Source organism: Rhizobium sp. NZLR10, assembly GCF_019685125.1.
In the GTDB taxonomy this organism is placed as follows: Bacteria; Pseudomonadota; Alphaproteobacteria; order Rhizobiales; family Rhizobiaceae; genus Rhizobium.
Window position 1 is genome coordinate 1 of sequence record NZ_JABDWE010000022.1, and the last position, 56450, is coordinate 56450.

Below are 56450 nucleotides of genomic sequence, written 5' to 3' on the forward strand. Positions count from 1 at the left end.
GGTGGAAGGGAATGTCGTGGTTGACCACGACCTTCTGGTAGTCGAAATGGTTGGAGACGACGCCGACGATGTCGATCGGCAGCGCGCCGATCTTCCAGCGGTAGAGCAGGTCGTTGAGACAATGGCCGAAGCGCGACACCATCAGCAGCACCTTCATGCGCTTCTCGCTGTCGTGAAACTCGTAATCCATCGAAAAGGGGGCGGCGACCGGTGGAAAATCGGCGCCGATCTCGGTGCCCGAAAGACCCTCTTCGGAAATGAAGCTGACGCGCATGAAGAACTTGCCGGTATCGAGATCGTCGAACTGTGAGCTGTCGATGATGTTGCAGCCCTTGTCGGCCAGATAACTCGAAATCGCCGCCACGATGCCGCGCGTCGACTTGCAGGATACCGTGAGTACGACGTTTTTCATGCTGTCTTTTCCTTCACGAGATCAGGTGCCGAGGATGCGATCACGCCGAGCTTGTCAGCCCGGCGTGTCGGCGGTCTTCGAAGACATCGGTCGGCCGCTCAGATGTCGAGCGTGCTGTCGCGTTCCCACTGGGTGAAATGCGAGCAGTAGGCATTCCATTCCCGATGCTTGAGCTTCAGGTAGGCGGAGGAAAATTCTGCCCCCATCGCCTGCTTCAGGCCCTCGTCGGCATCGTAGGCGCGTAGCGCATCGAGGAGGTTGAGGGGCAGGCGCGGCGCGTCCTTCACCAGATGCCCCTCGGCATACATGTCGATATCGTAGTGGCGGCCGGGGTCTGCCTGACTGCGGATGCCGTTAAGGCCGGCGGCGATGATGATCGCCTGCAGCAGGTAGGGATTAACAGCCCCGTCCGGCAGCCGCAGCTCGAAACGTCCCGGTCCCGGCACGCGCACCATGTGGGTGCGGTTGTTGCCGGTCCAGGTCACGGTGTTCGGCGACCAGGTGGCGCCCGATGTGGTACGCGGCGCGTTGATGCGCTTGTAGGAATTGACCGTCGGATTGGTGACCGCGGCAAGCGCAGAGGCATGTTTCATGATGCCTCCGAGGAACGTCTTACCCTGAGCCGAGAGCCCAAAGGCCATTTCCTTGTCGGCGAAGGCGTTGACCTTGCCATCGATGTCCCAAACCGAGATGTGGGCGTGGCAGCCATTTCCGGTCAGGCCCTTGAAGGGCTTCGGCATGAAGGTGGCGCGAAGGCCATGCTTTTCGGCGACCGACTTGACCATGAACTTGAAGAAGGAGTGCTTGTCTGCGGTCTGAAGCGCGTCGTCATATTCCCAGTTCATCTCGAACTGGCCGTTGGCATCCTCGTGGTCGTTCTGATAGGGCTTCCAGCCGAGCTCGAGCATGTAGTCGCAGATCTCGGCGATGACATCATAGCGACGCATCACGGCCTGCTGATCGTAGCAGGGCTTTTCGGCGGTATCGAACTGGTCCGAAATCACCGAACCATCCGCAGAGATCAGAAAGAACTCGGGCTCCACACCGGTTTTTACCCGCAGCCCTTCTTTCGCAGCCTCAGCAACCAGCCTTTTCAAGAGCACACGTGGTGCCTGTTCGACAGGCTGATCGTCCATCACGCAGTCGGCTGCGACCCATGCGACGTCTTTCTTCCATGGGAGCTGGATGACGGAGGACGCATCGGGAACCGCGAACAGGTCGGGATGGGCCGGCGTCAGATCGAGCCAGGTTGCAAAGCCCGCGAAGCCGGCGCCGTCTTTCTGCATATCGGCAATGGCTTGCGCCGGGACCAGCTTGGCGCGTTGGCCGCCGAACAGGTCGGTGTAGCTGATCATGAAATATTTGATGCCTTTTTCGGAGGCGTATTGCGAGAGGTCCAGTGTCACGTTTGTCCCCTTGTATTGATCTTAGACACTTGATGATGAAGCCGGTCGCATCCTCCCAAACGCGCCCGGCCGGTGTTTTTTTAGAAACCGGTCTTGCCGGGGATCCAGTTGGTGCCGGCGAGCGGCACTTGCGCCATGGCCGATGCCTCGATCGTCAATGCAACGAGGTCTTCCGGCTCGAGGTTATGCAGGTGGTTCTTGCCGCAGGCACGCGCGATCGTCTGCGCCTCGAGCGTCATGACCTTGAGATAGTTGGCAAGGCGGCGACCGGCCGCAATCGGGTCGAGGCGTTTTGCGAGCTCCGGATCCTGGGTGGTGATGCCGGCCGGATCCTTCCCTTCATGCCAGTCGTCATAGGCGCCGGCCGTCGTGCCGAGCTTTTGATATTCCTCTTCCCAGTGCGGATCATTATCGCCGATGGCGACGAGTGCCGCCGTGCCGATGGCGACCGCGTCGGCACCGAGCGCCAGCGCCTTGGCGACGTCGGCGCCGGAACGGATGCCGCCCGAAACGATCAGCTGCACCTTGCGATGCATGCCGAGATCCTGCAGCGCCTGGACGGCCGGACGAATACAGGCGAGTGTCGGCATGCCGACATTCTCGATGAAGACGTCCTGCGTCGCCGCCGTGCCGCCCTGCATACCGTCGAGCACGACGACGTCGGCACCCGCCTTCACGGCAAGGGCGGTGTCGTAATAGGGACGCGCGCCCCCGACCTTGACGTAGATCGGCTTTTCCCAATCGGTGATTTCGCGCAGCTCCATGATCTTGATTTCCAGATCATCGGGGCCGGTCCAGTCGGGATGGCGGCAGGCCGAGCGCTGGTCGATGCCCTTCGGCAGGTTGCGCATATTGGCAACGCGGTCGGAGATCTTCTGGCCGAGCAACATGCCCCCGCCGCCGGGTTTGGCGCCCTGGCCGACTACGACTTCGATGGCATCGGCGCGGCGCAGGTCTTTTGGGTTCATACCGTAGCGGGAGGGCAGATATTGGTAGACCAGCGTCTGCGAATGGCCGCGTTCCTCATCGGTCATGCCACCGTCGCCTGTCGTGGTCGAGGTGCCGGCGATGGTCGCACCGCGACCGAGCGCTTCCTTGGCATTGCCGGACAGCGCGCCGAAGCTCATGCCGGCAATGGTGATCGGCGTCTTGAGCGTGATCGGCTTCTTAGCGAAACGCGAGCCGAGGACGACTGTCGTGTCGCACTTTTCCCGATAACCTTCGAGCGGATAGCGCGAGATCGAGGCGCCGAGAAACAGCAGATCGTCGAAATGCGGAACCTTGCGCTTGGTGCCGGCACCGCGAATGTCATAGATACCGGTCGCCGCGGCGCGGCGGATTTCGGCAAGCGTATAGTCATCGAACGTCGCGGACTTGCGTGGCGGGGTATAAGGATTGTGATAGCTCATGGGTGTCCCTCGCTTCAGTACGCGTCGGCGTTGTCGATGTTGAAATTGTAGAGCTTGCGAGCCGAGCCGTAGCGCTTGAACTCTTCGGGCCTGACGTCAGTCACGCCTGCTTTGTCGAGCAACTCGGCAAGCTTTTCCAGATGCTCCGGCCTCATCTCTTTCTCGATGCAGTCGGAGCCGAGGCTCTTGACCTCGCCGCGGACAAAAAGCTTGGCTTCGTAGAGCGAATCCCCCAACGCATCGCCGGCGTCGCCGAGCACGACGAGATGGCCGGACTGGCCCATGAAGGCCGACATGTGGCCGATGCTGCCGTGAACGACGATGTCGATGCCCTTCATCGAAATGCCGCAGCGCGATGCTGCATTGCCCTTGATGACGAGCAGGCCGCCGCGGCCGGTGGCGCCGGCATACTGGCTGGCGTCGCCCTCGATGACGACGGTGCCGGACATCATGTTTTCGGCAACACCCGGACCGGCCGAACCGTGGACCGTGACCCTGCCGCCGTCATTCATGCCGGCGCAGTAATAACCGACCGATCCTTTGACGGCGACCGTGACGGGGCTGTCGATACCAACGGCAACGGAATGACTGCCGCGCGGGTTGATGACTTCGAATTCAGTGTCGTTGGCACCCTTGGAAAGGGCGTGCAGCGCGCTGTTCAGTTCGCGAAGAGGGGTGTTGGAAAGATCGAATGTCGGCATTGCATCCTCGTTGGTCCGGGAGACGGTTTGAGCCGCTCCTGCATTCAGGCGCCCCTCAGGCGGCCTTGTCGTGATCCCAGAAGTAAACGGTGGCCGGCTCCGGCTCCCAGACACGGGCGTTCTCGATGCCGGGAAGGTTGACCAGCGCGCGGTATTCCGAGCCGAAGGCGACATACTGGTCGGTCTCGGCCATGACGGCGGGCTTGCAGGCGATCGGGTCGCGCACCACCCCGAAGCCGGACTTGGTGCCGACGACGAAGGTGAAGAAGCCGTCAAGATCATCGAGCGCGCCGGTCAGTGCCTGGCCGAGATCCTTGCCCTTGGCCATTTCGGCCGTCAGATAGGCGGCGGCGACTTCGGAATCGTTCTGCGTCTCGAAGGTCATGCCTTCACGAACCAGTTCGCGGCGCAGGTTGTTGTGGTTGGACAGCGAGCCGTTGTGCACCAGGCACTGGTCGGCGCCGGTCGAGAACGGATGGGCGCCGAGCGTGGTGACCGCGGATTCCGTCGCCATGCGGGTATGGCCGATGCCATGGGTGCCGCTCATGGCGCGGACATCGAACCGCTTCACGACATCTTTCGGAAGACCGATTTCCTTGTAAATCTCGACGCTTTCGCCCGATCCCATCAGACGGACCGTCGGGCGGATCTCTTCGAGCGCCTTGCGCACGGTTCCAAGCTTGGAGGCATCAAGCTCGATGACCGCATGTGTGCTCTTGATCGACACCTCGGCTTTGATGCCGGCCTTCGCAAGGTCACCGGCGAGGCCTTCGAAGTCCACGCTGGGATTGGCGGACTGGATGGTAATTTTCGCTTTTCCCTCGGTGGAGCCGCCATAGATTGCGATGCCGGCTGAGTCCGGTCCGCGATCCGTCATGGTGATCAGCATATCCGAGAGCAGATTTCCCAGTTGAGGTTCAAGGCTCTTGTCCTTGAGGAACAATCCAACAATGCCGCACATAGCGTGTGCCTCCGTTCATGGTGAGAAAGGACTAGCAGGACTATTTGTCGACTTCAACTAGGAAGAATAAATTTTTCTTTTAAGGCAATTCAGCTTCTGGAGTTCTGCTGTGGATAGCTGATGATCGAGAGGTATTTGCTCGGCAGTTCCACCAGTTGTTCCGGCCCATGCGGCGCATCGGCATCGAAGAACAGGCTGTCGCCCGGCTGCATCTGGAAAAGCTGATCGCCATGGCGGTAGATGACCTCGCCTTCGAGCATGTAGAGAAATTCCATGCCCTCGTGCTGGAAGGTTGGGAAGGTGTCGGAATCGGCCGTCAGGGTGATGAGATAGGGTTCGACGATGACGCCGCTGGTATTATTGTCGATATGGCCGAGCAGATTATATTGATGGCCGGCGCGCGTGCCGCGCCGTTCGAGCTCGATGCCCTGCCCCGCCTTGACGAAGACGGCATTGCGCGGTTCCTCAAAGCGGCGGAAAAAGGCGGTCATCGGCACGCCCAGCGCCCGCGACAGCGATTGCAGCGTCGTCAGCGACGGCGAGATGTTGCCGTTCTCGATCTTCGACAGCATGCCGAGCGAAATGCCGGTCGCGGCCGCCAGATCGGTGACCGTGATGCCGAGTTTCTTGCGGTAGGCGCGCACCTCATGGCCGATCGCCATTTCGAGGTTGTTTTCCTTCGGCTCGCGAACAGCGTGTGGATCCTGGGAAAAGGGAGCGCGTTCGCTCTGCGCCTGTTCCAGTTGCTTCGCCGCTTCAAGCTTGGATTTCATGCTGCCGCCTTCGCGTTGTTCAGAGGCAACCCTATCGCCCTAGTGAAATTTTCTCAACCGTGAAGAAAACCTATTCGCGCCGCGCCTCACGCGGCGCGATGCCGTAGACTGTGCGGAACATCCGGGAAAAGTGGCTAAGACTGGAAAAGCCGGTGGCGACAGCGATCTCCGAGACGGAAAGCGGGCTCTGCTTCAGCAGGCGATGGGCATGCTGCAGCCTGATCCTATGATACTGATCGAGGAAGCTGGTCTTAAGATGGGCGGAAAAGAGCCGGTCGAGATGGCGGACGGTGACGCCGGCGATGCGCGCCATGGCGGCGCGGTCGAGCGGCATCTCGATCGTCTCCTCCATCCGTTCGAGAACGCTGAGCAGACCGGGATGGTGGACGCCGTAGCGTTCGGCGAGCGACGCGCGCTGGGGGGCGGCGGGCTCGTTGACCTCTGTGTGAAGATACCAGTCGCTGACGCGGCGGGCAAAATCCGGTCCCATGCGCTCGGCGATCAGCACATGCATCATGTCGAGCGGCGCGATACCGCCGCCGCAGGTGATCCGGTTGCCGTCGATCATGAAGCGCGCCTGGCGCGGCGACAGATCGGGAAAAGCCTCGAGAAGGGCGGCCGCATGTTCCCAGTGGATGGTAAAATCGCGGCCGGCCAGCAGTCCGGCCGCGGCCATCAGATAGGGCCCGCCCGAAATGCCGCCGATCCTCACACCTTCGCGCGATAGCTGCCGCAGACAGGCAAGCACGCCGGGATAACGCCAGTCGCGCGGCAAGCCGCCGGCGCAGACGAAGGCCGTGCCGAGGCCGGAACCCCTGGCCGGAAGCGGTTCTGCGGGCACGCTGACGCCCGAGGAGGAGCGCGCCGGCTCCCCGTCCGGCGAAAAGATCGACAGGCGATAGATTTCGCGCCCGGCCAGAAGGTTTGCCGCCCGCAACGGCTCGGTCGCCGAGGCATAGGACATCAGCGCGAATCCGGGGATCAGGATGAAGCCGATCTCCTGGACATTTTTACTATCGGTGGAGGACATGTCTCTTTTCTAACCATTCATGTCCTTATTGCGCAAGTCGATCGTGCTCTTTCTGGCATCATGCAGCGGTTCTTATCGGATTGACCCATGCGCTATTCCGCTCTTTCGATCTTTCTCAACGGCCTTCGCGGCAACAAAAGCTGGGCGCCCGCGTGGCGCGATCCGGCGCCGAAGCCGCATTACGACGTCATCATCGTCGGCGGCGGCGGTCACGGCCTTGCCACCGCCTATTATCTTGCCAAGGAATTCGGCATCACCAATGTCGCCGTCCTTGAAAAGGGGTATCTCGGCTCCGGCAACGTCGGCAGGAACACGACGATCATTCGCTCGAACTACCTGCTGCCCGGCAACAATCCCTTCTACGAACTGTCGATGAAGCTGTGGGAAGGCTTGGAGCAGGACTTCAACTTCAACGCCATGGTCTCGCAGCGCGGCGTCCTCAACCTCTTCCATTCCGACGCGCAGCGGGATGCCTATACGCGCCGCGGCAACGCCATGCGGCTGCACGGCGTCGATGCCGAGCTTCTCGACCGACAGGCGGTGCGCAAAAAACTGCCCTTCCTCGATTTCGACAATGCCCGTTTCCCGCTGATGGGCGCTTTGTACCAACCGCGCGGCGGCACGGTACGCCACGATGCGGTCGCCTGGGGTTATGCGCGCGGCGCCGACAGCCGCGGCGTCGATATTATCACCCAGTGCGAGGTGACCGGCATCCGCAGCGAAAACGGTAAGGTTACCGGCGTCGAGACCAGCAGGGGCTTCATCGGCTGCGGCAAGTTGGCGCTGGCGGCGGCCGGCAATTCCACCGTCGTCGCCGACATGGCCGGCCTTCGCCTGCCGATCGAAAGCCATGTGCTGCAGGCCTTCGTCTCCGAAGGGCTGAAACCCTTCATAGACAATGTCGTCACCTTCGGCGCCGGCCATTTCTACGTCTCCCAGTCGGACAAGGGCGGGCTCGTCTTCGGCGGCGATATCGACGGTTATAATTCCTATGCCCAGCGCGGCAATCTGGCCTCGGTCGAGCATGTCGCCGAAGCCGGGCTGGCGATGATCCCTTCCCTGTCGCGGGTGCGTTACCTGCGCTCATGGGGCGGGGTGATGGACATGAGCATGGATGGCTCGCCGATCATCGACCGCACCCATATCGACAATCTCTATCTCAATGCCGGCTGGTGTTACGGCGGCTTCAAGGCGACGCCCGCCTCCGGCTTCTGCTACGCCCATCTGATCGCCCGCAACACGCCGCATCAGACGGCCCGCGCCTTCCGGCTCGACCGGTTCGCCCGCGGCTATCCGATCGACGAAAAGGGCGTCGGCGCCCAGCCCAATCTGCACTGAGGACATTTGACGATGGCAAGCCTGATTTCATGTCCCCATTGCGGCGCCCGGCCCAAGGAGGAATTCTCGATCCGCGGCGATGCCGGCCTTATCAGACCGGCGCCGGATGCCGGCGTGGAGGCCTGGTTCGACTATGTCTATCTGCGCGACAATCCGCGTGGCAGCCACAGCGAATACTGGCACCATTCCTCTGGATGCCGCCGCTGGCTGATCGTCGAACGTGATACCGTCACCCATGTGGTTCATGGCGTCAGGGATGCCGCGCTTTCGAAGCTTGGCGGGGACCTGGCATGACGAGCTTCCGTCTTTCCTCCGGCGGGCGCATCGACCGCGCCACGACACTCGGCTTCACTTTCGACGGCAAGGCGCTCGCAGGCCATCCGGGTGATACGCTCGCCTCGGCGCTGCTTGCCAACGGCATCCAACTCGTCGGCCGCAGTTTCAAATACCACCGCCCGCGCGGTATCCTGACGGCCGGGGCTGCCGAACCGAACGCGCTGGTCACGACAGGCAGCGGCGGCCGAACCGAGCCCAATACGCGCGCGACGATGATCGAGCTTCACCAGGGGCTGGCGGCCAAGAGCCAGAACCGCTGGCCCTCGCTCGGTTTCGATGTCGGCGCCGTCAACGGGCTGCTCTCGCCCTTCCTCAGCGCCGGCTTCTACTACAAGACCTTCATGTGGCCGGCGGCGCTGTGGGAAAAGCTCTACGAGCCGGTGATCCGCAAAGCGGCGGGCCTCGGCAGAGCCTCCTATGAGGCCGATCCCGATGCCTACGAGAAATGCTGGGCGCATTGCGATCTGCTGGTGATCGGCGCCGGTGCTGCCGGCCTTGCCGCGGCACTCACCGCCGGCCGCGCCGGCGCCCGCGTCATCCTCGCCGACGAAGGGCCCGAACTCGGCGGCAGCCTGCTTTCCGATAGCGGCACGATCGAGGGCAAGCCGGCAGACATGCTTCTCGGCGAGCTGCTGGCAGAGCTGGAAGGGCTTTCGAATGTGCGCCGCCTGCCGCGCATGACCGTGTTCGGCTGGTACGACGATAATGTTTTCGGCGCCGTCGAACGGGTGCAGAAGCATGTGGCGATGCCCGATCCGGACCGTCCGGTCGAACGCTTGTGGCGCATCGTCGCCCGCCAGGCGATCCTGGCGACAGGCGCCGAGGAGCGGCCCCTGGTCTTCGGCGGCAACGATATTCCCGGCGTGATGATGGCCGGCGCCATGCGCAGCTATCTCAACCGGCAGGCAGTGGCCCCAGGCAAAAGCACGGTAATCTTCACCACCGACGATTCTGGTTACCGCACCGCCGCCGACCTTGAAGCCGCCGGCCTTCAGGTCGCGGCGATCGTCGACAGCCGCGCCGATGCGGGCAAGGGCTGGCAGGGCCGCGCCGAGGTGCTGAAGGGCGCCCGGGTGATCGACGCGTTTGGTGGCCAGCGCCTCAACGGCGTCAGCGTCGAAACCGCAAACGGCACCCGCCGCATCGACGCCGATGCGCTTGCCATGTCGGGCGGCTGGAGCCCGATCATCCATCTTGCCTGCCATCGCGGCGGCAAGCCGCAATGGTCGGACGAGACCGCGGCGTTTCTGGCGCCGGCCGGACAGGACGGTCTTGCCGTTGCCGGCTCGGCTGCCGGTCTTGCCGAAACCGCGGCCTGCCTCGGTGATGGCGCCGCAAAGGCAGCTGCCGCGTTGAAGGCGATTGGCTTCACAGCGGCGGAACCGGCCTTTGCCGTAGCTTCCGAGACGGTTGCCCCGGCAAAGCCGCTCTGGTCGGTCAAGGGTTCGAAGGGCAAGGCTTTCGTCGATTATCAGAACGACGTGCATCTCAAGGATCTCGGCCTTGCCGTGCGCGAAGGCTACGGCCATGTCGAGCTCGCCAAGCGTTATACGACGAGCGGCATGGCGACCGACCAGGGCAAGCTTTCCCACATCAACGCCATCGGCATCCTGGCCGAGGCGCGCGGCGTGTCGCCGGCCGAGGTGGGAACGACAACCTTCCGGCCCTTCTATACGCCGGTCTCCTTCGGTGCTTTGACCGGGACATCGCGCGGCAAACATTTCCAGCCGGGGCGCAAATCGCCGCTGCATGGCTGGGCTGAGAAGAACGGCGCGGTCTTCGTCGAAACCGGCCTCTGGTACCGTTCCTCCTGGTTCCCGCGCGCCGGCGAAACGACATGGCGCGACAGCGTCGATCGCGAAGTGCTGAACATCCGGAGGAATGCCGGCCTCTGCGACGTCTCGACCCTCGGCAAGATCGAAATCTTCGGCCGCGATGCCGCGGCCTTCCTCGACCGCATCTATTGCAACGGCTTCGCCAAGCTTGCCGTCGGCAAGGCGCGTTATGGCATCATGCTACGCGAGGACGGCTTCATCTATGACGACGGCACCACCAGCCGCTTCAGCGACGAGCATTTCTTCATGACGACGACGACGGCGCTTGCCGCCGGCGTGCTCACCCATCTCGAATTTTGCGCCCAGACGCTATGGCCGGAACTCGACGTCTGCTTCGCCTCGTCGACCGATCAATGGGCGCAGATGGCCGTTGCCGGGCCGAAGTCGCGCGCCATCCTTTCGGAGATCGTCGACGAGGATCTATCGGATGCGGCCTTCCCGTTCATGAGCGCCCGAAAGGTTTCGCTGTTCGGCGGCCGCCTCGAAGGCCGGCTCTTCCGCATCTCCTTCTCGGGCGAACTCGCCTACGAGCTTGCGGTGCCGGCCGGTTACGGCGAGGACGTTGCCGACGCGATCATGGCGGCGGGCGAGAAACACGGCATCTGCGCCTATGGCACCGAAGCGCTCGGCGTTCTGCGCATCGAGAAAGGCCATGTCACCCATGCCGAGATCAACGGCACGGTCACACCAGGCGATCTTGGCTTCGGCCGCATGGTGTCATCGACCAAGCCGGATTTCATCGGCAAGGCGATGCTCGCCCGCGAAGGCCTGCAGGACCCGGAACGGCCGCGCCTCGTCGGCGTCAAGCCGCTCAATCCGGCAAGCGGCTTTCGCACCGGCTCGCATATCCTTGTCGAGGCTGATGCAGCGACGCTCGAAAACGACCAGGGCTACGTCACATCAAGCGCATTCTCGCCGACGCTCGGCCATACGATCGGCCTGGCTCTGGTCAGGCGCGGGCCGGAGCGCATCGGTGAAAAGGTGACGGTCTGGAACGGCCTGCGCAACGAATATACCGATGCGGTGCTCTGCCATCCTGTCTTCGTCGATCCTGAAAACGAGAAGCTCCATGCTTGATCTTCCTCAGCACAGACCGGTTCTCGCCGGGGCAGCATATGTCGGTATCTCAGCGGCAGACATCCGGCTGGAAGCCTTGCCGGAAGGCCATCTGCTACACGTACTGGGCACGATCGAGCCGGCGGCACTTGCCGCCGAACTGGTCAAAGCCGGCTTTGCAAACAGTTCGATCCGCAAGGCCGGCTTCCGGCAATGGTTCGTCGCCGGCGACGAGCCGCTTACGCCCGCCGGTCTCGATACTCTTACGGCAGCGCTTGCCGGAAAAGCCTTCGTCATGGACCAAAGCCACGGACGTGTCCGCATCGGCGTTTCCGGCCGGTCTTCGCGGCTGCTTCTTGCAAAGGGCACCGCCGTCGATCTCGATCCTGCCATCTTCCCGGAAGGTCGTTCGGCGATGGCGATGGTCGGTCATCTCTCGGTGCAGATCGCCCGCACCGGCGATGACAGCTTCGAGCTGACGGTTCTGCGCAGCTTCGCCGAAAGTCTCTGGGACGAACTCACCCATATGGCGGCGAGTGCCGAAAAGGATGGCGGCGTATAAGGGCCGTCCTTCCCGCCAATACCGAGCGCATTGCATCTCTCTCCAGATGTCCGCGCAGCCCTGACCGCCGGCAGATTGACATGGCAATACCGGGTTCTTATGTTACATGTAACGCGGCAATGGAGTTCGTCATGGCAACGCCGGTCAACGAAAGAGTTCAAAAGCGCCGCGAGGCTTTGCGGGCCGCTGGACTGCGTCCCGTGCAAATATGGGTTCCGGATACCCGTCGCCCTGGTTTTGCCGACGAATGCCATCGTCAGTCCGTTCAGACAGCTCTTGCCGATGCAGGCGATCGCGATTTGCAGGATTTCCTCGATGCCGCTCTCGCCGACATGGACCATGATGGTGAAGCGTGAGGCGCGGTGACATCGTAACCGTTGCCATCACCGGCGATTTCGGCAAACCGCGTCCGGCGCTCATCATCCAGGCGGATCAGTTTGACGCAACCGGCACGGTTACCGTGCTGCCGATTTCCGGCACCCTCATCGACGCGCCGCTCATTCGGCCGACAATCGAGCCGACAGCGCTCAGCGGTTTGCGCAAAGCCTCGCAGGTGAAGGTGGACAAAAGCATGTCGGTGAAACGGGAACGAATTGGGCCGATAATCGGTCGCCTGGAAGACGATGCTCTCTTGGCAGTCACAAGATCGCTCGCCGTGTTTTTGGGTATCGCCTAACCGTAAATCCTAACTCGCTTTCCACCAGGCGGCGTCCGCCGATGGACTTCAAGCCGTTTCCCGCGCGGCGGCACCTATCCATTCGGGGCGTTCTGCGCCTTGCAGCTCTTCGATCGCATCGGCGGCAAAGCTCGGCACGACACCGGTCCACAGCAATGCGCCGTCGGGATTGGAATGGCCGTCGCCCTCGAGCTTGTAGATGCTCTCGACGATATATTGGCCGTCATTGTTCAGGCCCTTGATCTCGGAAATCTCGATCACCCGGCGTCTCCCGGTGCGCTTGAAACGGGCGATCTGCACGACGACGTCGACCGCCGAGGCGATCTGGGCGCGCAGCGGCCGGAGCGGCATGTCGATATCCGACATCAGCGCCAGCGTCTCCAGCCGGTGCAGGGAGTCGTAGGGCGTGTTCGCGTGAACCGTCGAAAGGCTGCCGCTATGGCCTGATGTCATCGCCTGGATCATATCCAGCGCCTCGCCGCCGCGGCACTCGCCGACGATGACGCGGTCGGGCCGCATGCGCAGCGATGAGCGGAACAGGTCGCGGATGCTGGCGCCGCCGCGGCCGAAACGGTCGGGCTTGGTGACTTCGAGATAGACGACGTGTTCCTTGCGGATCTGCAATTCGGACGTGTCTTCGATGACGATGATGCGCTCGTGGTCGGCAAAGGCCTCCGACAGCGCGTTCAGCATCGTCGTTTTGCCGGTGCCGGTGCCGCCGGAAATGATGACGTTCTTCTGCAGCCCGACGGCCGCCTGCAGCAGCGATAGCGACCCCTCGGTCAGGCTGCCCTGGGTGACGAGGTCGCGGATGCTGCGATGTTCTTTCAAAAAGCGGCGAATGGAGATGCAGAGCCCGGTGCGGGACGCGGGCGGCTGAATCATCTGCACGCGCGAGCCATCCGGCAAACGCGCTTCGACGCTCGGCTCCTCCGGCGTCAGTCGCTTGCCGGAGAATTGCGCGATGCTGCGCGCAGCCGATTCCAGGTCCTCGCGGCTGGCAAAACGCGTATCGGCGCGTTCGAGCTTGCCGCGCCTTTCGACGAAGATGTTGGATGTCCCATTGATCAGGATTTCGGAAACGCTCGGATCATCGAGCAGGAAGCGGATCGGGCCCAAGAGCTTGTCCAGTGCCCGGGTCAGGACCTGGAAGGTCGCCTGTTCGGCGGCGTCGTCGGAAACGGCCTTCATCAGAGCGGCATCCCCACAAGAACCGTGCTCATGCCGAACAATGTCGCCATCATCTGGACCGCGGTCGGAAAGAACATCATCAGTGGAATGAGGACCAATGCAAGTATCAAGATGCTGCTCATCGTTTCCATCGTTTTCTCTCCGGATCGACTAGCGGATCATACCCGCCATTGCAGGAAAGCTTAATCCAGATCGTCAAGCAACGCCATGGCCGCGTCGCGCTGAGACAGCCCAGATGACCCCTGCAGGCGCCTTCTTCTATCACCTTGAAAGAATTGACCAATTATGGAGCAGTAGACAAGTCGCCACAAGATCGTCGCAGACTTCCCTTCTTGAGGTAAAACTGCAGCGTATTCAATCGGTTAGTTGCGAAATCCCGGCGTCAACTCCGTTTTCCCACGCCATGCCTCCAAGGCAATTGGAACCCTTCGTTTCGTTTGCTTGACGGAGGGCTGGCCTTGGGCGCACTCTTGGGTCTTAATGGTGTTGCTCAACAAGCGTTGGCCGCCGGGGAAGAAAAGCTGAAGCAGAACATATCATTGGAACGAGCAACGTGCTCGTTCGGATCGATACCGTATGCTTGGTAATCTTCTCTCAGGTCTTCGATCCGAAACAACCCTAGGAACGAGGAATACGCAGATGTTTGGAAAACTCAAGACACTCGCAATTGCACTTCACCAGGACGAGCGCGGCGACATGGCCCAGATCGTTCTCGCCGTCGCCCTGATCGTCATTCCGCTGATGCTGATCCTGCTCGCATTCGGCAAACAGATCGGCGAATGGTTCAACGAAAAGAACACGGCGCTCTCGGATGCCGAGAGAATTCCCGAGCCGGGTCAATAAGTGGGCCGGGATCATGGATACGACCTATGATCTGACCCTGATGCCTGCGGCGGCGGCTCTTGCCGTCGCCTGCGCCACGACCGCGGCGGTGCTCGATCACCGCCAGGGTCACATCCCGAACGCCGTGACCTATCCCTGCTTGCTTGCCGGCTTCATGCTGGCGGCAGTCAGCGGCGGTCTGGCCGGGATCGGCCTTGCCTTCGCCGGCCTCATTGCGGCCGGCATGATCTTCATCATCGCCTTCGCAGCCGGAAGCTGCGGCGGCGGCGATGTCAAGCTGATGGCGGCGCTCGGCGCCATTCTCGGCCTCTGGCCGGCCATCGACGTGACGCTTGCATCGCTGATGGTCGGCGGCGTGATCGCCGTCTTCTCGATGGCGCGGCGTGTTCAGTGGAGCGTGCTGGCCAGGACCGTCGGATTGTTCGCCCTGCTTCTGCCTGCCGGTTTCCGCGATGCCGCTTCGGTGCTGAAGCCACGCGAGACACATCATACCGTCCGCTTCGGCGTTGCTGCCGCTCTCGGACTTCTCTGGTGCCTTTTCATGCCTGATTTCACCCCTCTTTCACTCGTGAGGTAACGGCAATGCGCGCTGAACTCGAACGCCCCATCTTCGACGGTGCCTTCTGGAGTTCGATCCTGCACTCACGGACCTTCTGGATCCCTGAGGATCACGGCGCGCTCTTCGGGACCTTTGCGATTGCGATGATTTTGCTTGCCTCGATGCTGCTGCTGCCGCGGCTTTCCGCCCGCCGGCGCCGGATATCGGAGCTGCACGGCGATATCTCCGGCAGCACGACGATGATGGATTTCGTGCTCGTCACCCCGGTCTTCGTCTTCTTCATGTTCGTGGTGTTCCAATTCGCGATCCTGGCCAAAAACCACCTCTTCACCCATTATGCCGCTTATGCGGCGGCCCGCAGTGCCCGGGTCTATTTCTGCCCGGCCCTGCCGATCACCCTCCGGAGCTTCATCGACGCCAAGACCTGCGATGACGACGCTGCCCCGGGGAAGGCCGATCTTGCCGCCCGCCTGGCATTGATCCCGGCCGCCCCCTACGACCAGCTGAAATGTGTCGGCGCCTGTCAGCCGCCGGAAGAGGCGCTGAAAAGCCTTGCCGATGCCTCCGGCCTTTCGAAGAACTGGCGCGCAATGCGCAACCAGGCTCGCTACATGTTCGACCCGCAGAACGTCACGGTGACCGTCGACCGCGCGCCTATGGCGCTCTATGCCGCCATCAACCGCTCGCCGCATGTGCCGGTGACCGCCAGGGTCGAAGCGCGCTTCCTGCTGCTCGAATATGCCGGCTGGGTCTTTGCCCGCGGCCAGAGGAAAGACGGCCGCTACTACACGATCTCGACGGCGGAGGTGAACCTGCTATGACGCCGACCCTGATCAAACGCCTGCACCGCGACGAACGCGGCTTCCTGTCGCCGATCATCCTCTACATGACGATCGCGCTCGCCCTGATGATCGTATGGATCCTGAATACGGGACAGTTGATCTACGACAAGCAGCGCACCCAGGACACGGCAGACGCTGCCGCTATGGTCCATGCCGACTGGGAAGCGCGCTATCTCAACATCATGGCGATGAACAACGTCGCCTCCTCGCAGGCAACCGTGGTCATGGCGACCTCGGTCGCCTTCCAGCTCACCTCGGCGGAACTGGCGCTGCGCTCGGGCGTCATTTTGGCGAAACTCGCCGAATACTCTTTCACGGACGGCTTCGGACCGGCGTCGCTTCTGCCGCCGCTTCCGCCGATGCCCTATTGCCCCGGCTGGGAAAAGGTCCCGATCGTCGGCGGCATCATCTACGGCGCTTGCCTGGCTTTCCAGGGGTTCCGGGCGACGGAGGCCAGTCTTGCGATTGCATACACGGTAAAAGCACAGATCGATTATGATCCCTGGGGCCTGATCGTGAAGTCTAGCGACATCATCGACGCGATGAACGACCTCAATGACTACCTGGTCGAGAGCTTTCCGCAGCGGGTCGGCAATGAGGCCCTGCATCTGGTGCGCCTGAACAAGTCGGATCATGTCGTCTTCCATCCGCCGTGCGTATCCTGCGACCAGGCCGGAGAAGGTGCGGGCGGTAACCTGCCGGTCGATCGCGATGGCATCAATCCCGCCTCGGCCTATGCTGAAATGTGCCTTGCGATGAGCAGGGGTACGGAGGGACAGGACCCGTTTCTGATGCGTGGCGAGTATGCCAACCGCGGCTTCCCCAACGGCAAGGGCCCGCTGACCGCGGGCGGAGTCGACGGCAGCCATATTCGCGACTTTGTCAACCACAAGAGTGGCATCGACAATGCACTGGTGAACTTCTACATCTTTTACGAAGCCTTCGGCCCGGCCTACCTGAGCAAGGTCCCGTTCAAGGCAATCGTCGAACAATTCGCCGGTGATCTCAGCTGGCTGGAAGAAGCAGCCCTCGATGTCAGCTTCTGGCTGGCGGACAAGGTCTTCGGTGTCGGGTTCGGCATCGTGAACCCCTTCCAGCTGCCGATCGACGTGCCGCCGCGCTATTCGGACTCACAGACAAAAGATGAGAACGATTTCACCCGCAAGTTCGACATGATCTGGAACCAGGTCTGCGGCCCGGCGGGTGGCGCGATCTCCGTGGCGGGTGTTGACCTGCCGGTCATCTCCTTCCCCAAGCCTTACTGGCTGAAGGGACGCATACCCTTCAACTTCACGCCGTTTGGCGGCGAACAACTCGACGACTACCAGACACTGGCGATCGTTTCACGCGCGCCGCGCGCCCGGCTGCAGATCCGCATCTTCAAGGACAAGACGGCATCCGCCTATGCCTTGGCGCAGAGCTGGGTCCACAACTATACGGCCTTCGATCTCTACACCCAGGACTGGCTGGCATCGCTTGCGCCTGCCACGCTTGCCGACGATACCGGCGAGGTTTCGAACACCATCAAGCAGAGCCCGGCCGCCGATAGTTTCACCGGCCTGACCCGCGTCTTCGACAAGGGAGGAGCCAATGCCTGGGCTGCCGTCAACACACACTGAACATGCCGGCGGCGCGCCGGCCGGCGGCCTGCTGATGCGGCTGCATCGCGACAGGCGCGGCCTGGCCTCGATCGAATTCGTGCTCGCAGCACCGGTCATCCTGCTGATCGTGATCTTCATGATCCACGCAAACCGGATTTCCACCAAGAAGGTGGGAACCATGCTTGCCATGCGCAACGCCGCTTTCGCCGAGGCGAATGGGCTGGACTGCACGTCGGATTTCTCCAACGTCTTTCCAATCCCGTCCCTGCCGGCGCTGCCCGGAAGTGACGCCATGAGCTGCTCGCGCACGCCCTCGCATGAAGGCGACGGCGACCCTCAGCGCACCTTTGTCTGGGACGACGTCCAGAACACGCTGAAGAGCGACGGTCGCGATTTCGGCGATATGGTCGGCGACCTCGCCAATGAGAAGCCGCAGCTGGTCACCGCGACGGCCGACCGGGTCTACAAGTTCAGGGATTCCGACGACCTCGATACGATCAGGAGCATCCGCTGGAAGGATGCGTTCACGGTGGACGACGCAACGCTGTTTGCCTCGCACAACAACAATACGACGCGCCGAGGCTATGACCCGACACTGCGCCGGGAAATCCGCGATGTGGCCGACGATTCCGGCGATCTCTTCGACGGCGTCTTTCCGGGAGCGAAATAGGATGAGACAGGGAGCGCGCATCTCCATCCGTTTCGCCGGTCATCTCACTGGTTTGGCGCTCGTCATCGGGCTCGCTGCCATGGTCGTGGCCAAACCAGGCCATGCGGAGGTCTACAAGGATTTCCGGGCGACGCTGAATTCGATGCTGGCCGGCATTCTCGGCGCACCGGAACGCTCGCCGCGCGATCTGGTCATCAACGGCCAGCCGCTTGAATTCACCCCCTACCAGAGCGATCACAGCATTTCCGATATCACCGACGAATGGCTGCGGGTGCTGGCCGCCGATACCCGGCCTGCCCTGCCGAAAAGCAACGACAAGCAAGAACTGACCGCGGTCATTGCCGCCAACATGCTGATCGTCCCGAAGACCAGCCGCATCCGCGACGATCTCGCCGTGGTGGTTCGGTTCTTCGACGGCGACGGCGAGGCAGCCCTCGATTATCTCAGACGGCAGGACCCGGCAAATCCCTCGGCGAGAGCACCGATCCCCGGCGTCTCGATCATGATCCGCCGGCCCGCCGATGCGCCGGTGACAGAGGTGCTGATGAGCCGCTTCGAGGACGTCGCTTCGTCCCTGCCGGCCTTCGCGGCTTCGGCCGATGTCAGCAAGCTGCCGCCGTCGCTGCGTCCGCCGGCCGGCGTCGAGGTGCTGAGCGATATCGGCGACCGCGACAAGGGCCACACGTCGCGCACGGTCGTGTCGAAAGGCCGGCTATCGGCCGTACGCTGGGCCGATGCGCGCGCCGAGCTGCTGGCCCGCGACGGCTTCACCATCGAGGCGCCGCCGGCTGAGCGTGGCGGGGTCACTGCCCTTTATGGCCGGCGCGGCAGCGTCGAGGCCAATGTTCTCTACACCAGCAGCAAGACCGACGGCCGGACCGTCGAGGTCATTCAAATCAGGCAACCCTTCCTCGAAGGAACAACACCATGAACTGGAAGCTCATCGCGGCTGTCATCGTCGGGCTCATCACCGGCGTTCTGCTCTACTTCTGGACCGAGAGCGTCAAGAACGAGCAGGTAGCCTATGCCTTCATGCGGCTCCAGCCCGACAGAAAGGTGACGCGAGGTCAGGCGATCACGCCCGACATGCTCGCCGAACCGGTGATGCTGCCGGAAAGCTTCGGGGCGCTCGCCAAGCTCGCGGTTCCCGCGGCTAGCGCTTACCAGGAATGGCTGAAGGACAGGACGGCCGCCGCCGATATTCCGGCCGGCTCGGTGCTGCTGTTCCAGTATTTCGACGATAATGACGGCGGACGCCTGACGACGATGATCGCGCCCGGCAAGCGGGCGCTCACCCTTCCCGTCAATGCGGCCGCAGCCGTCGGCCACTTCGTCGAGCCGGGCAGCTATGTCGATATCCTCGGCACGGTCGACGAACCGGTCGAACCCGTAGCGCCTGCCGCTGCACCCCAGCCGGGAACCCCCGGCCAGGCGCCTGCCGCGCCCGGACAGGCCCCGACTGTGGCCGGACAGCCGCAGGCTCCGGCCCAGCCGCAGTCGCCGGCCGAGCAGATGCTGAAGAACTATCTCACCCAATATCCAGGCGCCGACGAGAATGACGTCAACGCCTACCGCAAACAGGCGCAAGACTATAAACTCGGCATGAGCTCGCGCACCCGCGTCGTCACCCGCACCTTCCTGCAGAATGTCAAAGTGCTGGCCGTCGGCGCGGCGACGACGGCGGAAGGTGCCATTACCAAGGCCAACAGCACGTACAATAACGTGACCGTCGAAGTGACACCGTCGGAAGCCGAAATGCTGATTTTTGCCATGGGCCAATCGAACGGCAGTCTGAACCTCGTGCTGCGCAATCCCGCTGACAATACCGTCGAGGAACTGCCGAGCATCAACTGGACGCGTATGTGACCGTCGCGGAGGAGTGAGCCATGCTGTTGAAGATTTCCTATGAGGATGGCAGCGGCCGGGAGGTGATCCCGCTTTCTTCGAATGAGACCTATTTCGTCGGCGAAAGCAGCACGCTGACGCTGCCGGCCGGCGCCGGGGTCGTGCGGCTTCGCGGCAGCCACGTCTCTTCGCCGCAATTCGTGCTGCGCAAGTCCGGTCAGGGCTGGTCGGTGCAGCATCACGGCCGCAATCCGACGCGTGTCGACGACCAGCCGCTTCGGGCCGGCACGCCGGTTGCGATCTCGGCCGGCATGTCGATCTGGGTGCCGAACGTCACGATCGAACTCGTCGAGCCGACCGCGGCCGCCGAAGTCGTGACGCAGTTTCCGGACCAGGAGCGGGTGCTGGCGCTGCAGATGGAAGTCCATGAGCGATTGCTAAAAGACACGCAATATGACCGGCTGGTGAAATCCTCCGATTTCGGCCGCGAGGACACGCGAAACCGCATCCGCGAACGGCTCGACATGTTCATCAAGGAGGCGCTCGACAGTGCGCCGCAGGATCTGGTCATCCTCGTCATCAAGAACGCCGTCTATCGGTGGCTGGCAAAACGCATTGCCCGCACCGGGCGGCGCGATGCTTCGTCGAATGCCGCAAGCCTATCGCGCGAGGAGCAGGACAATCGCCGGCTGTTCGACGTCGGCAAGGCGCTGATCTCGGCGCTGCAGCTGAAGCTGAATTTCGAATCCACCCGCGCCGACTTCGCCCAGCTCGACACGCGGTTCAGCGCCGCCTTCCAGTCCCGCCAGGCCCTCTTCAACGCCGGCGACCGCTACGAGATCGCCCATATGCATCTGCGCTCCAATATCGAGGAGCTGATGTACCGCTGGGGGACGATCTCGGAGCTGATGGATCTCGACGTCATCTCGGAAATCATGGTGACGCGTTATGACGAGATCTATGTCGAAAAATTCGGCCTGCTGGAACGGTATCCCTTCGCCTTTGCCAATGAGCGGCAGTTGATGAAGGTGATCGAGCGCATCGCCGTCGATTCCAACCGCTCGATCAACGAGAGCGAGGCGATGGCCGACTTCCGCATGCCGGATGGATCGCGCGTCAACGCCGTGATCCCGCCGCTGGCGGTCAAGGGCGCCTGCCTGACCATCCGCAAGTTCGGCGGCAAGTCGCGTCTCGATATCAGCAAGCTGGTTACCGCCGGCGCGCTCAGCGAGCCGATGCGCGCCTTTCTTGAGGCGGCCGTCCGCTCGCGCAAGAACATCGTCGTCTCCGGCGGCACCGGCTCCGGCAAGACGACGCTGTTGAACAGCCTGTCGCAGTTCATCCCGATCGGCGAACGCGTCGTTGCCGTCGAGGACACGTCGGAACTGCAGCTCGACGGCATCCATGTGGTCTATCTGCAATCGCGGCCGAAGACGGCGGAATCCGAAACCAGCGTTACCATCCGCGACCTGGTGCGCAACGCGCTGCGCATGCGCCCCGACCGCATCATCGTCGGCGAGTGCCGGGGTGCCGAGGCGATCGACATGCTGCAGGCGATGAACACCGGCCATGCCGGCTCGATGACGACGGCGCATGCCAATACGCCGCAGGACATGATGACCCGGCTTGAGGTGATGGTGCTGCAGGGTCAGAGCTCGCTGCCGGTCATGGCGATCCGCCAGCAGATCGTCGCCGCCGTCGAACTCGTCGTCCAGCTCAACCGTCTGGCGAATGGCCGGCGTGCGGTGACCGAGATTTCCGAGGTGATCGGCATCGATCCGGATACCGGTCTGGTCATCGTCGAGCCGATCTTCCATCTGGTCGGCCGCGCCGGCGGCCAGGCGGTGCATGCCTTTACAGGCTACCTGCCGAGCTTCGTCGCCGAACTCGTCGAGTTCGGGGAAGACGGCGAAATCGAAAAACTCGATATGTTCGTTTAGAGCGGTTCAGGTTTTGCGGAAGCGCAGAACCGCTCTAAGCTTTTGTTTTTACGCAATTCCCGGCAAAAGGGCTTTGCGGTTTGCCTGGGAAAACCGCTTCGCACTTTTCCTGGAATTGCTCTGAGGGGGAAGCAATGTATATCAGCATTCTGCAGATTTTTACGGTCGCCCTTGGCGCGGTGACGGCGGGGCTGCTCGTCTGGGGCGCGCCGGTGCACTGGCCGGCGCCGCTGCTGCGCGCCACCGAACGTGATATTGCGCTGGCCAGCGAGGCAGCACAGGTCTTTGGGCGTGATGCCGTTCCGCCGTATACGATGATCCTTGCCTACGCCATCACGGCGATCGTCGTCTTCATCGTCGTCTCGCTGATCTTCGGGCCGATCTTCGGCGTGGTCGTTGCCATCCCGGTCGCCTTGTTCCTGCCCAAGGCGGTGATCCGCCACTTCCTGCACCGGCGCTGGCTGCAGATCGAATCGCAGCTTCCCTATGCCGTCGACCAGATCGTCTCGGCGGTGCGCACCGGCAAGCCGCTCGCCGTCGCCGTCAATGCGGTGGCCGATACCGGCCAGATGCCGGCCTCGCGCGAATTCGAGCGCATCGCCCGCGAACAGAAGCTCGGCATTGGCCTGGTCGAGGCGCTCGACCGCCACGCCCGCACCGTGCCGAGCCTGCACTTCAAGATGGTCGATGCGGCCCTCGGTCTGTTTGCCCGCCAGGGCGGCGATATTTCCGAGCCGCTGACCGAAATGTCGAAATCCTTCAAGGAAATCTGGAAGCTCGATCAGAAGATCACCACCTCGTCGTCGCAGGCGCGCATGAATTTCCGCGTCGTCAACGGCGGCGCGCTGTTCATGATCCTGATGATCTTCTTCGGGCAGCCTGAATTGATCGACAAGGTGTTCGGCAACGCCATCGGCATCGTCATCGCGATCGTCGGCGCCATTCTCTATGCCACCGGCTTCTTCTGGATGCGCTCGATGATGAAGGTGTCGGTCTGATGTCTCAAATTCCTCTCGCCCCGATTGCGGTGGTTTTTGCCGGCATTACCGCGGCCCTCTTCGTCTGGTGGATCGGCGATCTGCTCGGCAGCATCCAGGTGGTGCGCCGATCCCGCGGCGGCGATGGCCCGCCGCCGAATATCGTCGACAGCATCGGCATGCGCACGCCGGTCGAATTCGTGCTGCTGCACTTCGAGCCGCTGCTGGAAGATTACGGCGTCCAGCTCGAGCAGAAGCTGATCTATGGCGGCCGGCCGTTCGGCGGCGTCACCGGGCGGGAATATATCGCGCTTCTCGTTGTCCTCAGCCTCTTCGGCTTCGTCCTGCTCGGCGTGCTGTTCGGCATTGCCAGCGGCAGCATCATCGGCGGCCTGGTCGCCGGTCTGATCCTCGGTCTGATCCCCGCCATCTATTTCTGGGTGGTCGCCGACGACAAGATGCAGGATCGCAAGGAACGCATTTCGCGCGAATTTCCCTATTTCCTCGATCTCGTCGTCATGACGCAGCAGGCGCAGGCGACCCTGCCGGAAAGCCTGCGGCTTTATGCCGAGGCGGCACCCGGCACGGTGATGAGCGAAGAGATCGATCAGACGCTGAAGGACGTGGCGCTCGGCACCGGCATGGTCGAGGCGCTGCAGCGCCTGGAGCGCCGCATGACTGCCGAGGAGGTCATCCGCGTCATCCGTGCGGTGATCCAGGGCGAGGTCGAGGGCAGCAACCGCGTCGAGCTTCTGCGCGAACATGCGCGCGACCTGCGCTTCCGCCGCTGGGAAAAGGCCGACAGGGCCAGTGAAAAGCTGAAAGCCAAGATCGTCATGCCGGCGATGATGATCGTCGTGTCGATACTGCTTCTGGTGCTGGCGCCGGCAATTGTCGAGATGATGTCGAGTGGGATGTTCTGATCATGGCCTTTTCCTTCTTTCGCGGAAACAAACCCAGCCTTCTGCAGACCGGACCCGGCGGCCAGAGCCGCAGCCATGTGCTCGACCGGCCTGAGATGTCGATCGGCCGGGCTTCGAATGCCGATATCGTCGTCGACGATCCGTTTCTGGCGCCGATCCATGCGCGCATCGAAAAACAGAACGACGGCGGCTTCATCATTCGCCGCATGGGGCTGAACCCGATCATGCTGCGCGGCGAAGCCCTCTTGCAGACTGCCTCGCTGAAGACAGGCGACAGCTTCCGCCTCGGCAAGGATGTCGAATTCCAGTTTCTGGAGAAGGCGCCGGCCAAGGAGGCGCCGAAGAAGGAGGCATCCAAGACTGGTGACGACAAGCCGAAGAAGCCGCTGCTCAAGCAGCCGGCTTTCCTCGCCGGCATGGGTGTCGTCTATCTCGCCATCGTCGGCATCATCGGCTACGTGATCCTGTCCGATAGCGGCAGCACCGAGGGCGGACCGACCGCCGAGCGTATCAACGCCGAGGCCGCCCGCATCCCGACCTGCATCAAGAACGCCCGGCGCATGCGCCAGGTCTCCGAACCAAGCTTCAACGGCGCCGTCGGCGGCCGTGTCGGCCGCGATGGCGATGCAACCTATGCTGCCCTTTCGCTGGCGGCCGAACCGTCGGACGACGCGGCGCTGGCAAAGGCCGCCGAGCCGATCGTCGAGGCCTACAAACGCACCGCAATTGCCGCCCTTGCCTCGGAAACCCGCGGCAACAAAACGCTGGCGCTGAGCCTCTACCAGCAGACCTATGATCTCGTGCCCGACATTAACTGCTCGGCGGCGCGTTTTGCGCTGCAGCGGCGAGCGGCCGTGAAGCCGCCTGCCAAGCGTTGATCGCAGGTCCGGAATTGCGTGAAAACAAAGAGATAGAACGCGAAACCGCTACGCATTTTTGCTGGAATTGCTCTTTGTTCGGGACGTTGGACGTAAGAGAGTTCAGGCTGACGCGACGAGGTCGGAAGCGAAGGCGCGATAGCTATGGAGCGGGCGTCCCAGCAGTTGAGTGAGACGCTCGACATCGCCCGCTTCCGGCACCATGCCGTCGCTGACATAGCGTTCGGCCATCAGCCTCATCTCGTAGGCCATCCATTTCGGCATGAAGGTGGCGAGATTCTGCTCGAACGCCGTGGGGTCGTCGCCGCCATAGATGACCGGGCGACCCAGGACCTCCGACCAGATGGCGGCGAGGTCCGAGCCGGTCAGCGTATTCGGGCCAACCAGGTTGATGGTCTCGACCGGCAGCTTGCCGGGTGCTCGATCCCGCCGGATCAGCTCGATCGCCGCGACCTCGGCGATGTCTCGGGTGTCGACCATGGCCACCCCCTTGCTGCCAATCGGCATCGGATAGACGCCATGATTGAAGATGACGTCTTTGATCATGAGCTCATTGTCGATGAAGTAGGCCGGACGCAAGATAGTGGCGCTAAAACCCATCGCTTCGATCATCCGTTCGGCACCCGACTTCACCGCGAAGTGGGGCACGTTCACGAACCGCTCGCTATGGATGACGGACAGGTAGACGACACGCTCGACGCCTGACTCGCGCGCAATGTTGAGAGCGATGAGCGCTTGCGTAAATTCGTCGCCCGCCACCGCGTTCAGAAGGAAGAGCGTTCTGATGCCGTCGAAGGCGGCGCGCAATGCGTCGATGTCGAGCATGTCGCCCTGCACGACCTCCACGTCGGCCGGGAGGTTGGCCTTTGAGGGATCGCGGACGAGAACGCGAACCGAGGCTTTGCGCTTGAGAAGTTGGCTGACAACCTGGCGGCCCACGCGGCCGGTTGCGCCTGTAACAAGGATAGTCATGTGATTTCTCCGGGGTAGTCATTGTTGACAACCCGAATATGGATGGCTCACAGATGATCCAATAGACGCTGAATCTGGACGCCGCGTCTCATGGATGGAACAGATGGATTTGCTTGCCCTCGCCGATTTCGTCACCGTCGCCCGCCACGGCGGCTTCGGCCGCGCCGCACGCGCTGCCGGCCGTCCCAAAGCCACGCTCTCGCGCCGGGTAGCGGAACTCGAAGCCAGCCTCGGGCTCCGGCTATTCGAGCGCGGTGCGCGTATGCTCAAGCTGACGGAGGAGGGGCGAGCGCTTCATGAGAGGGCTGGCGCGCTGCTGACGGAACTCGACGAAACGGCCGCAGCCATCGCATTCGGCGGCAACAGCCCGCGGGGCAGGTTGCGGATCAGTGCACCATTGCTGTTTTCCCAGACGGCGATGGGCAAACTGGCCGCGGGATTCGCCCTTAGATATCCGGAGGTCCGCCTGGAGATCACGACAGAGGACCGTGCCGTCGACATGGTGGAGGAAGGATACGACGTGGTGATCCGTGTCAATCCAGACCCGGATGAGAGCCTTGTCGGACGGGTTTTCCTGCGTGATGGACTGGTGATTGTAGCAAGCCCGAGCGTTCCGCACCCGGCGAAGGGGGCAGTGGTGCCCGTGGTCGTCCGCGGCTCGCTGGATCAAGGCGGGTCCTGGACGATGATGACGCCGACCGGGCAATCCAAGATTGTCGTTGATCCAGTTCTTTGCCTATCTTCGCTGACCATGGTCCGAGATGCCGTCCGGATGGGCATCGGCGCGGCGCGTCTTCCTGTATCCCTGGTCAGCCGTGATCTTGCTGCCGGCACACTGGTCCGTTGGGGAGATGTCGATGGGCCTGAAACGCGGCTCTGGGCTCTCTATCCATCGCGACGGCTACTCAGCGCGCGTGTGTCCGCCTTCCTCGACTATTTGAAAGTGGCCTTTCCCATGGGTACGGCGGAAGAGCTGGCAGCCTATGTCGAGGGATAGGTTCTGATCTCTCGAAGCGACCGAGTGCATGAAAAGGTTAGCTCTCTCTTGTGTGTGAGCAACATCATGACCATCGACCGCCCGAACGAGACATCGCACCCTTCGCGTCTCGTTGAAGGGGATGACGAGCCGATAGACGACGCGCTTTCGCAACGCCTCGGTCAGGATTGTCGTCATCCCCGCTCGGATCAGCCTGCAGCGTTCGGCACCGGCGTGTTGAGCAGTTGCTGTTCCCACAGGAATGCGATCCCGCTACCGCCGGCATGCTGGGTAATCACCTCGGTCAAGGCGGCGGCCTGGTCGGTCCGGGCCCAGTCGCGCTGCCATTCGGACGCCAGTGCCATCCACGTCATCATGTTTGCGCCAGCCGCGATCATGCGCTGGATGGCGACCTCATGGGCTTCGACCGATACAGCGCCGGACGCGTCGGTGATGACAGTCACATCCCAGCCTTCGCCGAGGGCCTGGATCGTCGGCATCGCGACGCAGACCTCGGTCCACAGACCGGCAATGATCAGCTGCTTGCGGCCGGTCGCCTTGACCGCGTCCACCACTTTGCGATCCTCCCAGGTATTGATGAACGTCCGGTCGATCACCTCCTGACCAGGAAACACATCCGTGATCTGGGGGAAGAGGAGACCGCCTCGCGCGGCGATCACCGTGGTCAGGATTGTCGGAACACCGAAGGCCTTGGCGGCCTTCGCCAGCCCCGTCGTATTGTTGATCACCATCTGCGGCTCGTGGCTGTTCACATTCGCGAGCTGGTAAGGCTGGTGATCGATCAGAACGAGGACCGAATCCTCGGGACGAAGAAGCGACGCAAGGCCATTGCGAAAAGTCATGAATACATCCTCTGCTGCCGTTGTGTGGGAGGTTGGTATGCCGGGTGACACGCGCCAGCAGCGGCGCTGCCTCCGAAACGGACACTGTCATTCCCATTTGCGATACGGTAGTGCTCACTCGTGCCAAGCTGTGTTGCGAAATGGGGAACGCCGAAGTGGATATTGAAGAGCTCAGGACATTCGTGGAAGTTGCGGATGCGGGTGGCGTTACATCAGCCGCGCGCCGGCTCGGCATCTCCAAGTCAATCGTCAGCCGGCGGCTCGTCCGGCTTGAAGCGGATCTCGGCGTCCAGCTTCTTGCACGAACCACCCGCGGCGCGGCGCTCACCGAGGCCGGGATCACGTTTCGGGACTATGCGGCCAGGGTCTGCGCCGAGATCGACGCGGCCAGGGAGACGATCCTGCCCGCCGGTGACCTTTGCGGCCGCCTGAGAGTTGCACTGCCGCTTTCCTTCGGCCCGACCCACTTCGCGCCCGTGCTCGCGGACATGGCGCGACGCCACCCCCAGCTTCACATCGACACCTCCTACAGCGATCGCTTCGTCGATCTCATTGCAGAGGGTTTCGATTGTGCGATCCGGGTTGGTTTCCTTCCGGACTCCAACCTGATCGCAAAGCGCGTCGGACCGATTTATGGCAAGCTCGTCGCGAGCCCGGACTATATCAAAGGCAATGGTTCACCTGCGAGGCCGGAGGACCTCGCCGCCCATCAGGCCCTCATGCAGGGAACGGAAACCTGGCAATTCATGGATGGCGACAGGATCGTCACGGTTCATCCGCGGGGGCGATTCAAGGCGGACAACGCCACGGCACTTGCCGCCGCCGCATTGGCAGGGCTCGGCATCGCCTGGATCCCCGACGGCATCACCCATCAATACGTGGCCTCCGGCGCGCTGGTTCCGGTCATGACACGCTATCCTCCGCCTCCGGCAGGCATCTACGTCATCCGCCCGCCGGGCCAGCATCCCGCCCGCAAGGTACGGGTCCTCTCCGAAATGCTGATCGAGTGTTTCGAACAGGCCCCGCAGCCAGCGGGCTTCGATCGCTAACCCCCGAAGGGCGCGGAGGCCGGGCACGGTCTCATCCGATGTCAGGGCTTGGCGAGGTTCGCCAGCGCCTCGGGCGAGTATGCGCGCAGCGATCCCTCAATGACCGCTTGTGTGACGGGTTTCGGATGCTGCCGGCCCGAAGCAGACCTGACGCGTGCCAAAGGGACGCTCCTCAGAATGCGTGGAATTTCTGGCATCCGCCCGCCGACCCTGCCATAAATTGATTTCATCGAGGGAGGCACCATGATGCAGAAGAAAGCGCCGGACTTCAGCCTTGAGGGCAAGGTGACTTTGGTGACGGGAGCGAGCCGTGGCATCGGTCGAGCTTGCGCGCTTGCCTGTGCCGCAGCAGGCTCCGATATTGTTTTGGGGGTCCGCGATGTCGCAGCGTCGGCAGGCCTGGTGGCCGAACTCGAGGGGACGGGACGAAAAGTCATCACTGTTGAACTGGACATTCCCAACAAGGCCCATATCGCACAAGCCGTCGATGCAGCGCTTGCTACATTCGGTCGGGTCGACGTGCTCATCAACAATGTCGGCGTGGCTCCCGGCAATCTCGCGGAACTCGTCGAGGAGAAGGACCTTGACGAGATCCTCGATGTCAACATTAAGGGCACCTTTCTGATGGCGCAGGCAGTGGGGCGTCACATGATCAAGCGCAATGGGGGCCGGATCATCAACATCAGCTCACAGGCCGGCACCGTGGCGCTGCGCGGCGAGGCAATCTATTGCATGAGCAAGGCGGCAATCAATCACCTCACGCGCTGCCTTGCAGCCGAATGGGCAGCCTATAATGTCACCGTGAACACCGTATCGCCGACGTTCATCCACACGGATGGTACAGCACCTTTTCTATCCGATGCCGACAATCGCAAAGCGACGCTCGGTCACATTCCACTCGGCCGGATCGGTGAAACCGATGATGTGGTGGGTGCCGTCGTCTTCCTGGCATCGCCGGCTTCGAGCCTGATCACCGGTGCCAACCTGCTGGTGGACGGTGGATGGTCCGTCGCATGAGGCCGAGGCTGCTACACGCCTCGGACAATCTGACATAGAGGTGGCTCATCGCGTCCCGCTGGCCATGCTGACTAGGCTCCGGCTGGTACAAGAATCATCGATCGAACTTTTTCGAGTGGATGAAAAGCCGTTCGTCCACCCCATGAGATGAAGACGCCAGTCCTACCCTGAAAAGCCAGGGCGTTTGTGTAATAGCAGTCGTTGGTCAGGATGTCGTAGCGGGCCGTCGCGTAGCGAAATGCGAAAAATGTGCTGCCATAACCCACACCGATCGACATGATGATGCCGAGCGGCAAGGCGAGCAGCGGTAACCTGCGCTGCCGGACATCCGCCAGCCAGAGGCCCGCTGCCGCGAGAATACCTGGGATGACCGACATGGCGATGAAGACGAGGTCAGGTGAAGCGGGTGCTCCGAAGTCGTCGTCTACGTAAAGCGCCCGGCCAAACCCCATCACCACAGGCATGAAGCGCGCAAAGGCGATTGACAGGATCAGAACACAGATAATGCGAACACGCACGGGTCCGCTCCCAAGCTAAACCGACCTTCGACAATTGCGGCAATCATACGATCAACTGGCTCCGCTGCCATGGGCTTGCACGCCTGAGTTAATTTCGAAGTTAATAATCCATCTATCGGGTTGTGGGGCTGTTAGGCGATATCCCGAAACTTAGCGACATCTCGCGCCGGCCAGCGCCGGTTGGAAGAAGGCGGATCGCCGAACTCTATCGCATGCCTAAACTCCTTCAGCGATAAGTTGTCTTTTAAGGAGTGTGCCTTACTGTCCTCGTATCGGAGGAGTGGATCATGACGATGATAGTTTCGGCTCTTATCGGGGTGGCATTAGGCATCGCCTTATTGGCAGCGGTTTTTCTCTTTGCTTTTCGTCGCAAGGTCACCAACAAGTCGACCACGAAATCGGCCGATAACTACGACGTGTTTGATAAGGACCCGAGCTTCTACAGCTCCTATGACGTATCCGATAAATAAACCGGGCGACTCCACGTGGCCTATTTTCGCGCCATTCTACTTCAAGAACAATTCAAGCAAAGTGGGACTGGAACACCGGTTACTGTAGACTGCGAGCGCGAGCTTATACGCGTCCGCTAAGTAGCGACCGTTGGCGTCCCGAGTGTCGCTAGCCAAACCGTTCCACCAGGAAATCGATCACCGTCCGCAACATCGCTGTCGGCCGGCGGTTCGGCGGATAGACGAGGGACATCGGAACGGGCTTGTAGGACCATTCCGGCAGCACCTGCTCAAGCCGTCCTTCGACGATATCAGCGGCGAGCAGCAGTTCCGGCTGAAGCACAATTCCCGCGCCGCTGAGCGCTGCCATGCGAAGTGCTGCCCCCTGGTTGGTGGAGAATTTTCCGGAAATCAACACGTCACGCATTTCGCCTCCCGGCCCGACCAGGTGCCAGCGATCCTGCATGCGCCAATAGGAGTGGCCGAGGCAGAGATGGTTCGTCAGAGCCTCAGGCGAGGCCGGCCGGCCATGGCGGGCGAGATAATCCGGCGCGGCAGCGAGAATCCGCCGGTAGGGCGTGAGCGGGCGGGCGACCAGGCTGTCGTCGGATAACGGTCCGATGTGGATGCCGAGCTCGAACCCCTCGCCGACGAGGTCATGGACATTGTTGTCGAGCGACAGCTCGATGCTGACGTCGGGATAGGCGTTCTGGTAATCGATCAGCGCCGGCACCAGGATCTGCGTCCCGAAGCTGACCGGTGCCACCAACCGAAGCCGGCCGCGCGGCGCCGATTGCAGCTCGCTCGCCGAAGCCTCGGCCAGCGCCACTTCGGAAAGCGCGCGTTTGCAGCGCTCGTAATAGAGCTGGCCAACCTCTGTGAGCTGATGGCGTCGGGTGGTGCGATGGATCAGCTTCGCCCCGAGCCGGGTCTCGATGGTCTTGATGTGCTTGGCGACCATGGCAGGCGACACTTGCGCGATCTCCGCGGCGGCCGCGAAACTGCCGTTGTCGATGACCCTGACAAACATCGCCATGCCGGCCAGCTTGTCCATGATTGCCTACCTGTTGGTTTCGAATGACGATACCGGCAGCTTATTTATCAACCTCAGCATTTGCAAGATAGTGGTCACGCCCGAGCCAAGGCGACTGATATAACCAACATGACCAAGGAGAAAACATGCCTATTCTTCATCTGCAGATGCATCCCGGCCGCACTGACGATCAGAAACGCTCCTTCGCCCGGGAAGCGACGAAGGCCGCCGTCGAGACGCTGGCATGCCCGCCGGAATCGGTGGAAATCCTCATAACGGAGATCGCCAAGGATTCCTGGGCGGTAGGCGGCAAGCTGAAATCCGAGGCCTGAGAGACGTCCCGCAGCATCGAAGGCTCGAGCTGCGGGACGCCGCCATGCTGTTGGACAGGGAGCCGGCACGCGGCTCCCGTGTTGACCGCGTCGAGCGACCGGTTGACTTACTGGCTGCTGCGAATCCACCGCCCGCAAGCTGGGGGCACCTGGCTTCGCCCGGACTTAGGCTTTCCGCGCATTTGAGCCATGGCGGAGTCTGCCTGAAAGCAGACATCGTCGACGAACACGCTGTAGGTCGCAGATGCACCAGAGAACTTGATCTCAGCCGAGATCGCCCTGGGCAGAAGTTCCCCTGTCTCTGTCTTCCTGCTATCGTGGAGATGGGGGACGGCTCTATGAGCGAGAATCGCAAGCTGGCCGCAATTCTGGCCGCGGACGTAGTTGGATACAGCCGGCTCGCCAGCGAGGACGAAGATCGCACCCTGGCAAGGTTGCGGGCACTGCGCAGCGACCTGATCGATCCAACCATCGCAGTGCACAACGGCCGTGTCATCAAGCGCACTGGTGACGGAGCGCTGGTCGAATTCCGCAGCGTTGTCGATGCCGTGCGCTGCGCCATCGAGGTGCAGAACGGCATGGTCGAGCGCAACGCCGGCGTTCAGCAGGATCGGCGCATCGAGTTCCGGATCGGCATCCATCTGGGGGACGTAGTAGAGGAATTCGATGGCGACCTGATGGGCGACGGCGTCAACATCGCCTCGCGTCTCGAGGGTATCGCGGCCCCCGGCGCTATTTGCCTGTCCGAGGACGCCTATCGCCAGGTCAGGGCGAGACTCGATCTCTCCGTCAGCGATCTCGGCAACACGCAACTCAAGAACATTGCCGAGCCGATCCGGATCTATTCGCTCCAGGTCGGCACCGCCGCGGAGGTAAAGCCAGGAGTGACCGCCGCCGTTGCTCCTGCGCCGGCCGCATTGCCGTTGGACCTCTCGATTGCCGTGCTGCCATTCGTCAACATGAGCGGCGATGCCGAGCAGGAGTACTTCGCTGACGGCATCTCCGAAGATATCATCACAGCTCTATCGAAGCTGTCGCAGCTGTTTGTCATCGCTCGCAACTCGTCGTTTACCTTCAAGGGCCGGAACGTGAACGTGCAGGAAGTGGGCGACAGCCTCAAGGTGCGCTACGTGCTGGAAGGAAGCGTCCGCAAATCAGGCAACAAGGTGAGGATCACCGCGCAGCTGATTGATGCCACTACCGGCGGGCATCAGTGGGCGGAGCGTTTCGATCGCGACCTGACCGATATCTTCGCAGTGCAGGATGACGTCACGCAGCAGATCGTCGGCGCTCTGGAACTCAAGCTGACGGCCGGGGACCAGCAGCGGCTCGCGACCGAGCAAACTCAAAATCTGGAAGCCTATGACTGCTTCCTGCGGGGCCGTGAACACATGTGGCGGCTGACGAGAGAGCAGAACATTCAGGGCCGGCAATTGCTGCAGCGCGCCGTCGATCTGGACCCGAAATTCGCCCCGGCGCACGCCTTCCTCGCCGTCACGCACGGGCTGGCCTACGTTAACCAGTGGAGCCGATCGCCGTCGAAATCGCTGGAACAGGCGACCGAGGCTGCGACGCTGGCGGTGGCGCTCGACGATCGGTATCCGTACGCACATTGGGCGCTGGCCGTCGTCAACTTGTACCTGCGACGACTTGATGTGGCCATCCGCGAGGCTGAACGCGCGATCGCGCTTGCTCCCAATCTTGTCGAGGGCCACGAGAGCCTCGGAAACGCGCTGCACTATGCGGGCAGATCCGACGAGGCCCTCGTCTGCTTCGAGCGGGCGATGGCCCTGAATCCATATTATCCAGACATTTTTCTGCACTTCCACGCGCAGGCGATGTTCCAGTTGGGCAGGTACGAGGAGGCCGTTGTCTTCCTGAAGCGACGACTAGTCCGCAATCCAGCCACCGACATCTCACGTGTGTTGCTGGCGGCGAGCTATGGTCACTTGGGCTGCTTGGCGGAGGCGCGGGGGCAGTGGGAGGAAGTGTTCCGGATCAATCCCGATTATTCCCTGGAGCACAGGCGCAAAGTGCTGCCCTACAAGAACCCTGCCGATTTCGAGCGCATTGTGGACGGACTGCGCAAAGCTGGCCTCACCGAGTGATTGCATTCCATCGCCGGCAGTCGTCCCACAGCTTCCGTACGGCTCTAGAGCACGCCGCCTTGTATCTGGTTCGCCTCAGATTGTGCGAACGAACATCGAGAAAACATGCATATTCTTCACCTGCAGATGCATCCCGGCCGAACCGACGATCAGAAACGCGCCTTCGCCCGCGAAGCGACCAAGGCCGCCGTCGAAACGCTGGCATGCCCGCCAGCGACACCAGAAAGTCGTCTCGAAAACAGGCTTGCGAATCAGATAAGTGTGTGCTTATGTGTTGGCATGATCGAGAATGACTTTTTCCGAGCTCTGGCAGACCCGACCCGCCGCGCGATTTTCGAGAAGCTGGCGGCGGGGAGCATGAACGCCAGCGCCTTGCGTGAAGGCATGGAGATCAGCCAGCCGGCAATGTCGCAACACCTTGCAGTTCTGCGGAGTGCAAAGCTCGTGAGGGAACAACGACAGGGGCGTTTCGTGAATTACGAAGTCGATCCCGATGGGTTGGCTCTCATCGCCCAGTGGCTCGCAAAATACCGCGCCTATTGGCCGGAGCGTATCGCAGCACTCAAAGTCTTGCTGAAGGACATGGATCAATGAACGAAGGGAAGACCAAGGAGCAGGATAGCAGCGTCGAGCAGGAATTTGACTTGAGCGATCCGCCGCAAAAGGTCTGGCGCGCTGTCACCGTTCCCGAATTTCGGGAAAGGTGGTTGCCAAAGGAGGCATTGGCCGATCCCGATGCGATCGCCGTCACCCCCGGCCAAGAAGTCCGCTACAAGCTGCGCGACGACAGCCCACCATTCCTTGAAAGCACCGTGACGTTCACGATCACACCGAACGCGACGGGCGGAACCTGCCTTCGGATCGTCCACGAACTGACGGATGCAAGATTCGACCGAATGGCGAGGACGGCCGTAAACAGCAACAGCCCGCCCCTCATGCTCGCCGCCTGACGCGGCGAGCCTCACCCTAAAACTCTGGAAGTTTGGAGGTCGCCGATGCGCGGAGCGATGCAGCTCGTCCCTATGGTCATAGAACAGTCCAGCCGGGGGGAACGATCATTCGATATTTATTCCCGGCTTCTTCGTGAGCGGATTATCTTTCTCAATGGCGAGGTGAACGACACCGTTTCGGCCCTCGTCTGCGCGCAGCTGCTGTTTCTGGAAGCAGAAAACCCCAAAAAGCCCATCAACCTCTATATCAATTCGCCGGGCGGCGTCGTGACCAGCGGCCTCGCCATGTATGACACCATGCGCTACATCCGCGCACCGGTTCACACGCTCTGCATGGGTACGGCCCGCTCTATGGGATCGTTTCTACTGATGGCGGGCGAGCCGGGCGAGCGGGCCACCCTACCAAATGCAAGCATCCTGATCCACCAGCCATCAGGCGGCTTTCAGGGGCAGGCGTCGGATATGCAAATTCACGCCGAGGAAATCCTGAAAACAAAGCAGCGTATGACACGGCTCTACGCGGAACATTGCGGGCGCTCCTATGAGGATTTTGAACGCGCCATGGACCGCGACCGCTTCATGACGCCGCAAGAAGCATTGGAATGGGGCTTGATCGACAAGATCATGCAGGTCCGCGAAGCCCCGGCCGATCAGTAAGGGATATGGCCCCGTTGTCGCAAAAATCCCGATTAACGCGACACTTGTTTTCCTGTCTTTTGCAACGCCGCAGAATAGACAGTTTCGCGATGCCAGCAATGATCGCTTGTGGCGCAAACCTGCGTCAGCTTCTCGAAATTGGGACTATCTTTGCGCCTTCGACGGCAGGTCCGGTCGTCGCGCTGCCACGCCCTGCGGGACGAGACAGAGAGCCGCGATGCCCGCCTCTTCGGCCGCACGCAGAAGCGCTTCCCGGAATTGTTCCGGGGCAATTTTCCCGCTGATTGCGTCGACGCAGGCTTTCACGGCAGCGACATATTCCTCGCCGTCATCGAAAGGCCAGTCGTTCATCAGGAGACGTGCCGCGTCGCCCAGCGTCCATACGATCTTGCGAGACGCCGGACCCCGCAAAGCAAAACCGACCGGCGTGAATGCTGCTGATGTATTCCAGCACATTGTCCTCGACCCCTCAAGGCGGGGATACTGCAGTCCCCACCTCTAATATACGCACATTTTATGAAAGTTGGAATTGAAATTTGGTGAAGAGTACCGCTTGAGCGCGAGGCTGCCGAATGAAGAAAAAAGGCGCTCTGCGACCTATTTTCAAGCGCTGCGTCGACACGTGTTGCACCGATGGAGGCATGCGGGATTTTTTCCTTTTCGATCTCGACGCTCCGGTTCACTCACCGTAATTCCGCAGTCACCCTGAAAATGCCGCCGGCCGAAGCGTCCGAGCAGACGACGAAGGTCGAGCCCTCCTGCGCCATGAAGGCGACATTGCCGCCGGCCTCGCAGGGGGTGGCGCTCCATTGCAGGATGATGTCGCCATTGTCGGGCAGTTTTTCCGTCGCGAGCTTCGTCGCACTGGCCATCCACTCGGTTGCCGACGGCAGATGAACGGGCGTGTTCAGCTGCTTCGACAACCAGGCAGTATAGGTCTGAGCCACGGCAAGCGGCACGTCGTCGGCCGGCTGCTGCGGATTGTCGCTGTATGCCTGCGCTGAGGCGGGATCGGAATTGGCGGTGTAATATGCCGCCATCTCGGCGCGAGTGACGGCCTTCGCCTGCATGCAGAAGGATTTTTCGACTTTGACGGCGCCATTGGCAACGCCGAGCATGCCGCCAAGCTCTTTCATCGAAGCGGTCATCAGCCGCACATTGTCGAGCGAATAGCTTCCCGCCGGCACAGTCTCGAAGGCCAGGGTCGGCGAAACCGGGCAGAAGCCGCGCGCCGACAGCGCCTCGAGATCGGCAAGGATCGGTTTGTAGGCGACCACCGCTATTTTATAGGCCTCGGCGCTATATCGGCCATCGGCCTCGCTGATCTTCGGCGCGAGTGATGCAAGCGTCGGATCGGCTGCACCGGCGCGCGTCGTGATCGAGGCGTTGAGATCGGCGACCTTTTGCTTTAGCGCCGTCGCCTCGTCCTTCGACGCCATGACGTCGGCGATGATGGCGGCAAGGAGTTTGGCGGCGTCGCCATAGCCTGATGTCGCCGCCGGCATCTGCCATTGTTCAGCCTTGGCCTTTGCCTCGGTCATCAACCCGCTCGCCTTGGCGACATCCGGACTATCGCCGGCGCCGATGCGATTGACCGTCTCGCGCTTCGCCGCCGCGTCTTTTTCGGCCGCCGTCAGCGCCGTGAGTGCCTTGGCGAGATCGTTAAAACCGGTCTTCGATGCGTCGTAGCCGTCGACGGCCGCATGCATTTGCTTGGCCGTAGCGCTGTCGGCAGCAGCCTTCATCTTGGCATCGGCGTCGGCAAAAGCCGGCGCCTTGTCGCCGCCGGCAGTCGAAGCGGCGGCTTTCGCCTTTTCGGCGTTCTCCTTTGAGATGGCGATCAGCGCATTGCCGAGATTGATCGCGGCAGACTGGTAGCCCGGAAGGGCCTTTTCGTAGTCTTCATCCTTCAGCAGGGCATCGGCAGAGGTCAGTGCCGAGGCGCCGGTGTCATAGGAGAGCTTCGCCTGGTCACTGGCCGGCCGCTCCGGCGCCTTGGCGGCGATCGCCTGCTGTTTGCGGCTTTCGGCCTCCTTCTTCCAGACGCCGACATCGGCAACGAGTTTCGGATCCGGGCGCAGCAGCTTCGGAATAGTGACGACGCCGACGCCGATGCAGATCAACAGCAGGGCTGCGATCATGGAGATTTTGACAGGCGTCCACTTTTTCGGTTTCGGCGCCTCCTGTTGCTGCTGCATGCCGCCGCGCGGATCCCACGACATCGGCTGGATGCCGGTCGTCACCCTTGTGTATTCGCCGAGCGCATCGGCGCCGGTGCGCGGCCGCTGGGCCGGGTCGCGGCTCAGCATCCGCTCGATCAGGCTTGCCAGACCCTCGGGAAAGCCGGGGATCAGCACGTCGAGGCGGGGAAAGATGTTGGAAGGATCGAGATGGATGTTCTTCCAACTCTGCTCGCGCTGGTGTTCGTCTTCCCAGACCATGACGCTATCGAAGACGCTGTTATAGGTCTGCCGCGGCAGGAAAAGCTTGTAGGCGATCATGCCCATTGCGTAGATGTCGAGAGCTGATGAGGCGGAGAAGGTGCCGCTGGCATAGATCTCCGGCGCGCCGAATTCGGGCACATAGGGCGGGATGATGTGCTCGCCGATCTTCGAGATCAGGTGCAGGTTGCCGATCCGGACCGACAGGCCGGAATAATCCTCCGAGACGTAGATGCACTGGTCCGTCAGCGCGTTGTGGGCATAACCGGCGCCGTGCAGCGTCGCCAGGCCTTCGAGGATGTGGCGGCCGATCTCGGCGGCGCGCTCGTAGGCCACCATTTCGGTTTCGTCGAGATATTGGTGCAGCGTCTTCGACGGCCGTTTCTCGACGATATAAAAATTGTCGTCTTCCGGCGACGGCGGGATGAGGTCCTCGATTTCGACGAAGCGGCGGGCGGTCAGCGATTTGGCCTCGTTGATGGAGGTCCAGACCCGCTCGAAACGCGCCTTGTCCAATTTTAACGCCACATCGGGGGCGACGATAAAGACCGCATGGTCCATCCGCTTGTCCTGGGCGGGATAGACGATGAACTCGTTCTCATAGACCGGCTCGCCGATCGTGTAGCGGGCGATCAGATCACTTCTCATGCACGTGTCCCCCTGCAATCATTGGCATTTCTATTCGCCGGCCATGCTCTGACTCTTTCATGCAGAACAGGATTCAGATTTCAGGCCAATCGGCCTTCAATCATCCTGTTCCAGAAGCGGATCGCCGATCAGGCCGGCGGCCAGCAGCAGGCCGCTTTTCGTATCGCGAAGTGCGAAGGCAAAACGGGCATCGGCGACGACGCGAACGAGCTTGGGATCGATGCTGCGTTCTGTGATCGCTGCCGTGGCTGCCGCCGCCTCCGTGCCGTTTTCGTCAACCTTGATCATCGTCTTCTGAAGAACGCGCGACAAGCGAATGTTTTCCTTGGTGAAACCCGGGAAGGTGGCATGCTTGGCCTTTTCGGGCGTCAGTCCCATCGCATTCAGTATCGGCATCAAATCACGCCCGTCGTTCAGGGAAAAGCGGGGCAGGAAGATTTCACCCTTGGCCGCTTCGAATTTTTCGCCCTGCAGCCAGGAGGTAAGCGCCTTCAGGTCGGCGCCGGCGACACCTTTGCCGGAGCGCGCCGCCACCACGACCATGCTGTAGCTTTCGCCGGCATAAGCAAGGTCGACGGCGGCAAATTTATCGTCGAAGCGGAATTTCTGCCCATCGCCGGCAAGATGCATCATCGGCACCGAAATCGTCGAACCGTCCGGCCGCTGAAAGGGGCTCGCCGGGCTTTCCCGCTCGAAAGAGGTCTTCCAACGCGCCTTGAAGGACAGCGCGCCGAGGCTGACGAAACCGCCGCCGGGCGGCGCGTCGAGCATGACGGGAATGGCGCCGCGCGTCGTCTCTTTGACCCAGAGGTTGATGTGCTCGACCGATGCCGGTCCGTCGAGATCCTCGATCGAGGGCTTGATGCGGTGGGTGGCGAGCATCGAGAGCGCGTCGGGGACGAGCACCAGCTTATCGTCGAAGACGATCGCAACAGCCGTCGCCAAAGACGCATCCGCGGCGGCCGGCTTCTCCTGTGACATCGCGTCAAGCACCGTCTCCGGCCCCTTCACCTCGCTGCCGAAGCCGAGGCCTTTGGCGATTGCGGCCTTGCCTTCGGCGGAGGCGCCGAGGCTGGCAAGGCCGAGGGCTGCTGCAAGGCTTGCCGGCGACACCATGATATTAGCCGCACCCTCCTTTGCCAGCGTGCGGTCGATCAGCTCGGCGGCGAGCCCGGCCTGGGCGGCGAGCATCGATTTGCCGTCGCCGGAGTTGTCGGCATGGGCGGCTGAGGCGAGCGTCAGCAGGGAAGCGGCAAGACCCGCCAGCAGCGTGGATTTCGGCATGCTTCCCTCCTCTTCAGCGGATGCGATAGAATTTGGAATCGAACGACCATTTGCCTTGGCCGCCAGTCTCGTCGTCGCCGACGATCCTCAGGCTGCGGGCGAGGTCGTAGACATAGTTGAAGGCGGCGCGCTGGCCGACCAGCGGGGTCGGCACATCCGGCAGGTCGAGCACTTCGATCGGCTTGTCGCTGAGGATGGCGACGACCATGCCGACGCCGGAAGGTCCCTCCACCACATATTCGAAGCCGGTATAGGGATTGCGCGCATCGGGCACGACGACCGGCCGGGCCGGATCGAGCCGGTTGTCGCCGCTCTTGGCTGATGGTTTCAGCCCCATCGAGCGCTTGTTCGGGTAAAGCTGCGTCAGCTTGCCGGAGGCATCGATATCGACCAGGATCAGATAGCCGGACTTCTTGGTCGACACCCGCATCGCCACCTTGTCGCCGATGCCGACCGAGGTGCCAGGCAACACGTCGACGGCAACGCCGGCCTCATTGTCGCTTTTCAGCGTGTTCTCGACGGCGGCGAGCGGGGTTTTTGCCTCCTCGCCGGTGATGACATCGCGGCCGAGCGCATCCGGCTGGCCATAAAACTGTGGGACCGGCGTGAAGCGGCAATCGTCGGCATGGGTTCGGCAATATTCGTCGGATTTGCGCCGGACATAATCAAGCAGGGCGGCATTGCTGACATTCGGCTTGTCGGCGGCGCGCGCCACGCCATCCTCAACGCCTTCGATGAAGCGGCGGGTGAAGACGCCGCCCGGCGGCTTGGCCTCGCGGTCGACGAGCGCCCATTGGCCTGAATTGACCGCCGACCAGACCATGGCGTTTTCGCCGCCGAACGAGAATTTCGCTTCCGTGCCGGACTTGTTCGGCGGTTCGAGCGCAGCCAGCGCCGGACCGAGGCAACGGACGTTGCCGCCGCTTGGCGCCGCCACCGCGCTGCGGCTGCCCGGCCCGACATGGCAGGCATCGATCAGCAGCGTGACGCGGCGGTCCTTGAGGCTGTTCAGCCGTGCGGCGATTTCGGTTTCGCGGATCTGATTGGTGACCGTTACCTTGCCGGCCTCGCGCACCAGCTTGGCGTCGGCTGCAACAAGCGTCGGGCTGGTCGTCGCCTCGGCGCCCATTTCCTCGGAACCTTGCCCACTGAAATAAAGGAAGACCCGGCTTCCAGGTGTCGACTGGCGCACCAGCCAGTCGTCGATTTCGGCAAGGATCGCCTCGCGGCTGGCCTTGCGGTTGGTCAGCGTGTGGATCTGTTCCGGGCGGTAGGCGAGCGTCTTCACGAGGAAGAGCTGCATCGACTTCACATCGCTGGCAGAACCGGTCAGTTTCGCCTCGCGCATCTCATAATCGTCGATGCCGATCAGCAGCACGCGGTCGCCGGGAGAGCTTTCGATCGCGGGCGCCTGAGCAACGGGTGTTTGGGCAGCAGGCGTCTGGACCACAGGCGGCTGGACGGCGGGTGTCTGGACTGCAGGCGGCTGGGCGGCGGGTTCGCCGGTGGGGGCGTCTGGCGTTTCGGTCGTGGCGGCAGGCGCGCTATCGCCGGCGGGAGGGGTGGTGATGGCGAGGTTGGCGAGTTTCTGGCCGGACTGTCTCAGCTTCGTCCCAGCGCCGGCGCTGGTGGTGGTCGAGGCGACCTGATCGCCGGCGGCTGAAGCTTCGACATTCGGCACATCGCCCTCGGTCTTGGCGGCGATCCAGTCGCGGAAGGCGGCGACGCGGGTATAGACGCCGTAATGTTTAGCCTCGGCGCAGCCGGCACCCCAGCTGACGATGCCGAGCTGGATCCAGCTCTTGTCGGGGCGCTGCGCAACCAGCGGGCCGCCGCTGTCGCCCTGGCAGGCATCCTTGCCGCCTTCGGCATAACCGGCGCAGACATTGCGCTCGTCGATCGGGTTCATCCGCATCGAGCTGTCGCGATAGGCGGCGCGGCAATCCTCGCGCGGAACGATCGGCAGCTCGACTTCCTGCAGCTCGGTCGGCAGGTATTTGTCGTCCCAGCCGTGATCGGCCTTGGTATAACCCCAGCCTGTGACGACAGCCATGTGACCGGCGGCCTCGACCTCGTCATCCCCCGCCGAGGCGAGGACTGCAGGCCTGGAGACGGCGGATTCGGCAAGCTTGATCAGGGCGATGTCGTTGGCAAAGACCTTGCGGTCGAAATCCTCATGGATGACCACGTCTTCGACGGCAAGGCCGGGTTTATCCGGTCCGTCGACGGATATGACCTTGTCGATCTTCGACTTGCCCTCGACGATCAACAGGTCGCGGGCGAACAGATCCTGCTTGCCGGAGCGGCCGCTGGTGACGCAATGGGCGGCGGTCAAGATCCAGCGCGGCGCAATCAGCGAGCCGCCGCAATGGCCGCCGAAGCGACCGCGCTGTTCGGGATCGGGCGCCAGGATCTTGACCTGCCAGGGCCATTCGCCCTTCTTCGCAGCCTGGCCGCCGATGACACGGCCGCCATCCTCGCCGGCGAAATCGGTATCCTGCTGGCCCAGCGCAGGCGCAGCCAGGAGCAGCATGACGGAGGCAATAGTCAGGACCTTGCTGATCGACGCGCTCATAGCTTGGCTCCGGCGGAGGTATAGAGGACCGTAAATCCGAGGCGGGCGCCCTCGGGCAGGAATTCGCCGAGCCGCCTGGCGATGTTGCCGGCGGTGCGGCGCCTGTCGTTCTGTTTCAGGAACTCGACGAGCTCGGGCATTGGCTTTTCCGAGGTGACGGCAACCAAGAGATCGGTGCCGAACGGGGCGACGACGGAAAGATCGAGATCGAAGCTCGCCGGCATCTGCGCATCGCCATCCTTCTCGCCGGGATAGAGGAACTGCACGGTGCCATCGCCCGTGACGTCGAAGAGCACCAGCTTGCGGCCCGCTAGATCGGAAATCGCGACGCCGACACGCTCGCCCTCGCGATGGACGGTGTCGGACGGGGTGACGCGCACGGTCTGCGGATTAACCTCCGACAGCCGCTTCAGCGTGTCGAGCGCGGCCATCCGGTCGACGACGAAAGGCATGTCGCCGGCACCGATGCCGGAGGCGACGACATCGCCGCCGGCAATCGCCTCGCGCTTTTCCGGATCGAAGACAATGTCGGCATTCGCACCCTCTGTCAGCTTGAACGGCGTGATGGCCGGTCCAATGCCCTGCAGCACCGGTGCGGCGCCGAGGGCGGCAACGCCGATCGGCGCGGGCTCGGCGGGCGGCGGAGTGCTTGATTTCGCTACTTCTGTCGTCGTTCCCGCCCCTTCGTAATGGTAGACCACCGCGCGGTCGAGATCGGTTCCCGGCGGGCTTTCGGTAAAAATGTTCTGTCGCTGATCGGTGAACTGATAGACCGACTGGCGCACATATTCGAAGAGTTCGCGGCGGCTGACGGCGCCGTCGCCGTTGCGGTCGGCCGCCCCTTCGAAGGCGCGGGCCGTGGCATAACTCAGCGCGCCGCGTTTCTGCGGAATGCCGGGAATGGATATCTCCGGCGATTTGGTGTTGTCGTCGACGGCGGCGAGGAAGGTCAGCCGTTTGAAATCGAAGCCGGTGGAAAGCGCATCCGCCGTCGTCGAGATCGGCGCGAGATCGTCCTCCTCGATCGTATAGGACGGCGCCTGGCGCCAGGTGATCGCGGCGCCGCGCGGATCGACATCGCGGGTCAGGCCGCCGGCATGGCAGGTATCGGCGATGAAGACGACATCGGCGCCCTTGGCCTCGAGGTTGCGGATCAGCACCTTGAATTCGTCGCCGAAGATGCGTTCGCGCGATCCCGGCAGCCGGGTATCGAAGCCGGCGAGCACATAGACCTCGTCGCGGCCGCTCGGCTTCGAGCCCTTGACGCGCTCCGGCTCGCTCGACCCGTGGCCGGCGATGCCGAGCACGACGAGATCGCCGGCCCCTGCCCGCTCGGTGACGGCTTCGATCGCATGGAAGATGCCCTCGCGGTCGGCCTCGCCGTTCTTCAGCAGCGTCATGTCCTCGACGCCGACCGAGCGCAGCGAAAGCGAAAGATCCTCGGCATCGGCGACGGCGCCATGCAGCGGTGGAACGTTGCGGTAGAGGTCGATGCCGATCAGCACGGCTCGGACGGCGCCGCGATCGGGCGCTTCGATCGTCCTTGCCAGGCTGTTGGTGGCCGCCAGGCTGAGGAGGGCAAATGCGGCGGCCATGGAAACGGATGCGGACATGGCCAAACTCCCCTCGCCCCGGCTATTCGCGGCGCCATTCGACGCGGCGGTTCAGCGCATCGACATCGTCTTCGGTGAGGTTTGCGGTTGCCGTCACATCCACCGGCTCGGAGGCGCCACGGCCTTCAGCGTCGATCGAAGCGTCGATGCCGTGGCTCTTGAGGAAATCGGCGACGGCTTGGGCACGGCGCTCGGACAGCTTCTGATTATAATCGTCACCGCCGCGCCGGTCGGTGTGGCCGATCAGGATGACGCGGCCGGGCTTCTGCTCCTTCAGGGCTTCGAGCAATTCCTGGGCGGCCTCGGTGCCGATCGAGGTGAAGCTCGACTTGTTGAAGTCGAAGGTGATCGGCACGGGAATGGAGACCGGCACGATGCCGCGGACATTCTCGGAATAGATGCCGCCGAGCACACCGCTGCGGTGATCCTTCTCGGCCGGCACGAAGCTGCCTTGGGGATTGTCGCTCGTCGGGTTGGCGGCAAGGATGCGGGCCTGGGCGGCACGCTGGATCAGATCGGAGATCGTGTCTGCCGGCGGCGCCTTCGGCGTGCGGGTCTCGTTCTTGATGATCTCGATCGCCTGCTGGTAATCGGCGGCGGCATCGGCGAAGCGGCGGGCGGAGAAATAGATCTCGCCGAGCGTGGCGGAGGCCTGCCAGAGCACCTGCGGGCTATCGGCGGCGACAAGCAGCGGTTCGTAATCGGTGACCGGCTGGTTGGCGGCCATCATTTCCTGGGCAGCGGCAAGCCTGAGGGCCGCAACGCGGCGCTGGGCATTCACCTGGAACTGGCCGCAATCGGCGCTGACGGCGATCGTATCGGCCTCAGTCGCGGCGGCTGTGATATCCTTGGCGGCAACGGCGGTGTTGAGCTTGTCGAGAAGCGCGGTGCAGGCAGGCGTATCGGCGTTCGCGACCTCGATCTCTTCGCCGGCCTGGCTGGGTTCGGCCGAGCGGCCGAGGTTCAGCTGCGGCATCTTGATGCTGAAACCGCCGGGAAGCTTGAACTGCGGCATCTTGAGCTGCGGCATCGGCAGTTTCGGCATCGTGGTCTGCGACGATTGGGCCGGCTGCTTATACTGCTTTGGCTGTGTGTATTGGGTCGGCCGGGTGGACGAGGTGGTGTCGGCGGGGCCGATCAATTGCAGCTCATCGGCGGCAAGCTCCTGGCCGGGCGCCAGATTGGTGACGATCTTGTATTTCTTCGGCGGCTGTTGTGCGGCCTGCTCGACCGGCTTCGGCGCCACAGGCTTTGGGGCAGCCTTCGGTTTTTCCACCACCGTTTCCGGCTTCTTGGCGACTTCCTGTTTGATCACCGGCTTCGGTTTCGGTGCAACGGGCGGCTTTGCCGCCTGTTCGACCGGTGCGGGTTTTGCTGCGGGGGCAGCTGCAACAGGTGGTGCGGCAGGGGTCGGCAGCGCCGCCGGGCTGTCGACCGTCGTCAGCATCAGCGTCTTGCTGCTGATCTTGGTGCCGAGGCTGCGGGCTTCTTCAAGGCTGCGCGAAACGGCATCCATGCCGCCGTCAACCGAGCGGAACATGCCGCTGCCGCTGCCGCCGAGATCGGCGAAGATGTTCAGCGGCTTGGAAGAATAGAAGACCTTGATCTGCTCCTGTCCCACAGGGCCGGACACCTGCAGCCGGGCGCCGCTGGCCGGATCCGGCACCTGCACGCGCTTGCCGGCCCCGACTAGGGCGTCGGTCTGATACTTGTTGGGAAAAAGCTTTACGACGGAGCCGTTCGGCGAGACGTTCAGCACCGTGACATAGCTATTCTCGGTCGATTGAATGAACAGGCCGACAACTTCGCCGATGGCGTATTTGGCCTCGGCGCGATCGAAGGTGATGCTGACAGGCCCGGTCTGTGCCGGCGCTTCGGTCAGTGTGCGTTCGTTCTGCGCCTCGACGGCGGGAACCACCGAAAAGAACGAAAGAAAGGTGGCGGCGGCCAGGATGGCTTTGCGGTTGAGCATTGGAAAACCTCCTCTTCGAACAATCTCACACTGTGTTGAAGATGAGAATAGCACCGACCGGCGAAATTGGGATGGCTTTGCCTGTCTTGCTTGAGGGAGGGTTACAAATTATTTGGAACCTGCAAGAAACCGTCCCGAAAAAGCCGTGAGCAAGACTCGGGATCGGCAATATTCGCCGTCCGATGTCGTCTTTTCCACTTCGGAATTGCGCTTAGTTCTTGGGTTTCTGTCCAGCTGATTTCAAAATCGAGATCAGGTCGCTCATGCCCTCGGGCGAGGAATTGTAGAGCCAGAGAATATCCGGATTGTCGACCGTCAATTCCTTGCCGGGCACCGAGCCCATGTCGCGCCCTGGCGAGGTCGCATCCGGCAGCTTGGTTTGACCGGGTGTCAGCCCCTTCTCGCGTTCGTGCTCGGCAATGATCGCGGTCGCCGCGGCAAAGGCCTTTCCGTCATGCTGGCGGAGTGCCGCAAGCGAAGGGTTGCGCGCCGCCAGCGCATCCTCGGCCGGGCCGGCATGGGCGAGTTCAGGCATCTGCAGCACTATGAGGAGGCCGATCGACAGGGTTATGAGCCGGAATTTCGTCATCGTCGTCACATCCGTCTTATGGGCGCCACTGCGCGCGACCAGTGCTTGGATAACTGGCATCCCGACAATAGGCAGAGGCCGGAAAGATGGCAACGGCGCTCAGTGCCAATCGATTGGGAGGGGCGAAATTGGCTGGCTAGAGGATCTTCAACTGCTGCAGGCCGAGGCGGAGATCCCGCAGCATCTCGCCGAAGATCTCCTCGATCTGTCCTGTGGACCAGACGACCATGGTGCCGTAGGGCGAGCGCTTGCGCTGCATGAAGCCGGCCGTCTCGAAATCGATCAGCGTCTTGCGGCAGGTCTCGCTCGACATCACCGCCACCAGAAAACGGGCGAGATTGGACTGGTCGATCGCGCCTGGTTTATCGGCCCAGTTCTGGATCAGCCGCGGCTTGGTGTCGGCGGTGAACATCGAGGCGAGCGCCCGATCCTGCGACAGCCCGAGCCGCTGAAGCTTGGCCGGATCGCGGGTGAGCGACACCACGTAATCATTGTGCAGATCGGCGAAGCGCTCGATATCTTCAGCCGTGTTGATGCCGAACACTTTCATCGAATAGAGGAACTCGGCCATCAGATAGGTCGGCTCGGAGCGCAGCTGCGCCAGATGTTTGTCGTCGGTGCTTTGCGAGGCCGCGCAGACGCGATCGGAGAAGCCTATCCGGGCGGCACGCACCTGCTCCAGCAAGCTTATGTCGAGCGCCAGTTCGTCACCATTCCATTCCAGCATAAGCATTTCCCGCCGGCAAATCTTCGAGACGATGATCTTGTACTATCGCCGGCGCCGATCTCCAAATCGTTTGGAAAGCAACAGCTTGCTGACGAGGCGCATCTATCTTACCATTTCGAAGACTTGACGGTCACAGAGGGCCGAGCCGGCCTGACATCGTCCTGTTCGGGGGTCGAGGACATGCGTAGTTTTGGGTCGCATATTCTGATTGCCGCGGCACTTGCGGTCGCTTCGCCGGTTTTTGCCAAAGACCCGGTTTTAGCCAAAGACCCAGTTTTTCCCAAAGACACTGTGATGATCGAGCTTCGCAGCGGCGACGGCGGCCGCTCGGTCGGCATCATTTCCGCCAGCGAAGAAGTCGAGGCATCCGGTCCGGCGGCGATCACCGTCGGCGACGACGGCACCATCTATATTCTCGACCAGAATAACGGCCGCGTGCTCGCTGTCGACGCCGAACGCTCGCAGGCTGAGCCCGAAATCCTGCCTTTGCCGGAAAATGCGACGCCCGAAGATCTCGCCGTCGTCCACAACGAACTCTACCTCTGGTCGGACGGCGTCGTGCCGCTCGAGCGCTCCACCGAGGCCGACGGAAGGTCGCAGACGCTGCGCGCCGTCGATGGCGGCGATGCCGACGATTACACCCGTTCGGTCTTCGCCTCGATGGGCTCGGTGCCGCCGGGTCCGCTGAACAGCATAGTCGACGAGATCGGCCGCAGCACCAGCCGGCCCGAGGCCCGCCCGCCGGTCATTCAATATGTGCCGAGCCGCGGGCTTGGCGATATCGTTGCCGAGGTCTCGGCTGCAAACGACAAGGCCGAAATCCTGCTGCGGCGCAGCAGCTCGGAGGAGAATTTCCTGTCGCTGCCGCTGACCTCGGAGACAAGGATCGGCACCGTCGAACTTCTCGACATCGACACGACGGGCAGGCCCTATGCGCTGGTCGAACTGGTGCCGGCCGACCGGCCGGAGCGCACCGGCATGCTGGTGGTGCGCTTCACGCCGAACGGGGCGATGGACCGGGTCTACGACCTGCCGATCGACCCCGGTACGGTGTTTTCGAGACGCTTCGTGGCGATCGGCCCGCGCGGCGATGTGCTCTATTTAAGATCGCAGGAAAGCCGGGCGCAGGTGCTGCGGCTCGACGGCCGCGACCCTGGCGGCAAGCTTGCCGTCGCCCGGCCGGCAAAGCAGCCGAATGCCGGCAAGCCGGGCAAGGGGCCGAAGGTGGCGATCGTGCCGAAGTCTCGCAGCGACGTCATCGAGCGGGCGATCGGCTTCGAGACGCTGAACTGGCTGGTCACATCGACCGCCTATGGCAAGGATCCAGGCCCCGGCTGCATCAACATGAACCGGCTGCGCCGGCCGATCTATCTGATCGGCAAGCAGGGACAGACGGTCAAGGGCGTTCCCTATTGCTGGGGCTGCAAGACGCGGCTCGAGGATTTTATGGACGGCGTCGAGAAGGGCCAGACCGCCGGCAATGTCTGCACCAAGAGCGCGCCGCAATCCAACATCCTCGGCGTCGATTGCTCCGGCTTCGTCAGCGACGCCTGGGGCCTGAAGATGCATGTCTCGACGCGTGCCATTCCCGATATCACCAAGCGCGTCTCCGACCCCTGGTCGATGCGGCCGGGCGACGCGTTGAACAAGCCCGGCTCGCATGTGCTGCTGTTCATGCGCTTCACCGACGACCGCAAGGTTGAGGTGATGGAGGCGTCGCCAAACGCCTGCAAGGGCCGCGTCTGCCGCAACACCTATTCGCTCGGCAGCCTGTTGATGCGCGGCTACCAACCGGTGCGCTTCAAGGGGCTGGATGGGTGAAAGGCCTCATGCCGGCTGTAACAGGACGGGAAAAGCGATCGTCCCGTCGCGACCATTTGAGCGGCCACCTCCTCGATTTCTTCAGTGGCACCGAGAGAACTGCTTCAAATTCTAATTCTTGACGATGGATACAGTGCCGGCTGTTCGATTCTCATCAAGGCGGCGATCGATCGATTGATTCGTCTGCGGTTTTGCTCCCATCTGCGATTTCGGGCTTTGGGCATTTTTCGACGCGGAAATGATGTGGGTGTCCTTCCAGATCCGGTCTCTTGCGCCGCCGGTAGGCCTACCACCAGCTTTGATTCGCCAGCCCACACATTATCTTCTCCAGCTGCGCGATCTCGGTCGCGGAAACTTCGTGGGACCTGTCGGGCAGGATGTCGCAATGCAGCCGAGCGCGCGCCCGTGCCAGTGCCTCCGCCGTATGGGCGAAGGCATCGACGGGGATCCATGGATCCTTGTCGGAGCCCGTCAGATAGACCGGCAGCCTGTCGAGGTCGGCGAAGGGGCGGTCGCATGTCTGCGTGCCGACGCGGCAACCGGTCAGGGCTGCCATTGCGCCATGCCAGGGCCCGTGCTGCATGGCATATTCCAGCGCCAGGCAGGCGCCTTGGCTGAAGCCGCCGATAACGAGCGGCTTCGGATGGGCCTGGCCGTTCGACAGTCCTTGGACCAGATCCCTGATATAGCCGATGGACTGCTCCAGCTGCTTGCGGGTCCAGTCCGTCAGCACGTCGGTGGCGCGGGCGTCGTACCAGCTGTTGGCGCGCGCGCGGGGCAGAAGGTAGGCGATGCCCTTCGTCCTCAGCCTGGAAATCACCTGCTCCTGCATGTCCTCGGGCGACTGGGTTCGCCCATGGATGAAGACGCAGTGAACCAAGGCCTCCTCGGGTGGCACGCCGAGGAGGAGCGGTGCGTCGTGGTGCGACATCGGCATTGGCTCAAAAATTCGCCGGTTCTAGTCCGGCGATCAGTTCCTGCTTGCGGCCTTCGAACCACGGCGGGAAAACCAGCGTGGTGCCGATCTGGTCGGCGGGTTCGTCGAGTGCCCAGCCACCCTCGACGGACCATGCGATTTCGAACAGCGCGCCGCCCGGCGAACGGACATAGCAAGACTTGAAATAATTGCGGTCCTTCTGGTCCGACACGTCGGTGAAGCCCAGGCCTTCGATATGCGCCTTGAGCTTGAGCTGGTTTTCCTCGTTGCCGGTGTTGAGTGCGAGATGGTGGATCGTTCCACCCGCCAGCGTCCAAGTGCCCTGGGGGCCGTTCGACTCGTGCAGCACTTCGACCATGCTGGTCGGTCCGCCGGGATTCGGCACCGAGAACATCAGGCCTTCGTCGCTGTCTGCTTCCTTCGTCATCGACATTCCGACGCCGAGGAAGTCATCCATCGCGGTGCGGTCGAAAACGGCGATCGCCGCGCCGTAGATGCCCTTGATGCCATGCACCGCAACAACGCCCTGTGCCTCGTTGACGATCGAGGCGCGGTTGTCCGCAGGGCTCTCGACCAGTTCGTGCGGAATGCCGCAGGGATGCTTGAAGGCAACGCGGGTGATGCCGAAGCGCGAAATCTTGGCTGCCTCGACGCCCTTGCCGTTCAGCCGGTCGATCCAGTAGCCGGCGGAGCCGACGGGAATGGCCATCTGGATGATCTTGGACTGATTGGTGCCACGCCGGCCGAAAACACCGGGTTTCCGGAACGGGAAGGTGGTGATGATGGTGGAGGCATCGCCGTTCCGAGAGCCGTAATAGAGGTGGTAGACGGGGATCGTGCCGTCAAATAGCACGGTGCGCTTGACCGAATGGAGGCCGAGCACTTTGGTGTAGAAGTCGTAATCTTCCTGCGCACCGTCGGTGCAAAGCGTCAGATGATGATATCCGCTGATAAGGGCCATGTTTTCCTCCTCCGGAAACGGTCTCCAATTCCGGACGCGGGTCCTCCCCCGCGTTCATCCGGAGCCACGGTTGCCGGCAGAGCGAGCCGCGCGTCGTGATCGTCACAACTATAGCCGATGCAATCGCCTGTTGATTGACATTATTCATAGGAGTTATAGCAAATTGCTATGAAGATCGTCGAAGCTCATCTCGTCCAGCTGGCCGCCGTTATCGAAACCGGTGGCGTGACCGAAGCCGCCGCGATGCTCGGCATGACACAGTCGGCGGTGTCACGCACCATCTCCATCCTGGAAAAGCGCATCGGCGAGCCGCTTTTCGTCTCTGGCCGCCGGCCGATGCAGCCCACCCCGCTCGGCGAGCAACTGGGCCAGCAGGGCAAGTCGATCCTGGCATCGTCGCGCAAGGCGATGGAGATCATCCGCAGCTTCAAGTCGGGATCGTCCGGCCGGGTGCGCATCGGCGGCGTGCCCTTCTTCATGGATGCCGTCGTCTCGCCGATGATCGCCTCGTTCCAGCGCGGCGAGCCGGGTATCATGGTGCACCAGTCCTATGGCAATTATCCCGACCTCGTCGCCGAACTGGATTCTGGCCAGATCGATCTCGCGGTCACGCCGACCGGGTCGGTCGACATGCGAGCCGATCTTCATTTTGAGTCGATCCTGCCGGCACGCAACGTGCTCGCCTGCGGCGCCGGCCATCCGCTGGTACGCAAGCGCAGCGTCGCGACGGAGGATATCGTCAACTACCCCTGGGTCGCACCGCTGCCAGGCTCGCCTCTAGTGCTCGACCTGCACAATATCCTGCTGACCCTCGGGCTCGAGGAAGTCGGCCTGCGCTATGCCGGCGGCTCGCTATTCAGCGTCGTGAACTATCTTGCCGGCACCGACGCGCTGGCGATCCTGCCGCATTCCGTGGCCTATGCCTTTCGCGGCGAAAACAAGATCACTATCATTCCGCTCGACATTCCGCAGCCCGAAAGGGTGCTGGGGATCATGACCCGCAAGAAGCCCTATTCGAACCCCGCCGGCCGCAAGTTCCTGGGCCATCTCAGGCGGGAGTTCTCCGAACTACGCCGTGCGGTCGAGAAGCATGAAAAGACGATTCACTGGGTCCAGGGACCGTTCATGGGCGAGCGCGAGCGCAAGACCGCCACGGAATAGGATTCGCGCGCAAAAACAAGGACGCGGCGACCGCGTCCTCCTACGATGCCCTATGTCTAAAGCTATCAAGCCTTGCAGCGGGACAGCACGAAATCGTGCGTCACATCCCAGAAGTCGTCGGCGAATTCATAGGTCCTGGCACGCCCGGGATCATGCACCTTATCAAACTTGGCGAGCAGGCTTTCCTTGACCCCGAAGACCGCGTCCGAATGGATATAGGGATCGTCGGGGTCGAAGATATGCGTCGTCAGCGTCTCGAAGCCACCGGCGCTGACGATGTAATGAAGATGCGCCGGACGATAGGGGTGGCGGCCGAGATTGCCGAGCAACTGGCCGACAGGGCCATCGTCCGGGATCGGGTAGTATTTCGGCTTCACGGCACGGAACCAGTAATGTCCGTCCGGCCCAGTTCGGAAAATGCCGCGCAGGTTAAACTCGGGCTGGATACCCTTCTGCTGCACGTCGTAGAAACCCTCGTCATTGGCCTGCCAGACATCGATCACGGCATTGGCGATCGGCCTGCCTTCCGTGTCGAGGATGCGGCCCTCGATCACCATGTCCTCGCCCTTGCTGTCGAGGCAGATATTGGCACCCATCGGCAATTCCGGCGCATCGGCCACGTGGAAGGGGCCGAGCACCGTGCTCTCGGAGGCGCCCGAGGGTTTTCTGTTGTTGATCGCGTCGACCAGCATCGAAACACCAAGCACGTCGGACAGCAGGATGAACTCCTGCCGCCATTCGTTGCACATCTGGCCGGTGCGGGTGAGGAACAGGATGGCCTGCATCCATTCGTCCTGCGTCGGCTCCAGTTCCTTCACCGTCTCGTGCAGCTTGCGGGTGATGACTTCCATCACTTGCTTCAGCCGCTCGTCCTTGGCGCCGGCATTGCGGCCGGTCACGACCTCGACCGAGTTCTCCTCGGTGAAATAGCCCTTCTCATGCGCTTCCATGTTCGCCTCACCGGTCCAGGATTGTTTTCAACACGCGGCGCAGTTCGCCGGCGGGATCGGCCGCCAGGCCTTCCGAACGCCAGGCGACGTGGTGGTCGGGCCGCACCAGGATGACGCCGGCATCGCCGACTTCGCGGGCGCGGGCCCAATCGCCATAGTGATCCTGCCATTGTTGCCGAGGCCCGATGATATGGGTGGCGATCGGCAGATTGAGTTCGGCGGACAAGGCCTCAGCCGCATCAACCCAGCCGCGGCCGCCGATGCCGGTCAGGATGGTGAACCTGCCATGGCCACAGAGATCGAGCGTCGAGGCTTTCTTGTTGCCGTCGCCGAACAGCCAGGCATGCGGCAGACGCGCGCCGGGCCAGGTCGTCTGCTCGAAATGCAGTTCGTTGTCCTGCGTGAAGGCGGGCTCGGGCTGGTCCTCAACTGCGACTGCCGCTGACTTGTAACGATGATTCATCTCGACGCCGTGGGCGTCGAATTCGTAGACCTTGAAGGCGATCGCCTCGCGCAGAGCAGCCCGCTGGGTCTCGGCCGCGGGCGTGTCGTCGCAGCGACGGTCCATATTCTCCTGCATCTTCACCGGATCGATGGAATCGAGCAGGCCGAGCGCGCCGAAGATCGGGCCGAATTCTTCGATCGACTGGTTGGCACGGGTGACGATCTGCTTGGCGACAGGCGCGCGCTCCTCGGTATAGGTCTCGAGCAGGCCGGGGCCGGCCTGGCCCCTGACGACCATGGCGAGCTTCCAGGCGAGGTTGAAGCCGTCCTGGATCGAGGTGTTGGAGCCGAGCCCGTTCGACGGCGGATGGCGGTGGATCGCGTCACCTATGCAGAAGACCCGGCCCTTGTGGGCGCGCGCGGCATAACAATTGTTGACCGTCCAGGTCGAGACCGAGGTGACTTCGATGTCGATATCGGGATCGCCGATCAGGTCGCGGGCCACGCCCTCGGCAAAGGCATTGTCGACATCGGGCACGCCCTGGGTGATATCGTAACCCCAGTTGATCAGCCACTCGTTCCACGGCCGGATCATGCGGACGAGACCCATGCCGATGCCGCCGACATTCGAGCCCGGCTGCAGCACCCAATAGAGCACCGAGGGACGGTGGGCCACATAGCGCGTAAGATCGGCCTTAAACACGATGTTCATCGAGCCGGCGACGCCCATCTTGCCCTCGAACGGCAGGCCGATATGCTGCGCCACCAGCGAGTTGCCGCCATCGGCTCCAACAAGATATTTCGAGCGGATGGTGAAGTCCTTGCCGGTCAGCCGGTCGCGGCAGGTCGCCGTCACGCCATCGGCATCCTGCACGTGGCTGACATATTCCGTCGACATCCTGGCCTGCGTGCCACGCGAGCAGGCGGTCTTGAACAAAAGCGGCTCCATGAAGGTCTGCGGCAAGTCGTTCATCTCTGTCGGCGAAGACAGCAGATGCTCCGCCTTGGACTTCGGATGGTTACCCCAGGTCTTAAGCCGGCCCAGCTCCTCGCCGGCAATGGACGTGCAGAACACGTTCTCGCCCATGATCTCCTGCGGGCTGCAATGGAGATAGGCCTCGGCCTCGACCTCGCGGCCGAGGTCGCGCAACACCTCCATGGCCCGTTGGTTGGTGATGTGGGCACGCGGCGTGTTGGCGAGCCAGCGATAGCGGTTGATCGCCATGTTCTCGACGCCATAGGTGGCGAGCAGCGCCGCAGTGGCCGAGCCCGCCGGGCCGGTTCCAATGATCAATACGTCGGTTTCGATGTCAGCCATCAGGCACTCCCTCGTTCGTCTTTGTTTTTGGGCTGGTCCGCCAGGATGCGGCGGACGGGAAAGAGCTGGATTCCGGTGCGGTCGGTGAATAGGCCCCACAGGCCGCGCGGCGCAAACAGCATGATCAGAATGCCGATCAGGCCGAGGATCAGCAGATACCAGGAGCCGTAGTCGGCAAGCAGGTTCTGCAGGATGTAGAAGACGATCACCCCGACGATCGGCCCTTCGATCGTGCCGATGCCGCCGATCACGACGATGAAGATCACGTAAGCCGTCCAGTCCGGTACCGAGAAGGCGGCGTCCGGCGAGATGCGCGCCTTCTGCACGTAGATCAGCGCACCGGTGAGGCCGGTCGCCAGCGCTGCGACCAGATAGACGAAGGATTTGGTCCAGAGCGGGTCGACGCCGACGGAGCGCGCCGCCTCGCGGTTGTCGCGTACGGCAGCGAGGCCAAGTCCCCGCTTGGATCGCAGCAGCTTGTAGATCGAGCCGATGGTAACCACCGCCAGGAGCAGCGCCAGCCAGTAGCAGACGATGTCGGTCGCCTGCGGCCCACGCATGCCCAGCAGATCGGCGACGAAGCGGACGCCGAACATATCACGCGCAGCACCCGAGGGCAGCGAGGTGCCGGTGCCGCCGCCCAGTGCCTTCCACTGTGCGAGCGAGAGCCGCACGATCTCGGCGATCACCCAGGTGCCGATCGCGAAATAGGCTCCGTGCAGGCGGAACACGAAGAAGGCGGTCGGTACGGAGAGCGCGAGCGCCGCAAGCCCTCCGAGCACGATGGCCGCCATCGGATCCATTCCAAGCAGGCTGACGCCGCCGAACATCGCATAAGCGCCGAAGCCGACGAAAGCTTGCTGGCCGACGGAGACGAGGCCGGCATACCCCGCGAGCAGGTTCCAGCACTGCGCCAGCACCAGCATGGTCAGGATGGAGAACAGGCCCTGGATCACGGCACGCGGCGCGAAGAGCGGCGTTGCGGAGGCGAGAGCCACCACCGCGAGGATCAGCAGGATGGAAACCAAGGAACCGCGCGTGCGCGTCGAGACGGACCAGGATGTGGAAACGTTGCCTGCCATCTCAGTCCACCGCCCGAGGGAAGAGGCCGCGGGGCCGGACGATCAACACCAGCAGGAAGGCGACATGCCCGGCGAGAATCTGCCATTCCGGATTGACCGCCGCACCCACCGTCTGCGCCACGCCGATGATGATGCCACCGGCCAGCGTACCCCAGAACGACCCCAGCCCGCCGATGATGACGGCCTCGAAGGCATAGATCAACCGCGCCGGCCCCATGGTCGGATCGAAATTCGCACGA

General features: G+C 62.5%; 54 protein-coding genes and 1 pseudogene (1 of these 55 running past the window's edge). 29 read left to right on the top strand and 26 right to left on the bottom strand.

Annotation, left to right across the window (positions count from 1 at the left end; genetic code table 11):
* From HJB82_RS26885 to HJB82_RS26915, 7 genes are all read right to left on the bottom strand, one after another.
* On the bottom strand, positions 1 to 412 hold a 412-nt coding region (locus HJB82_RS26885), incomplete at its 3' end, for an ACT domain-containing protein (RefSeq protein WP_221142001.1).
* A gap of 98 nt (positions 413 to 510) precedes the next feature.
* Positions 511 to 1818, bottom strand: coding sequence for a type III glutamate--ammonia ligase (gene glnT / locus HJB82_RS26890; RefSeq protein ID WP_207585328.1), 1308 nt, complete (start codon positions 1816 to 1818; stop codon positions 511 to 513).
* Positions 1819 to 1898: 80 nt separating this feature from the next.
* Entirely contained in the window at positions 1899 to 3227 is a 1329-nt protein-coding gene (locus HJB82_RS26895; protein ID WP_164015812.1) for an FMN-binding glutamate synthase family protein, read from the bottom strand.
* Between the two features lie 14 nt (positions 3228 to 3241).
* On the bottom strand, positions 3242 to 3928 hold the full coding sequence (locus HJB82_RS26900) for a GXGXG domain-containing protein (protein ID WP_207585329.1): 687 nt from the start codon (positions 3926 to 3928) through the stop codon (positions 3242 to 3244).
* Positions 3929 to 3983: 55 nt separating this feature from the next.
* Complete coding sequence (locus tag HJB82_RS26905) at positions 3984 to 4889, bottom strand: glutamine amidotransferase family protein (protein ID WP_207585330.1); 906 nt, start codon at positions 4887 to 4889, stop codon at positions 3984 to 3986.
* An 89-nt stretch (positions 4890 to 4978) separates the two neighbouring features.
* Positions 4979 to 5662, bottom strand: coding sequence for a helix-turn-helix domain-containing protein (locus HJB82_RS26910; protein WP_207585331.1), 684 nt, complete (start codon positions 5660 to 5662; stop codon positions 4979 to 4981).
* 70 nt (positions 5663 to 5732) lie between these two features.
* Positions 5733 to 6692 (bottom strand): GlxA family transcriptional regulator, encoded by a 960-nt coding sequence (locus HJB82_RS26915; protein ID WP_207585332.1) that lies wholly within the window; start codon positions 6690 to 6692, stop codon positions 5733 to 5735.
* An 87-nt stretch (positions 6693 to 6779) separates the two neighbouring features.
* Between HJB82_RS26915 and HJB82_RS26920 the strand changes: the two genes are divergently transcribed.
* From HJB82_RS26920 to HJB82_RS26945, 6 genes are all read left to right on the top strand, one after another.
* A complete protein-coding gene (locus HJB82_RS26920; RefSeq protein WP_207585333.1) occupies positions 6780 to 8030 on the top strand; it encodes a sarcosine oxidase subunit beta family protein in 1251 nt (416 codons plus the stop codon).
* Positions 8031 to 8042: 12 nt separating this feature from the next.
* A complete protein-coding gene (locus HJB82_RS26925) occupies positions 8043 to 8324 on the top strand; it encodes a sarcosine oxidase subunit delta (protein ID WP_207585334.1) in 282 nt (93 codons plus the stop codon).
* Positions 8321 to 11278: a sarcosine oxidase subunit alpha family protein gene (locus HJB82_RS26930; RefSeq protein ID WP_207585335.1), complete on the top strand. Its 2958-nt coding sequence runs from the start codon at positions 8321 to 8323 to the stop codon at positions 11276 to 11278. Before HJB82_RS26925 ends, HJB82_RS26930 begins: the two co-directional genes overlap by 4 nt.
* Positions 11271 to 11819, top strand: coding sequence for a sarcosine oxidase subunit gamma family protein (locus HJB82_RS26935; RefSeq protein ID WP_221142002.1), 549 nt, complete (start codon positions 11271 to 11273; stop codon positions 11817 to 11819). The genes HJB82_RS26930 and HJB82_RS26935 overlap by 8 nt, the downstream gene beginning before the upstream one ends.
* A 131-nt stretch (positions 11820 to 11950) precedes the next feature.
* A complete protein-coding gene (locus HJB82_RS26940) occupies positions 11951 to 12175 on the top strand; it encodes an antitoxin MazE family protein (RefSeq protein ID WP_207585337.1) in 225 nt (74 codons plus the stop codon).
* Positions 12172 to 12495 (top strand): type II toxin-antitoxin system PemK/MazF family toxin, encoded by a 324-nt coding sequence (locus tag HJB82_RS26945; RefSeq protein ID WP_207585338.1) that lies wholly within the window; start codon positions 12172 to 12174, stop codon positions 12493 to 12495. The genes HJB82_RS26940 and HJB82_RS26945 overlap by 4 nt, the downstream gene beginning before the upstream one ends.
* A 48-nt stretch (positions 12496 to 12543) precedes the next feature.
* Here HJB82_RS26945 and HJB82_RS26950 read toward each other — a convergent pair whose 3' ends face one another.
* Positions 12544 to 13833 (bottom strand): CpaF family protein, encoded by a 1290-nt coding sequence (locus HJB82_RS26950; protein WP_246762889.1) that lies wholly within the window; start codon positions 13831 to 13833, stop codon positions 12544 to 12546.
* A gap of 492 nt (positions 13834 to 14325) precedes the next feature.
* Between HJB82_RS26950 and HJB82_RS26955 the strand changes: the two genes are divergently transcribed.
* The 11 genes from HJB82_RS26955 to HJB82_RS27005 all read left to right on the top strand — a co-directional run bounded on the left by HJB82_RS26955 (position 14326) and on the right by HJB82_RS27005 (position 24764).
* Complete coding sequence (locus HJB82_RS26955) at positions 14326 to 14529, top strand: hypothetical protein (RefSeq protein WP_007628054.1); 204 nt, start codon at positions 14326 to 14328, stop codon at positions 14527 to 14529.
* Positions 14530 to 14542: 13 nt separating this feature from the next.
* A complete protein-coding gene (locus HJB82_RS26960) occupies positions 14543 to 15106 on the top strand; it encodes a prepilin peptidase (protein WP_207585339.1) in 564 nt (187 codons plus the stop codon).
* A 5-nt stretch (positions 15107 to 15111) separates the two neighbouring features.
* Positions 15112 to 15909: a TadE/TadG family type IV pilus assembly protein gene (locus tag HJB82_RS26965; RefSeq protein WP_207585340.1), complete on the top strand. Its 798-nt coding sequence runs from the start codon at positions 15112 to 15114 to the stop codon at positions 15907 to 15909.
* Positions 15906 to 17549 (top strand): pilus assembly protein TadG-related protein, encoded by a 1644-nt coding sequence (locus HJB82_RS26970; RefSeq protein ID WP_221115556.1) that lies wholly within the window; start codon positions 15906 to 15908, stop codon positions 17547 to 17549. The genes HJB82_RS26965 and HJB82_RS26970 overlap by 4 nt, the downstream gene beginning before the upstream one ends.
* Positions 17521 to 18201 carry a TadE/TadG family type IV pilus assembly protein gene (locus HJB82_RS26975; protein ID WP_221115557.1) on the top strand — a complete coding sequence of 227 codons (681 nt, stop codon included), beginning with the start codon at positions 17521 to 17523 and terminating at the stop codon, positions 18199 to 18201. Before HJB82_RS26970 ends, HJB82_RS26975 begins: the two co-directional genes overlap by 29 nt.
* Position 18202: 1 nt before the next feature.
* Positions 18203 to 19132 (top strand): hypothetical protein, encoded by a 930-nt coding sequence (locus tag HJB82_RS26980; protein ID WP_221142003.1) that lies wholly within the window; start codon positions 18203 to 18205, stop codon positions 19130 to 19132.
* Complete coding sequence (locus HJB82_RS26985; RefSeq protein ID WP_221142004.1) at positions 19129 to 20067, top strand: Flp pilus assembly protein CpaB; 939 nt, start codon at positions 19129 to 19131, stop codon at positions 20065 to 20067. Before HJB82_RS26980 ends, HJB82_RS26985 begins: the two co-directional genes overlap by 4 nt.
* A gap of 20 nt (positions 20068 to 20087) precedes the next feature.
* Positions 20088 to 21986, top strand: a complete 1899-nt coding sequence (locus HJB82_RS26990) for an ATPase, T2SS/T4P/T4SS family (RefSeq protein ID WP_207585345.1) — start codon at positions 20088 to 20090, stop codon at positions 21984 to 21986.
* 134 nt (positions 21987 to 22120) lie between these two features.
* A complete protein-coding gene (locus HJB82_RS26995) occupies positions 22121 to 22984 on the top strand; it encodes a type II secretion system F family protein (RefSeq protein WP_221142005.1) in 864 nt (287 codons plus the stop codon).
* A complete protein-coding gene (locus HJB82_RS27000; RefSeq protein ID WP_207585347.1) occupies positions 22984 to 23886 on the top strand; it encodes a type II secretion system F family protein in 903 nt (300 codons plus the stop codon). Before HJB82_RS26995 ends, HJB82_RS27000 begins: the two co-directional genes overlap by 1 nt.
* Positions 23887 to 23888: 2 nt before the next feature.
* Positions 23889 to 24764 (top strand): FHA domain-containing protein, encoded by an 876-nt coding sequence (locus tag HJB82_RS27005; protein WP_207585348.1) that lies wholly within the window; start codon positions 23889 to 23891, stop codon positions 24762 to 24764.
* Between the two features lie 102 nt (positions 24765 to 24866).
* Here HJB82_RS27005 and HJB82_RS27010 read toward each other — a convergent pair whose 3' ends face one another.
* A complete protein-coding gene (locus HJB82_RS27010; RefSeq protein WP_207585349.1) occupies positions 24867 to 25736 on the bottom strand; it encodes an SDR family oxidoreductase in 870 nt (289 codons plus the stop codon).
* Positions 25737 to 25839: 103 nt separating this feature from the next.
* On the opposite strand from HJB82_RS27010, the gene HJB82_RS27015 reads away from it, so the two are divergent.
* The gene (locus tag HJB82_RS27015; protein WP_207585350.1) at positions 25840 to 26733 is read left to right on the top strand and encodes a LysR family transcriptional regulator; all 894 of its coding nucleotides are present in this window, start codon (positions 25840 to 25842) and stop codon (positions 26731 to 26733) included.
* A 188-nt stretch (positions 26734 to 26921) separates the two neighbouring features.
* Here HJB82_RS27015 and HJB82_RS27020 read toward each other — a convergent pair whose 3' ends face one another.
* A complete protein-coding gene (locus HJB82_RS27020) occupies positions 26922 to 27575 on the bottom strand; it encodes a hydrolase (RefSeq protein ID WP_207585351.1) in 654 nt (217 codons plus the stop codon).
* A gap of 155 nt (positions 27576 to 27730) precedes the next feature.
* On the opposite strand from HJB82_RS27020, the gene HJB82_RS27025 reads away from it, so the two are divergent.
* Together HJB82_RS27025 and HJB82_RS27030 are read left to right on the top strand one after the other, a co-directional pair.
* Complete coding sequence (locus HJB82_RS27025; protein WP_207585352.1) at positions 27731 to 28624, top strand: LysR family transcriptional regulator; 894 nt, start codon at positions 27731 to 27733, stop codon at positions 28622 to 28624.
* 246 nt (positions 28625 to 28870) lie between these two features.
* Positions 28871 to 29641, top strand: a complete 771-nt coding sequence (locus HJB82_RS27030; protein WP_221142068.1) for an SDR family NAD(P)-dependent oxidoreductase — start codon at positions 28871 to 28873, stop codon at positions 29639 to 29641.
* Between the two features lie 71 nt (positions 29642 to 29712).
* On the opposite strand, the gene HJB82_RS27035 is transcribed toward HJB82_RS27030, so the two are convergent.
* On the bottom strand, positions 29713 to 30159 hold the full coding sequence (locus HJB82_RS27035; RefSeq protein WP_221142006.1) for a hypothetical protein: 447 nt from the start codon (positions 30157 to 30159) through the stop codon (positions 29713 to 29715).
* 287 nt (positions 30160 to 30446) lie between these two features.
* Here HJB82_RS27035 and HJB82_RS27040 point away from each other — a divergent pair, with 287 nt between their 5' ends.
* Positions 30447 to 30629: a hypothetical protein gene (locus HJB82_RS27040; RefSeq protein ID WP_207585354.1), complete on the top strand. Its 183-nt coding sequence runs from the start codon at positions 30447 to 30449 to the stop codon at positions 30627 to 30629.
* 148 nt (positions 30630 to 30777) lie between these two features.
* Here the strand turns inward: HJB82_RS27040 and HJB82_RS27045 are convergent, their stop codons facing one another.
* Positions 30778 to 31662, bottom strand: coding sequence for a LysR family transcriptional regulator (locus HJB82_RS27045; protein ID WP_207585355.1), 885 nt, complete (start codon positions 31660 to 31662; stop codon positions 30778 to 30780).
* A gap of 125 nt (positions 31663 to 31787) precedes the next feature.
* Between HJB82_RS27045 and HJB82_RS27050 the strand changes: the two genes are divergently transcribed.
* The 6 genes and pseudogenes from HJB82_RS27050 (at position 31788) to HJB82_RS27070 (ending at position 35688) form a co-directional block, all read left to right on the top strand.
* Entirely contained in the window at positions 31788 to 31973 is a 186-nt protein-coding gene (locus HJB82_RS27050; RefSeq protein WP_221142007.1) for a 4-oxalocrotonate tautomerase, read from the top strand.
* A 338-nt stretch (positions 31974 to 32311) separates the two neighbouring features.
* On the top strand, positions 32312 to 34081 hold the full coding sequence (locus HJB82_RS27055; protein WP_221115560.1) for an adenylate/guanylate cyclase domain-containing protein: 1770 nt from the start codon (positions 32312 to 32314) through the stop codon (positions 34079 to 34081).
* 126 nt (positions 34082 to 34207) lie between these two features.
* Positions 34208 to 34285 (top strand): annotated as a pseudogene (locus HJB82_RS31810) (tautomerase family protein); the annotation flags it as partial.
* Positions 34286 to 34360: 75 nt separating this feature from the next.
* A complete protein-coding gene (locus tag HJB82_RS31815; protein ID WP_246762890.1) occupies positions 34361 to 34675 on the top strand; it encodes a helix-turn-helix transcriptional regulator in 315 nt (104 codons plus the stop codon).
* A complete protein-coding gene (locus HJB82_RS27065; protein WP_207585358.1) occupies positions 34672 to 35031 on the top strand; it encodes an SRPBCC domain-containing protein in 360 nt (119 codons plus the stop codon). Before HJB82_RS31815 ends, HJB82_RS27065 begins: the two co-directional genes overlap by 4 nt.
* A gap of 45 nt (positions 35032 to 35076) precedes the next feature.
* Positions 35077 to 35688: an ATP-dependent Clp protease proteolytic subunit gene (locus HJB82_RS27070; RefSeq protein ID WP_221142008.1), complete on the top strand. Its 612-nt coding sequence runs from the start codon at positions 35077 to 35079 to the stop codon at positions 35686 to 35688.
* A gap of 144 nt (positions 35689 to 35832) precedes the next feature.
* Here the strand turns inward: HJB82_RS27070 and HJB82_RS27075 are convergent, their stop codons facing one another.
* The 8 genes from HJB82_RS27075 to HJB82_RS27110 form a co-directional block, all read right to left on the bottom strand.
* On the bottom strand, positions 35833 to 36144 hold the full coding sequence (locus tag HJB82_RS27075; protein ID WP_207585360.1) for a DUF982 domain-containing protein: 312 nt from the start codon (positions 36142 to 36144) through the stop codon (positions 35833 to 35835).
* Between the two features lie 227 nt (positions 36145 to 36371).
* On the bottom strand, positions 36372 to 38777 hold the full coding sequence (locus HJB82_RS27080; protein WP_221115562.1) for a protein kinase domain-containing protein: 2406 nt from the start codon (positions 38775 to 38777) through the stop codon (positions 36372 to 36374).
* 96 nt (positions 38778 to 38873) lie between these two features.
* Positions 38874 to 40061, bottom strand: a complete 1188-nt coding sequence (locus HJB82_RS27085; RefSeq protein ID WP_207585362.1) for a serpin family protein — start codon at positions 40059 to 40061, stop codon at positions 38874 to 38876.
* 13 nt (positions 40062 to 40074) lie between these two features.
* Complete coding sequence (locus HJB82_RS27090) at positions 40075 to 42636, bottom strand: trypsin-like serine protease (RefSeq protein ID WP_221142009.1); 2562 nt, start codon at positions 42634 to 42636, stop codon at positions 40075 to 40077.
* Positions 42633 to 44249 (bottom strand): caspase family protein, encoded by a 1617-nt coding sequence (locus HJB82_RS27095; protein WP_207585364.1) that lies wholly within the window; start codon positions 44247 to 44249, stop codon positions 42633 to 42635. The genes HJB82_RS27090 and HJB82_RS27095 overlap by 4 nt, the downstream gene beginning before the upstream one ends.
* Positions 44250 to 44271: 22 nt before the next feature.
* The gene (locus HJB82_RS27100; RefSeq protein WP_207585365.1) at positions 44272 to 46221 is read right to left on the bottom strand and encodes a DUF4384 domain-containing protein; all 1950 of its coding nucleotides are present in this window, start codon (positions 46219 to 46221) and stop codon (positions 44272 to 44274) included.
* A 211-nt stretch (positions 46222 to 46432) separates the two neighbouring features.
* Complete coding sequence (locus tag HJB82_RS27105) at positions 46433 to 46810, bottom strand: hypothetical protein (protein ID WP_207585366.1); 378 nt, start codon at positions 46808 to 46810, stop codon at positions 46433 to 46435.
* Between the two features lie 136 nt (positions 46811 to 46946).
* Positions 46947 to 47537 carry a hypothetical protein gene (locus HJB82_RS27110; protein ID WP_207585367.1) on the bottom strand — a complete coding sequence of 197 codons (591 nt, stop codon included), beginning with the start codon at positions 47535 to 47537 and terminating at the stop codon, positions 46947 to 46949.
* Positions 47538 to 47717: 180 nt separating this feature from the next.
* On the opposite strand from HJB82_RS27110, the gene HJB82_RS27115 reads away from it, so the two are divergent.
* Positions 47718 to 49358 (top strand): hypothetical protein, encoded by a 1641-nt coding sequence (locus tag HJB82_RS27115; protein ID WP_221142011.1) that lies wholly within the window; start codon positions 47718 to 47720, stop codon positions 49356 to 49358.
* Positions 49359 to 49644: 286 nt separating this feature from the next.
* Here HJB82_RS27115 and HJB82_RS27120 read toward each other — a convergent pair whose 3' ends face one another.
* Both HJB82_RS27120 and HJB82_RS27125 read right to left on the bottom strand, forming a co-directional pair.
* Positions 49645 to 50289, bottom strand: a complete 645-nt coding sequence (locus tag HJB82_RS27120) for an alpha/beta hydrolase (RefSeq protein ID WP_207585369.1) — start codon at positions 50287 to 50289, stop codon at positions 49645 to 49647.
* 10 nt (positions 50290 to 50299) lie between these two features.
* Positions 50300 to 51256 (bottom strand): VOC family protein, encoded by a 957-nt coding sequence (locus HJB82_RS27125; protein WP_207585370.1) that lies wholly within the window; start codon positions 51254 to 51256, stop codon positions 50300 to 50302.
* A 168-nt stretch (positions 51257 to 51424) separates the two neighbouring features.
* Here HJB82_RS27125 and HJB82_RS27130 point away from each other — a divergent pair, with 168 nt between their 5' ends.
* Positions 51425 to 52417 (top strand): LysR family transcriptional regulator, encoded by a 993-nt coding sequence (locus tag HJB82_RS27130; RefSeq protein WP_221132922.1) that lies wholly within the window; start codon positions 51425 to 51427, stop codon positions 52415 to 52417.
* Between the two features lie 65 nt (positions 52418 to 52482).
* On the opposite strand, the gene HJB82_RS27135 is transcribed toward HJB82_RS27130, so the two are convergent.
* The 4 genes in view from HJB82_RS27135 to HJB82_RS27150 are tightly spaced (at most 7 nt apart) and all read right to left on the bottom strand, a layout consistent with a single transcriptional unit that may run on beyond the window.
* On the bottom strand, positions 52483 to 53367 hold the full coding sequence (locus HJB82_RS27135; RefSeq protein ID WP_207585372.1) for an intradiol ring-cleavage dioxygenase: 885 nt from the start codon (positions 53365 to 53367) through the stop codon (positions 52483 to 52485).
* Positions 53368 to 53374: 7 nt separating this feature from the next.
* The gene (locus HJB82_RS27140; protein WP_207585373.1) at positions 53375 to 55129 is read right to left on the bottom strand and encodes an FAD-dependent monooxygenase; all 1755 of its coding nucleotides are present in this window, start codon (positions 55127 to 55129) and stop codon (positions 53375 to 53377) included.
* Positions 55129 to 56211: a branched-chain amino acid ABC transporter permease gene (locus tag HJB82_RS27145; RefSeq protein ID WP_221132923.1), complete on the bottom strand. Its 1083-nt coding sequence runs from the start codon at positions 56209 to 56211 to the stop codon at positions 55129 to 55131. The genes HJB82_RS27140 and HJB82_RS27145 overlap by 1 nt, the downstream gene beginning before the upstream one ends.
* 1 nt (position 56212) lies before the next feature.
* Positions 56213 to 56450: the final stretch of a branched-chain amino acid ABC transporter permease gene (locus HJB82_RS27150; RefSeq protein WP_221142014.1), read on the bottom strand. The gene runs 626 nt beyond the window's last position; the window shows 238 of its 864 coding nt (coding positions 627–864); its start codon lies beyond the right edge, outside the window; its stop codon occupies positions 56213 to 56215.

What these genes read in the sequence shown, in the direction of transcription:
- HJB82_RS26895 (WP_164015812.1), bottom strand. Translation starts at nt 3,227, where the DNA reads ATGAGCTATCACAATCCTTATACCCCGCCACGCAAGTCCGCGACGTTC.
- HJB82_RS26900 (WP_207585329.1), bottom strand. Translation starts at nt 3,928, where the DNA reads ATGCCGACATTCGATCTTTCCAACACCCCTCTTCGCGAACTGAACAGC.
- HJB82_RS26905 (WP_207585330.1), bottom strand. Translation starts at nt 4,889, where the DNA reads ATGTGCGGCATTGTTGGATTGTTCCTCAAGGACAAGAGCCTTGAACCT.
- HJB82_RS26910 (WP_207585331.1), bottom strand. Translation starts at nt 5,662, where the DNA reads ATGAAATCCAAGCTTGAAGCGGCGAAGCAACTGGAACAGGCGCAGAGC.
- HJB82_RS26915 (WP_207585332.1), bottom strand. Translation starts at nt 6,692, where the DNA reads ATGTCCTCCACCGATAGTAAAAATGTCCAGGAGATCGGCTTCATCCTG.
- HJB82_RS26920 (WP_207585333.1), top strand. Translation starts at nt 6,780, where the DNA reads ATGCGCTATTCCGCTCTTTCGATCTTTCTCAACGGCCTTCGCGGCAAC.
- HJB82_RS26925 (WP_207585334.1), top strand. Translation starts at nt 8,043, where the DNA reads ATGGCAAGCCTGATTTCATGTCCCCATTGCGGCGCCCGGCCCAAGGAG.
- HJB82_RS26930 (WP_207585335.1), top strand. Translation starts at nt 8,321, where the DNA reads ATGACGAGCTTCCGTCTTTCCTCCGGCGGGCGCATCGACCGCGCCACG.
- HJB82_RS26935 (WP_221142002.1), top strand. Translation starts at nt 11,271, where the DNA reads ATGCTTGATCTTCCTCAGCACAGACCGGTTCTCGCCGGGGCAGCATAT.
- HJB82_RS26940 (WP_207585337.1), top strand. Translation starts at nt 11,951, where the DNA reads ATGGCAACGCCGGTCAACGAAAGAGTTCAAAAGCGCCGCGAGGCTTTG.
- HJB82_RS26955 (WP_007628054.1), top strand. Translation starts at nt 14,326, where the DNA reads ATGTTTGGAAAACTCAAGACACTCGCAATTGCACTTCACCAGGACGAG.
- HJB82_RS26960 (WP_207585339.1), top strand. Translation starts at nt 14,543, where the DNA reads ATGGATACGACCTATGATCTGACCCTGATGCCTGCGGCGGCGGCTCTT.
- HJB82_RS26965 (WP_207585340.1), top strand. Translation starts at nt 15,112, where the DNA reads ATGCGCGCTGAACTCGAACGCCCCATCTTCGACGGTGCCTTCTGGAGT.
- HJB82_RS26970 (WP_221115556.1), top strand. Translation starts at nt 15,906, where the DNA reads ATGACGCCGACCCTGATCAAACGCCTGCACCGCGACGAACGCGGCTTC.
- HJB82_RS26975 (WP_221115557.1), top strand. Translation starts at nt 17,521, where the DNA reads ATGCCTGGGCTGCCGTCAACACACACTGAACATGCCGGCGGCGCGCCG.
- HJB82_RS26980 (WP_221142003.1), top strand. Translation starts at nt 18,203, where the DNA reads ATGAGACAGGGAGCGCGCATCTCCATCCGTTTCGCCGGTCATCTCACT.
- HJB82_RS26985 (WP_221142004.1), top strand. Translation starts at nt 19,129, where the DNA reads ATGAACTGGAAGCTCATCGCGGCTGTCATCGTCGGGCTCATCACCGGC.
- HJB82_RS26990 (WP_207585345.1), top strand. Translation starts at nt 20,088, where the DNA reads ATGCTGTTGAAGATTTCCTATGAGGATGGCAGCGGCCGGGAGGTGATC.
- HJB82_RS26995 (WP_221142005.1), top strand. Translation starts at nt 22,121, where the DNA reads ATGTATATCAGCATTCTGCAGATTTTTACGGTCGCCCTTGGCGCGGTG.
- HJB82_RS27000 (WP_207585347.1), top strand. Translation starts at nt 22,984, where the DNA reads ATGTCTCAAATTCCTCTCGCCCCGATTGCGGTGGTTTTTGCCGGCATT.
- HJB82_RS27005 (WP_207585348.1), top strand. Translation starts at nt 23,889, where the DNA reads ATGGCCTTTTCCTTCTTTCGCGGAAACAAACCCAGCCTTCTGCAGACC.
- HJB82_RS27010 (WP_207585349.1), bottom strand. Translation starts at nt 25,736, where the DNA reads ATGACTATCCTTGTTACAGGCGCAACCGGCCGCGTGGGCCGCCAGGTT.
- HJB82_RS27015 (WP_207585350.1), top strand. Translation starts at nt 25,840, where the DNA reads ATGGATTTGCTTGCCCTCGCCGATTTCGTCACCGTCGCCCGCCACGGC.
- HJB82_RS27020 (WP_207585351.1), bottom strand. Translation starts at nt 27,575, where the DNA reads ATGACTTTTCGCAATGGCCTTGCGTCGCTTCTTCGTCCCGAGGATTCG.
- HJB82_RS27030 (WP_221142068.1), top strand. Translation starts at nt 28,871, where the DNA reads ATGCAGAAGAAAGCGCCGGACTTCAGCCTTGAGGGCAAGGTGACTTTG.
- HJB82_RS27040 (WP_207585354.1), top strand. Translation starts at nt 30,447, where the DNA reads ATGACGATGATAGTTTCGGCTCTTATCGGGGTGGCATTAGGCATCGCC.
- HJB82_RS27045 (WP_207585355.1), bottom strand. Translation starts at nt 31,662, where the DNA reads ATGGACAAGCTGGCCGGCATGGCGATGTTTGTCAGGGTCATCGACAAC.
- HJB82_RS27050 (WP_221142007.1), top strand. Translation starts at nt 31,788, where the DNA reads ATGCCTATTCTTCATCTGCAGATGCATCCCGGCCGCACTGACGATCAG.
- HJB82_RS27055 (WP_221115560.1), top strand. Translation starts at nt 32,312, where the DNA reads ATGAGCGAGAATCGCAAGCTGGCCGCAATTCTGGCCGCGGACGTAGTT.
- HJB82_RS31815 (WP_246762890.1), top strand. Translation starts at nt 34,361, where the DNA reads ATGATCGAGAATGACTTTTTCCGAGCTCTGGCAGACCCGACCCGCCGC.
- HJB82_RS27065 (WP_207585358.1), top strand. Translation starts at nt 34,672, where the DNA reads ATGAACGAAGGGAAGACCAAGGAGCAGGATAGCAGCGTCGAGCAGGAA.
- HJB82_RS27070 (WP_221142008.1), top strand. Translation starts at nt 35,077, where the DNA reads ATGCGCGGAGCGATGCAGCTCGTCCCTATGGTCATAGAACAGTCCAGC.
- HJB82_RS27075 (WP_207585360.1), bottom strand. Translation starts at nt 36,144, where the DNA reads ATGTGCTGGAATACATCAGCAGCATTCACGCCGGTCGGTTTTGCTTTG.
- HJB82_RS27080 (WP_221115562.1), bottom strand. Translation starts at nt 38,777, where the DNA reads ATGAGAAGTGATCTGATCGCCCGCTACACGATCGGCGAGCCGGTCTAT.
- HJB82_RS27085 (WP_207585362.1), bottom strand. Translation starts at nt 40,061, where the DNA reads ATGCCGAAATCCACGCTGCTGGCGGGTCTTGCCGCTTCCCTGCTGACG.
- HJB82_RS27090 (WP_221142009.1), bottom strand. Translation starts at nt 42,636, where the DNA reads ATGAGCGCGTCGATCAGCAAGGTCCTGACTATTGCCTCCGTCATGCTG.
- HJB82_RS27095 (WP_207585364.1), bottom strand. Translation starts at nt 44,249, where the DNA reads ATGTCCGCATCCGTTTCCATGGCCGCCGCATTTGCCCTCCTCAGCCTG.
- HJB82_RS27100 (WP_207585365.1), bottom strand. Translation starts at nt 46,221, where the DNA reads ATGCTCAACCGCAAAGCCATCCTGGCCGCCGCCACCTTTCTTTCGTTC.
- HJB82_RS27105 (WP_207585366.1), bottom strand. Translation starts at nt 46,810, where the DNA reads ATGACGAAATTCCGGCTCATAACCCTGTCGATCGGCCTCCTCATAGTG.
- HJB82_RS27110 (WP_207585367.1), bottom strand. Translation starts at nt 47,537, where the DNA reads ATGCTGGAATGGAATGGTGACGAACTGGCGCTCGACATAAGCTTGCTG.
- HJB82_RS27115 (WP_221142011.1), top strand. Translation starts at nt 47,718, where the DNA reads ATGCGTAGTTTTGGGTCGCATATTCTGATTGCCGCGGCACTTGCGGTC.
- HJB82_RS27120 (WP_207585369.1), bottom strand. Translation starts at nt 50,289, where the DNA reads ATGTCGCACCACGACGCACCGCTCCTCCTCGGCGTGCCACCCGAGGAG.
- HJB82_RS27125 (WP_207585370.1), bottom strand. Translation starts at nt 51,256, where the DNA reads ATGGCCCTTATCAGCGGATATCATCATCTGACGCTTTGCACCGACGGT.
- HJB82_RS27130 (WP_221132922.1), top strand. Translation starts at nt 51,425, where the DNA reads ATGAAGATCGTCGAAGCTCATCTCGTCCAGCTGGCCGCCGTTATCGAA.
- HJB82_RS27135 (WP_207585372.1), bottom strand. Translation starts at nt 53,367, where the DNA reads ATGGAAGCGCATGAGAAGGGCTATTTCACCGAGGAGAACTCGGTCGAG.
- HJB82_RS27140 (WP_207585373.1), bottom strand. Translation starts at nt 55,129, where the DNA reads ATGGCTGACATCGAAACCGACGTATTGATCATTGGAACCGGCCCGGCG.
- HJB82_RS27145 (WP_221132923.1), bottom strand. Translation starts at nt 56,211, where the DNA reads ATGGCAGGCAACGTTTCCACATCCTGGTCCGTCTCGACGCGCACGCGC.